Origin of the sequence: Acinetobacter vivianii, assembly GCF_014635885.1 — a bacterium.
In the GTDB taxonomy this organism is placed as follows: domain Bacteria; phylum Pseudomonadota; class Gammaproteobacteria; order Pseudomonadales; family Moraxellaceae; genus Acinetobacter; species Acinetobacter vivianii.
In genome coordinates this window covers 1-57,671 of the sequence record NZ_BMDR01000003.1, presented here as the reverse complement: position 1 = coordinate 57,671, position 57,671 = coordinate 1, and the positions used below count along the sequence as shown (strand labels likewise).

The following is a 57,671-nucleotide window of genomic DNA, read 5'->3' as shown; positions in this document are numbered from 1 at the left end:
ATAAGGTGGAGGCGTAAGGTAATTGATTTGCTCAATATTGACTTCAAGTACGCCATCAAAAGCATAAATAAACTCACCCCAAGCATGTGCGTGTTTAGGATAAAAAGTCTCTGCGGGCGCATCCCGAACGCTTAACCATAACGGCGCGGGAATATCATTATAGGTTGGAATTGCCTGAAAATCCTGAATCCTTTGTGCTGACTTTTTCATAAGATGAGAATTGCCCGAAAACACGCATGTCTTGTCAGATTTTCACTATATCATGAAAATCTGACAGTCTTATATTGGTTCTCAAATTATAGAGTTGGGAGCGTGCTATGGATGAGCGCAAAGCATTAGATGCAACCGCATCAGGTCTGATGATCGTACTGTGTATGATCTGGGGCTTACAACAAGTCATTTTAAAAATGGCCGCTCCCGATATTTCGCCCTTAATGCAGATTGCATTACGTTCAGGTTTGGCTGCTGTTCTGTTGTTGCCTTTGTTATATCTGGATAAAGCCAGTCAGTTATTCAATCGCCAGAATCTCAAAGCAGGGGCATTGGTCGCTTTTCTGTTTTCATTAGAGTTCTTTCTGCTGGCGCAAGCTTTGCAATGGACGTCTGCATCTCATGCGGTGGTGCTGTTGTATACTGCACCGATCTTTGTGGCTTTGGGGCTGCACTGGAAGCTTCCTTCCGAGCGTTTAAGTGTGTTGCAGTGGGGCGGTATTGCTATTGCTTTTTTAGGGATTGTGGTCACTTTCATGCGAGCAAATCAGGGTGCAACGCAGTTAGAACAGCAAATGTTATGGGGAGATTTACTGGCGTTGGCGGCGAGTATTGCTTGGGCTGCAACCACGATTACGGTGCGTTTATCTTCTCTGGCACAAGCCGCCGTCACGCAAACCTTGTTTTATCAACTGGCTGGTAGTTTTGTTTTATTGTTTGGCTTGGCTATATTCCTTGGACAAGCCACGATTCATTTTACCCCGCTGGTGATCGGCAGCTTGGCCTTTCATACCTTGATTGTATCCTTTGCCAGTTTTCTGGCGTGGTTCTGGTTATTACGCAATTATCTGGCTTCCCGATTAGGCGTTTTTTCCTTCCTGACCCCGTTATTTGGCATGGCCTTTGGTGTGTGGTTGCTAGGTGAAAAAATTGAACTGAATTTTGTGATTGGTTCAGCCTTAGTGTTACTTGGAATTGTGGTGGTCAGTTTGCAAGGCTGGCTCAGAAAATAAAAAAGGCCTCGATTGAGGCCTTTTGATTATTTTTGTTCAAAGATGGTGGAAAGTGGAATGGAGAGCTTGGCGGCTAAATAATCATTACTTTCAATCAAGGATGGGCCGAGTCGTTCCATCCATTCATCATCTTGGTGAATATGTTCAACATCATTACGTAGCGGCAATGGATAAGGGAGGGCGGTGAAGAAGCTCCAGAAATCAACCTGCGCTAAATTACGAACCAGTACATATTCATCTTTATCGGTACGCATAATCAGGTTTTGCTGTTCCAGTTGCATAATATAAGCAGGTAAACGACCTAATTCACCACGCCCAATAATATTCAACAGCTCTTTCTCACTGACACTTTGACCAATCTGTTGCTTCTTATAAAACAGTTCCAGAATGTCGAGTAACATTAGGATAGGATGGCGTTTCTGTTCTTTTCCAGAATGGAATGCGGTGAGGGCAAAACTGATTTCCACACCCAGTAAAATAATATTCCAGGAGAGGTAAATCCAGAGCAGGAAAATTGGCACCGCAGCAAATGCACCATAGACAATTTCATAGCTGGTGAAGTTGCTCATGACCCAGCCAAAAAAACGTTTTAGAACTTCAAATACCGTCGCACTAAAACAGGCCGCAATAAAGGCTGAAAATACTGGGACAATACGGTTGGGAATGGTCCAGTATAAAATGAAGAAGCCAACAATAGTCAGTAAAAACGAGATCAGCCAGAGCAGGAATGCACCATCCAACTGATAGCCTGCAAAATTATTGCTGAGAATACTCATTGAAGCGACTGTGGAAGACAGTACAAAAGCACTGCCCAATACAATCGGTCCCAGTGAAATAATGGTCCAGTAACGCATAAAACCGACCAGACCAGTACGGGTCTCTTTCACCCGCCAGATCCGGTTAAATACATTCTCAATAGAGGTCAGCATCAGAACTGTGGTGACAAACAGGAACAGCACACCAATCACCGTGAGGTTACTGGACTTCTCGGTAAATGCATTTAAGGCCTTATCAAAGGCAATGGTACTTTTCGGTAAAAAGTTACTATAAATCAGTTGTTGTAGCTGTTGCCGAGCTGGTTCTAATGCTTTAATGGAGGAGATAATCACCAGAAAAACAGTCAACATTGGTACGACTGCAAACAGGGTGGTATAGGTCAGTCCTCCTGCTTGTTCCCGACAGCGGTCAGCTTCAAAACGCCGTAACACAAACACAATAAATTGAAACCATGTTTTTTCTAAAAAAGGCAGTTTTTTTAGATAACGGTGTAAGATCATGGGTTCTATCCTAATTATTTTTAATAAAAATCCTGTGAAAGCACAGGACTTGTAACAGCCTAAAATGTATAAAATGTCGTATAGTGTTCTTTTTAACAAAATTCTTGAAAGTGATGCAACCTTACGTTCTTGTTCTTTATTACAGTAAATATGGTTCAACTAAGCAAATGGCGCACCTCATCGCCGATGGAATTGAAGCGGCGGGTGTGACTGCACGCATCCGAACCGTGCCCAACTTGGCGACGGTGGTGACTCAGGCTGAGGCCAGTATTCCAGAAGATGGTGATATTTATTGTAGTCTGGATGATCTGACGCATTGCTCAGGTTTAGCGTTGGGTTCACCGACCCGTTTTGGCAATATGGCCAGCGAAATGAAGTACTTTTGGGATCAAACCACTAGCTTATGGTTAAATGGTGCGTTGCATAACAAACCTGCTTGTGTGTTTACCTCTTCGGGTTCGATGCATGGTGGGCAGGAAAGTACATTATTGACGATGCTGCCGCCGTTGTTTCACCACGGCATGATGATCTTGGGCTTACCGAACTCGATTCCAGCATTGTCGAATACTAAAACGGGTGGAACGCCGTATGGCGCCAGTCATGTCAGCGGACCACGCCATGATCAAAGCCTGAGCCAAGATGAAAAGCTTTTGTGTGAAGCACAAGGCAAACGTTTGGGTGAGGTTGTAAAAGCACTGGCTGGAAAACTTTAACGTATAGAACGACGGTAATTTTGTCCGATTCGAACTAACTGCCAGAATTGTAGAGGGTCGGTTGGATAGGCAATCAAGCTCTGATTTTCACTGAGCAGCGATATTTTATCGAGATTACCTTGTTCTGAGATCAACATGGCATAGACATAATCAAGCAGGTCGGTTGCACTGAAAACCTGTTTATAGGCGTCTTGCAGTTCAGCATTTTGATTGGCAAAACAAACCCGATGCGGCTGATCTTCATTAAGGAATGAAAGGCCAAGTCTTTTTTCTATTTCTATCACAATCTCCGGATTCAAGTGTAGGGGTGATCGTGATAAAACGAGATGGTGGATTTTAAAATCTGAACTGTGATCTGACATCACCTTCGCTCGTTGGGAATCGTTATTTTATAAAATCACTATACGCTTTTTATTCGTATTTTATAAAGAGCAAAAAAATGGGAGCCTAAGCTCCCATCCTGTTATTTCTTTAACTGCCAGTCATAGATATTTCGACGATAGGCATACCAGATCATCCACAGACCAATGATGATCATTGGGAAACTGAGGATCTGGCCTTTGGTCATCCAGCCAAACAAAATAAAGCCTTGGTCTGCATCGGGTTGACGGAAGAATTCCATAAAGAAGCGTGCGACACCATATCCAGTCAGGAACAATGCAGAAACCGCCATACGTGGACGTGGCTTGGAACTAAACCACCACAGCACGATAAATAGGATCAGCCCTTCACAGATGGCTTGATAGATTTGTGAGGGATGGCGCACTAGACCTAATGGGTCTGTCGGAAAAATCATCCCGAAAGGATAGTTCGGGTCTTGCACCTGACGACCGTAGAGCTCCCCACCGATAAAGTTACCAAAACGTCCAAACATTAAGCCTGTTGGTACACACGGTGCGATAAAGTCCAAGGTTTGAAACCATGTTTTCTGGTATTTTTTACACCAGAACAACATTGCAATCATGACGCCGAGGAAACCACCGTGGAAGCTCATGCCACCTGTCCAGACCTGAAATAACCAGAGCGGATTTTCCAGAAATTTACCGAACTCATAAAACAGCACATAGCCCACACGACCACCCAGCACAACGCCCAGCGCTCCGTAAAAGACCAGATCTGAAACCATATCGGCAGTCCAGCCATCACGTTGTTTAGCGCGATATGATGCTAAACCCCAAGCACATAGAAAAGCCAAGAGATACATGAGTCCATACCAGTGCACCTTGACTGGTCCTAAGCTCAGCGCAACTGGATCAATATTTGGATAGGTCAGCATTGCTGTTCCTCAATTTAGAATTTGGAATTAAGTTTTGATCAGATTGTAGCGGAATGATGTGAAAAATGTTGTACATTCAATGTGTAAAGATGTGAGAACCAAATCAATGTGTATTGTCGCTTTCGCATGGCATGTGCTGGATGAGATGCCATTATGCTTACTTTCAAATCGTGATGAATTCTATCACCGTCCCAGTGCAAGCCTACATCAGTGGCCAAATCGTGTGATTGTGGCTGGGCAAGACCTACAGTCAGGCGGCACATGGATGGGTGTAACTGCATCAGGGCGATGGGCCATCCTGACCAATTTCCGAAATGGTCGGGATCAACAATCCTATACAACATCACGTGGGCATCTGATTCAATCTTTTCTGGAAAGTGATCTGGCACCGATTCGTTTCGCACAGCAATTGGAACAGCAACAACAGGACTATGCGGGATTCAATCTATTTGTTGGAGATCGGGAACAGGCGGTTTACATGAGTAACCGTGGGGAGGCACCTCAAGTGCTGCCGAATGGGGTATACGTAGTGTCAAATGGTCTAATGTCCGAAGATTGGCAAAAGACCAGACATTTGCGCAAGCGCTTTACTCAAGAATTTTTACCGATGTTGCAACAATCCCAGATTCTGGAATCTGAACTCAGACATGCGGCTTGGGATATTTTGGAGGATGAGCGCAAAGTCATTCCAGATTTATTACCTGATACAGGCATCAGTACCGAAATGGAAGCATTATTGTCTTCAACCTTTATCCAGAGTCCTGTATACGGAACGCGATGCTCTAACTTTTTACGACTCACGCCAACACAATGGCAATGGTTGGAAAAATCTCAGCAAGGAGAAGAGCAGGGTGAGATTGTTGAATTAAGTGTAGATTTACAGAAATAAAAAAATGCCGACATAGAGTCGGCATTTTTGAAATTAAAGCTTGAATTTAAGCTTTTTTCTCAATTGATGGTGCAACTGGATCAGCGGTGATATAGCCAACACTTGCACTATAACCACCATTGTAGTTGGCTAAAACTGTTGCTTTTAATTCAGCAGGAAGACTTGAGCTATCACCCGCATGCTGGAAATTGCTCATGATATAGGTCCAGCCATTCACTGAATCAACTGCATGTAGACCTGTTGATTCTGCACCCGCTGGAGTCGAAAGAATTCGATCTAAAGACTTGGTATCCACATTATAAGCCCATAGGAAGTTGTTGGTATGGTTACCACTATCTTCACCGATGAACAAAGTACGTAGCGTTTCAGAGAATTTTAAGTTGTCTGGGCTTGCGATGTTATCAGGATCAGCGGTATTGCCTAAGCTATCTGCTGGAATATCTTTGCCCATCAGAACCATATGGCTTTGATATGGTGTCCATTCGCTATTGATCACATTATTGAGATGATCGACTTGGCTGCCTTTAAGATCATGTGCAAGTACACCACCAGCTTTTAGCGTGTTCTTGAATTTTACATTATGTGCTGCGACCCAACCCGTTTTACCTTCAATCATTGAGTCCTGAATATTGGCAAGTGCAGAATAAGCAACTTTATCCTTGATATTCACCGTAGTTCCTTCCATCTTGGTGAACGCCATACTACCGCCTTTAAGGGCAGCGTAACGGTGTGTTTCGAGGAAGGCAGCAGCTAATTCGATTTCTGCTTTGCTGAAACCATTATTGGCTTCTTTTAACTTGATCCAAAGCGTTTTCTTATCAAGGACAATCTGTGTATAACCTGTTAAATCTGCCGGTGCTGTGGTTAAGCTCTCCATAATGTTTTCGGCTTTGATGCCGCGAACATTGACCAGATCTTCAATGGTTTTACTGTCGGTATGGCCCAGCTTGATCCATTTGATTGGTGCTGTAGAGGTTTCATTCAGCTCAGATGTGTATTTTGCAACGTATAATGTTCCCGCAGATAAGTCTTTTTCTTTATCTGCAATAAACATAAAGAAACCGCCGTTAGTATAGTCATCACCCATAATTACGGTACGGTTGTCTGGCATGACCTGAATCAGTTCATGTGAAATGCGGCCCAAGCAGTAGTGTTTAACCGCTGTACCGCGACCTTTACCATCGAGGATGATTTCAGGTAAATGACCATAATTATATACATTGGCTGTATTTTCATTGCCATACAGATTTTTACTGTAAGCTTTTAATGTTGCTAGCGTGCTACCGATTTGATCGAAAGCATCTGGCTCATATTCTTCACTTGAAAGGTGAGTATTCCAAGGCGAAAGGCTAGCACCACAAGTAATCCATAGACCATGAACTTTCGACATGTCCACATTGAAGTATTTTTTCAATGCAAGATGGCCTGTTTTTTGGTCTTGGTCTAATGTAAGTACGGCAATCGGAGAGGGTAATTGTCCATACATGCTTTGTTGAGCGAGGTTATGTGTGGTGTACTCGAACTGAACCACATGGAATACTGGATTATTGACACCAGCAACTTGTGCATCTTTGAGATAAATCATTGATGAGCCATCTGGACAATCAGAGAAGAATTGACGTTCTTGACCAGCAACCGATGTATCTCTGATCGGTTGATTGTTGATGTCGTAATAGCTACCCGCAATAATTTTTCCGCCATTGATATTGTCGACTTCCATACCCGTGCGGAAAAACTCTTGATAACCTAATTTATATTCTGTTGCTGTATTGTCTTCCCAAGTCACTGTTAAGCTTGATTTGACCGAGGTAGTCGCCATTTCCGCCGTGGTTGATGGGGCGGCCATCGGCGTAAATTTGGCATTTTTGAATTTCACCAGTTTTGCTGGTGGAGTGACAACATTATTATCGTTGTCATCATTGCAACCTGTTAGAGCTGCTGCTGTACCCATTGCCCCCAATGGTAAAAATGGAACGCCAGCGAACCATTTTAAAATATCACGACGACTTGGCTGATTGGTATTGGCTGTCATAATAAATCCGTATCTATAATATATGGTAAATAAATCCTGATAGATTCTATGAATAGGACATGACATTTTTTTGACAGTTTGAAGGCAGTTTGAAGACAATTTTATTTTTATAAATTATTGAAAAATATAGAGCAAAATAAAAGAATCCCTGAAATATTTTCAGGGATTTTATCTCCGTTTTTTAGTTTTCGACTTTTCTTTTTTCGAGTATTTTTCCAAGCAATAAACCGAGTTCGAATAACATCCACATTGGTACAGCCAGCATGATCATAGAAAGAGCATCTGGAGGGGTTACAAACATAGCAACAAAAAAGCATCCCACAACGATGAAGCGACGTTTTTCAACCAGACTTTGTGTGCTCACCAGACCAATTAAGATGAGAACTAAAGTAATAATTGGAATTTCAAAAGTAAAACCAAAGACCAAAAACAGTTTTAAACAGAAGCTTAAATAGCTGTTGATATCAGTCATTGGCGCAACTGTTTCAGGGGATACGCTAATAAAGAAATGCAAAATTGCAGGCAAAGTAATGAAATAGGCAAATGCCACACCTAGATAAAATAGCACGATACTTCCTAACAGGAGAGGAATGGCTAAATGGCGTTCTTTTTCGTAAAGTGCGGGTTTGATAAATGACCATATCTGATAAATGATGTAAGGCATTGCCAGCATAAAAGCAACAAACAAGTTCAGCTTAAATGGTGCCATGAATGTTGCAGTAACATCGGTCGCAATCATGGTTGAGCTAGCTGGCAGTTGCTGTCTTAATGGTTCTGAGAGCCACTGATAGGTTGTATTTCTAAATGGCAGTAAACAGAAGAAAAGAAGAATCGTCACCCCAACAATCTTGAAAAGATATTGGCGGAGTACAATCAAATGCTGCATCACAGGCATTTGTTGCAGGGTTTCTTCAGTACTGACGGAAGTCGATGGTAATTGGCTCATACGGCAATCTTTAATTCTGTATCAAACTTTTGAGGCGGTCTATTCGGCTCAAGGTTGAAAGGTAATTGCTTTTGGTATTCAAGACTGAATGGAACGACTGCTTGTTGAGACCGAAAGCTGTAAGTCGTCGTTGATTGATTCGTCTCTACTTGTACTGGCTCAGCATCGGATGATGTTTGTGTGCTTTTAAGCGCATCTAACTGTTGTTGCATCCTGCGTTCAAGTTCAGTGATTTTATCAATTTCTTTTTGCATTTCTTCGCGAAACTCGGAAAGGCGAAGTTCGCGATCGATTTCATTCTGAATATTGTTGATAAACTTTTTTATTTTGCCATACCATTTCGCCACGAACCGAGCAGCTTCTGGTAATTTATCAGGACCGAGCACCAGCAATGCAATTACTGCAAAGCAAAAGATCTCGGTCATTCCCAAATTCAGCATAGTCGTGCTCGCTTAGCTTTTTACCGAGCTTTCAGTATTTTTAACTTGAGCATCAATGGTGCGAGGTTCATTTAAAGGCGTCGCGACTTCATCTTCTTTCATCGATTTTTTGAAGTCTTTAACCGCGCCACCGACATCTTTACCTAAGTTCTTAAGCTTTGATGTACCGAAAAGTAAAATCACCACGATTGCAAAAATCAGCACATGCCAAATCGATAAACCAGCCATAATTTTATTCCTATAAAACTTTGGATATATCTCAACAGCTAGGCATGACAAAGATGTGACACTTATATTGCAGTTTTAAGACAAACATCGGCACAACCCAAAACAGTGCTAGCATATACAGCTGCCAAATAAGCGATCAAAATTAGATAACATGACTTTTATTCTTCCACTCAGTGCCTTCATTTTCGGCTTGTTGCTTGCTCAATTTAAGCTTGCAGAGAAGTGTAAGAAAGTCTTGTCATCCTTATTGGCGCGGTTATTTATTCCAGTTGTGATTATTTACAATATGGTGTTTTATCAGGCCGGTAGTTTTGCGCTGATTCTGTTTAGTTTTCTCTCTTCCATTATTCTGTTTTATTTATTTGCCTATTATTCAAAAGATCGTTTACAAGCGCTGTGTTTTAGCTACAGCAATATCGGCTGGCTAGGCTTTCCATTTGCCATTGCCTTATTTGGCGAACAGGTCAGTGCTGCCATGATTGCGCTATATATCGGTGGTTCATTATTTGGCAATATTTGGGCAGTTGCTGCCGTTTCAGAAGGACCGACGAATCATCTCGCGACGTTACATAAAGTTATAAAATCACCGCCTGTGCTTGCCTTATTGATTGCGTTTATCTTGTGGCTTCTGGGAGTTCAGCGCTTAGAAGGAAATATGCTATTAGAAGGGATATATGAGATTGCCAAGTTTGGGATGAGCTTTGCTGGCATGTGTATTTTAGGAATGTGGCTGAGGCATACTCGGGTACATTTTTTAGATTTGCTTTTAAGTATGCGTACGCTGATGTTGAAATTATTGTGTGGCGTGCTGATCTGCGCCATGACTTATTATTTGATCCCGATTCCACAGCTTAAGTTATTGCTTCCTGTTTTGTTCTTCTTATTCTGTTTGCCACCAGCCGCCAATATTGTGGCTTTGGAAACTCATTATCAGGGTACCGGCATTTCAGCCCGATATATTGCTGCAGGAACAATGGTGAGCTGTTTGGTCATTATTGTGTATGGCATCTTATTGCATGTAAAAAGTGCCCTCATTTAGGAGGGCACTTTAGTATTTTAAACTAGACTTGCTTTAAACAGCTGCATTGCTTGCCCACGATGGCTGATCTTATTTTTCTCAACTTTGCTCAGTTCAGCACTCGAAACATTGAGTTCAGGTAGCCAAAATAAAGGGTCATAACCAAAGCCATTTTCGCCACGAGCTGCCTCTAAAATCTCACCTTTCCAGATGCCTTGGAAAATTTGTGGAAGTGGATCTTCTGCATGAGTAACGAGCGCGAGTACGCAAACAAACATGCCTTCAATCACTTCGCCATCTTTACGGAAGGGTGAGAGATCAGCTAAAAGTTTTTGGTTGTTGGCAGCATCATTGCCGTGTTCGCCTGCATAACGTGCCGAGTAGATGCCAGGTGCACCACCTAAAATTGGAACACAAAGTCCTGAGTCATCTGCGAGGGCTGGTTTGCCTGAAAGTTTAGAGGCATGACGCGCTTTGATAATGGCATTTTCAACAAAGCTGAGACCGTCTTCGATCGCATCTTCAATATCCAGTTTGCCTTGAGGAATGATTTCAACAGGAAGGTTGAGTTGTTGGAAGAGATGTTCAAATTCAACAACTTTGCCTTTGTTATTACTTGCAAGAACAAGGCTGCCTTGGTTGAGCCATGATTGGGTAGACATGAGTTAAACCTATCTAAATTTTGCGTATTTTAACGTATTTCTAGAATGAAATAGCTGAATTATGAATATGAATGAATAGAGCATTTTTTCCGATTAAAAATGATTTGGGCGGTATAGTTTTCTGTTTCAATCAAAGATGTCTTTTGAGGGTGCTTGCTTTTGCAATCAAAAGTAATACTTCCAAAAATTGAAGGAAAATTGAGGTTGATATACGCGATGGGATAAAAATGCTTTTGGGAATGAAAAGGGAGCTGAAAATGAAACTGATTACTTGGCTTTGATGATATTTCACTGATTTCTGTATCTGTATTTTTTCTGAATACTGGTAGCATTAAGATCGTTTCACGTTGTAGATGGGTCGTGATAAATGGGAAAAGTAATCAGACTCATATGTCGCATAAGCAGTTGAATTTAACTTTTCTAACTCTTTCATGAAATCGCTTTGGGTATAGCCATTTTTATAAGAAGTAATTTGAATCGAGAAAGTTAATATTTGAGAATGATCAAAAAAGAATGGCTTTAGCATCTGAAATATAATGATGCCACTCACTATAAAGAAAATACTTATATAAATTGAAAGTTTAAATTCATTTCTATTAAGCATTAAATTTCTCTTCTTTATACTTATTGACTTAGCAGCAAATTAGCCTGAGGGCTTTTATTTGATATTGACCAAGATTATCGCAATAAAAAACCGACTTTCACAAGTCGGTTTTTTATCGCTCAATACATCTAAAAAAGATTATTGTGCTTGAATCCATTTATCAGCACGGTCACGTGCGGTACGGATCTGATCTTGAGTCAGGTTAGCCGCCAAAGCAGTTTTCTTACCTTCAGAAAGTTTGATTACTTTGGTATCGAGCATGCCATCACGGGTTGAAAGCTCATACCACTGATAAGCACCCATATAGTTTTTCTTTTGCTCTTCCATCATTGCAAGATTAAAGCTGGCACGGTTATCACCATTACTTGCTGCTTTCTCGAAATAACGACGCGCTAAAGCTTCATCTTTCTTGGTACCAATACCATCGGCATACATACGGCCAACATTCAACTGTGCTGCAGATAAACCTTGATCCGCTGCGGCCTTGAATAAAGTAAATGCCTGTTTCTCATCTTTAGCAACGTCTTTACCATACTGGTAACGGGTTGCTAAATAAAACTGTGCCCCAGCCTGACCAGATTTCGCTGCGCTTTGTAATCCATTGATATCCATCACTGAATATCGCGCTGCCTGTGTTGCTACCGATTGTGGTTGGGCAACATAGTCAGCGTGCGCTTGTATACTGATCAGACCAAATAAAAATGTGCTGATTAATGTCTTTTTCATAGAGCGCTCACTCGATAAATTGCGACTTCACCAAATAGGTTCGGCATATGCTTACTGAGCATACTACCTTGTTGGTCACCATTAACGGCAAGTCGATTAATAATTTTAATCCGGTTCTCAGCACACAAGGCTTCAAAATCGCGGAAAGTACATAAATGAATATTCGGGGTGTTATACCACATATAAGGTAAAGCTTCCGAAACAGGCATTTTCCCTTTCAATGCAAGAAAAGAACGCGTCTTCCAATGCGCAAAGTTTGGAAAAGTAATAATAGCCTGTTTGCCGACACGCACCATATCACGAAGTAATACATCGGGTGCATCTACAGCTTGCAAAGCTTGTGCCATAACCACAGAGTCAAAAGACTGGTCGGCAAAGCGACTTAAACCAAGGTTCAAGTCCTGTTGGATAATATTTAACCCCCGACTGATGGCAATTGCAATCTTTTCTTGATCAATTTCTAGCCCATAGGCACGAATATTGTGCTGTTTGCTCATATGAGCCAGCAATTCACCATCACCACAGCCTAAGTCTAACACGCTAGAGTTCGGGTTGATCCACTTTTCGGCGAGTTGTTGATCTATACGCATCAGTGCTGCTCCTGTCGTGTCGATTTCAACTGTTGTTCTCCACCTAAAAATGCCCGTAGTGTTTTCACATAGAGTGGAATAGGGAACAAGAAAGAGTCATGGCCTTGTTCAGCATCAATATCCAAGTAGCTGACAGGCTTATGATTATCAATCAACGCATCTACCAGTTCCTGTGAACGGCTTGGACTAAAACGCCAGTCCGTGGTAAATGAAATCACCAAAAATTGGCATTTTGGCTTACTCATGGCTTTTGTTAAAGAATGCTCATATTCACGGGAAGGGTCAAAATAATCCAGTGCCTTGGTCATAATCAAGTAAGTATTTGCATCGAAATTGCGACTGAATTGTTCACCTTGGTAACGCAAATAGCTTTCAACCTGAAATTCGACATCGAAACCATACATAAATTTGCCTGACTTGAGGTCACGACCAAATTTTTGCTTCATGGCTTCTTCAGACAAGTAAGTGATATGGCCTACCATACGTGCCAGAATCAGGCCACGTTTTGGATAGCTGTCATTTTCCAGATAACGCCCATGATGGAAGTCTGGATCTGACAGAATTGATTGGCGTGCAACTTCGTTAAAGGCAATATTTTGAGCTGATAATTTTGGTGCGCTGGCAATAACGGCACATTTTTTTAGGCGATCAGGATAATCCAGTGACCATTGCAAGGCTTGCATCCCCCCTAAAGAACCACCAATAATGGAATACCAAACCTCAACACCGAGTCGGTCAGACAGCATAGCTTGGGTTTTGACCCAGTCACGCACGGTAACCAGTGGAAAGTCTGGACCATAAGGACGATTTTCATTTTCAGGGTTGGGTGAGGTTGGTCCTGTAGAGCCACTACAGCCCCCGATATTATTTAATGAAACAACAAAGAAATGGTCGGTATCAATTGCTTTTCCAGGGCCAATACAGCTATCCCACCAGCCTGCTTTTTTATCATCTTCATGATGGTAGCCTGCGGCATGGTGATGTCCTGAGAGTGCATGACAAATCAGAATGGCATTCGATTTATCTGCATTGAGTGTTCCATAGGTTTCAACCATTAAATCAAAACGTGGTAATACTCGACCACATTCAAGTTCTAGAGGTTGTTCAAATTGAAACTTTTGTGGTGTGACTAAACCCACTGAATCCGATGGAAAAGACACTGGAATGATTCGCCCTATAATAAATCATTAATAATAAAAGGATACCAATTCAGGTATCCTTTCAAAAGTCATTTTTTCTGATATTACAACTCAGCTTTACTGACGATTATGTGATATTTCACTCATCTAAACGGCTGCGGCAGCCACCTGATCTGTGGTCAAGACACCTTGCTCAATCAAACGGTTGGTACATGCAATAATAGCTTCAATTGATGAGGTCACGATGTTGTCATGTACGCCAGCACCGAAGGCACTCTTACCTGTACCTTTCACTTGAAGTTCAATCAAGGCAAGAGCTTTGGCATTGGCACCTGAACTGATGCTACGCTCTTCATAATTCACAACATCAATTGGTAACTGTAAAGCATTCAACATGGCTGAGATCGGGCCATTGCCTTCACCGCGTAGGCGTTGAATTCCTCCGTCAATTTCAACGTCTAATTCAATGATTTGTGTACCATTAATATCTGACAATTGATAATGCTTGGTGTGATAATGGCTGTTTTTTACATCCACATAGGTTTTTTCAAATAAAGACCAGATTTCATGGGCGCTGATTTCAGTACCATTTTCATCGGTATGTTGCTGTACGATCTGGCTGAATTCGATTTGAACACGACGTGGTAAGGCAACGTTGTAATTCGATTCTAACAAGTAAGCAATACCACCTTTACCAGATTGGCTATTCACACGGATCACCGCATCATAGTCACGACCTAAATCTTTAGGATCGATTGGTAAATAAGGCATATCCCAGATTTCTTCGTTTTTCTGGAATTCGAAGCCTTTCTTAATCGCATCCTGATGTGAACCAGAGAACGCGGTAAAGACTAAATCACCAGCATATGGATGACGAGGATGTACAGGTAAACCCGTACATTCTTCAACTGTTGCAATGACTTCATTGATGTTGGAGAAATCCAAATTAGGTGCAACACCTTGTGTATACATGTTCAATGCAATTGCAGCAACGTCAACGTTACCCGTACGTTCACCATTTCCAAACACACAGCCTTCAACTCGGTCAGCACCTGCCATAATTGCTAACTCAGACGCTGCGATACCGCAACCACGGTCATTGTGACAATGCACAGAAATAATCACGCCATCACGACGCGCCAAGTTACGGTGCATCCATTCGATTTGATCGGCATAGACATTCGGCGTAGACACTTCCACGGTTGCAGGCAAGTTCAAGATGACTTTATTGGTCGGAGATGCTTCCCAGATTTCAGTCACAGCGTCACAAACATCTTTGGCAACTTCTAATTCTGTTGCAGAGAAACATTCAGGACTGTATTGGAAAATCCATTCTGTAGCAGGGTATTGTGCTGCATATTCTTTGACTTTGCTTGCTGCATTAATTGCAAGCTGCTTTGAGCCATTGGCATCGACATTCAAAACTTTCTTACGGAATGTTGGAGAGTTTGAGTTGTAGATATGCACGATGGCACGTTCTGCACCGACTAATGCCTCAAAAGTACGTTCAATCAAGTGATCACGTGCTTGCACCAATACTTCGATATACACATCATCAGGGATCAAATTTTCTTCGATTAGCATACGGGCGAAATCGAAGTCGATTTGTGAAGCAGAAGGGAAGCCGATTTCAATATGTTTGAAGCCAATCTTGACCAACATTTTGAACATTTTTAATTTTTGATCCATGTTCATCGGTTCAAAAATTGCCTGATTACCGTCACGAAGGTCGGTACTCATCCAGATTGGCGCTTGATTGATTTCATTATTTGGCCATTGGCGATCTGGTAAATCGACGCGTTGGTACATACGGCGGTATTTTTTGCTTGGGTCAGCCAACATCATGAGATAACTCCTTGTCGTAGCATGGTTGCTGAGTCAAATAAAAGGCAACGTGCTACAAATATATATGGTGTCTATAAGAATTAATTTAAAGCGAATTTGGGGATCGAGTGCCTAAAAATGTAGGCCAAAAATTTATACGCGCGCGAGGCGCAGCATCAGGAGAAGAGCAGCAGCGAGATGTATTGTATGAGACGGTTGGGTAAAGCCGCGATTTGTTTTCATCATCTACCATTCGTATGGGTTATTTAATTTTGCAGTTATATTAATCATCTAACTGTGATCAGTCTAGGTGAAAATACAGACGGCTGCAAAGGTCTATAAAACATTTTAAAGACAATGAATGGAAAATATTTCCCTGTTTTTTGCGCTATTTTAATTTTAATGGGGAAAATTTCCCGTAATTTTAATGATTAGAGATAAAAAAATTAATTTTATCTCTATGGGTTGAAAAGTATGCGAATTAGAGTTCAGACCACATCCGAATCAGATTGTGGTAAATGTTGGTGAGTTTCATCACTTCTGGATAAGCATCGCCATGAGTTTTACGCAATTCACGGATACTTTCATCTAGTGTAAACAATAGGTGACGCTTACTATCGTCCCGAATCAGGCTTTGTACCCAGAAGAATGAAGCGAAACGGGTGCCAGAGTTAATACTACTGACTTCATGCAAACTGGTTGATGGATAAAGCACGACATCACCAGCAGGAAGTTTAATCTCATGGTAGCCATAGGTATCTTCAATCACCAGTTCACCACCTTCATATTCTTCCGGTTCGCTTAAGAACAAGGTGCATGATAAGTCAGTGCGGATTTGCTCAGATGTACCACGAATCAGGCGAATCGAGTTATCGACATGGAAGCCAAAGCTTTCAGATTCATCATAACGGTTAAACAGTGGTGGGATGATTTTATGTGGTAATGCCGCGGCTTGAAAAAGTGAATTTTGCCAAATCGCTTTAATCACAATATCACTGAGCGCATGAGTCAGCGGATCTTGTTCTGAGAGCTGCTGATTCTTCTTGACTGAAGCGGAGAGGGTCCCCGCAGTGATTTTTCCACCCACCCAATTTGCATCTGCCATCAATTGGCGAAACTCTGCAACTTGTTCTTTGCTTAATACATTTGGGATATGATGGATCACGGTGAACACCTTTTGAATATTTATTGCAGTTGTAAAAATAGCCTCATGACGAGGCTATTTTATATGAACTAAGCTGAATACCATAAAGTTATTATGGTTTTGACTTAGTATTTAAAGTTAATGGCTAAGACAGCATTACGACCATTACCTTCATTGGCATAATGAGCGGCATGTGCACCTGTAAAGTAACGTTTATCACCAATGTTATTCACATTCAGTTGTACATTTACATTCTTATCTACATCATATTTTGCCATCGCATTGTAGATGGTATAAGTCGGTAAGAATTTAGGTGCAGTAGTATTCGCGAATACTTTATCTTGGTATTGAACGCCAGCACCTAAAGTAAGTTTAGGGATGACTTTGTATGTTGACCATAATGTTGCACTGTTTTTAGCAACAAATGGTAATTGTTTTCCTTCAGCCAATAGGCCCGCAGCGTTTTGATTACCTTTAGTTAACTCACTGTCTAAGTAACTATAACCTGCAGCAATATCCCATTTTTCAGTAATTTTGCCATTTAAGCCAAGCTCAAAACCATCAACTTTACTGTTACCAATATTACGAGTATCCCCATTAGAGTCTGTTACACGTGAATCGGTTTTTTCTGTACGGAAAATTGCAGCGGTCACGTTAGCACGCTGATTAAATAGATCCCACTTTGTCCCTAATTCAATCGTACGGGCTTTTTCTGGTTTCAAGTCTAGATAAGCAGCGCCAAGATCATTTTCACCATCACCTTGGCTAATACCTACAGGACTTGCAGAGGTTGCGTAGCTTGCATAAATGCTACCTTGTTCTGTTGGTTTATAAACGACACCAGCTTGATAAGAGAAATAATCTGTATCGCTTTTAATTTTTACGCCTGTTGCTTTTGTAACTTGTTCTGTATCAAATTTATCCCAACGAACACCAAGGTCGAGTAACCATTGAGGATGCAATTCAATACTATCTAACGCATAGATAGAAGTTGTTTTACTGGTTACGGTATTAATTGAAGTTGGATTAATATCAATCTTGCCTAACCATGGGTCATTTGGATTCGGGTTATTTAAATCCGTACACCAGTAGTTTGAAGAAGCCCCAACACCTAAAGAACACGCTCCATCAATTGCCGAACCATTATTAACGTTTACGCCATTTACTGAGTCCGTTAATAGATACGATGCTTTATCGGTTTCTTGGTGAGCATATTCTGCTCCTACATTAAAGCTGTGCTTGATTATTCCGGTATTGAATTTCCCTTTTAAAGAAAGTTGATCACCAAAGGCATCCGTATCTCTAGTGTGGCCATTTGAGCGACGCCATACTTCACCATTGTAGATGTTGCCTTTAGAGTCATCAGGCATAGAGTTGACATAATCAGCTTTCGATTTAGTGTAGGTCGCGACGTTAGTCAGCGTTAAATTCTCATTAAAGTCATGTTCTAATTTTAATGTACCGATATGATTTTCGCGTTTATCAAAATCACGTGCTTTCCAGCCATAGTAAGTACCTTGCTTCACATGAACAGGTCGACCATCACCTTTTTCAGTGCCAGCTGGCGCATTGGTTGGAACATTTGAATTATTAAATGGAATACCCGCATCTGGCTCATCATTACTTTTTAAGAAATAATAGCTAAGTGTTGCGCGGTTTGGGCTACCCAAGCCTAAGCTAATGCTCGGTGCGATACCAACACGAGCATATTCGGCGCCATTGTGTTGACCTGGTTTTTCATTTTCATGACCCATAACCACAACACGGCCTGCTGTGCCATTACCAAAGTCTTTGTTGGCATCAAGTTGAATATGGCGATAGTTATCTGTACCACCTTGAATACTACCTTGATAGACATCGCCTTCATGTGCAACTTTAGTCACTAGATTGATACTGCCACCGATGCTACCACCACCACCCAGTGCAGATGAAGAGCCTTTAATCACTTCAACTTGTTCAACGGCGAACATATCACGGCTTTGTGAAGTGGCATTACGAACGCCATCAATATAAATAGAGTTTTGACTGTTATAGCCACGGATAATCGGCATATCTGTATAAGGTGTGCCACCTTCACCAGCACCTAAAGTAATCCCTGGCTCATAACGAAGTGCTTCAAGTAAGGTATTTGAGTTGGTGTCTTTAAGCAGTTTTTGCGACAGAATAGAGACTGATTTTGGTGTGTCTTTAAGTGGAGCAACAAATTTTGCATTTGCAGACTGATCTACTTTTAAAGACTCTTCTTTAGCTGCGTGTGCATGAATTGTTGGTAGTTGAACTGCTTGATCCTGAGCAATGGCTGGCATCGCAATGACTGAAAGTGATGATGCTATTGCAGAAGAGACAAGTTTCTTCCGTGATTTGATAAAAGACATGAGTCACGCCTAGACTGTGTAAAAAATTATGCAAAGAATAATCATTCTTATTTCTATATTCATTTGTTTGAAATTGATTTTTTCAATCTCTTAAGCTTCTAATTATGGAAATATGAATAAAGTTTTGTTCTAAAATGTAGTTAATTTGTTGATTTTTTTCTTTAATCTATAAAAACGATTGTGTTTTAAAGATTAACTTTTAATTTAGATTTTGTGATTTTTTTCATTTGAATGAAGCAGGTTTTAATTTTTTATATCCAGTCAATATGAAAACTTTTGAATATCAGCTTGTTATTTTTAGTGGAAAAGAGAAGTGGGAGTAAAAGTTAAAAGCTAATGAATGTGATCGATCGCTCGGATTGAAAAGTGATCGCAGTTTTGACGTTTAGATTATTTTTCCCAGTGTATCAATATTAACTAAGCTATGACTGTTCAAAGCATGGTGTGATCGTGGAATAAGTATAAAAAAACCTGCATGTGCAGGTTTTTTTTATTACAGCTTATAGATTATTTAGAAGTCATAAGATACAGATAACCAGTAGTTACGGCCTGCCAGATAAGTACCAGACATCCCTGAACTAATTTGCATATAGTCATAATAAGAAGCGGGATTACCATTGGCATCAATATATGAGCCATTGCTGCTAAAGTCTTTGTCGAGCAGGTTGTTCACTGAACCATTGAAGCGTAATTGATCATTGACACTATAACTTGCACCCAGATTAAATAAGTTATAACCCTTTAATTTATTGTTGGTTGCATTATAAATAATAGCGGCATCACCAGCGGTTTGCTCTGTATTGTAGCGCTTACGGTCTGACTTATATTCATGTTGTAACCATACATCAAAGGCATCATTGATGTGCCAGGTTGAAGTCATATTAAATGCATTTTTAGGGACATTACTCAGATAAGAACCTTTGTTTTTACCTTTGGTAATTTCTGATTCCATATAGGTATATGCCGCTTTAATGTCCCATTCAGGAATAATACTGTACTTCAAGCTGAGCTCAACACCTTTGGTTTCAGCTTCATCTGCATTAATTTTTTGTGAAAAAGTATCCTGAGTGATATGCGATCCATAGCTCACACAACCTGGTTGATTTGGTTTTTTTGCAGAGAAACAGTTCAGTAATTCAGGCCCCTCAGTAATCAGGTTCTTAATCTTATTAAAGAATGCTGTCGTGGTCAGGTCTAAATTGCCATTATTATAGTTGAAGCCAAGTTCATAGTTGGTTGATTCTTCTGGTTTTAAGTTAGGAGAACCAATGTTAAAAGATGTACCTTGCCCACTAATACTCACAATACCATTGTGAAGATCTTTTGCTGAAGGGGCTTTATAACCTGTGCTGACGCCACCTTTAATTGTAAGTTCGTCATTTGCATTCCAGACGAGGTAGGCGCGTGGGCTAAATTGACCACCAAAGCCAGAATGATCCTCATAACGACCACCCAGTGTAAAGCCAAGATTATCTAGGATGCGCCATTCATCTTCTGCGTAGACAGAAAAAGAGTCTCTTTTGAATTTTGCACCAATGCTAGCAATATCATCAGCAATTTCAGCTTCTTTATATTCAGCACCGACAGTAAGTTTGTGATCTGCAATTGGTAAAATGACATGCGAATCAGCAACAAAATCAGTATTTTTTAAGGTACGGTCCTGACCTGCTGAAGCATTCCCTGGGAATGTATTTCTAGGAATTGTACGACCAATTGTTTCTGTTTTAGTCTGGCTGACATAAGAATTCCATTGACCAAAACTATAGTCACCATTATGACCGGCAGCAATTTGGTCTCGTTTGAATTCCAGCTCATCTTTATAGCCATTGGCACGTTCTGGGGTATCCAATGTACCTAAGCGGTTGTCATCATTTTTATAAGTTTGACTTGAGTGAAAACCATCAATCCAGAAGCTATTTTGATCATTTAACTTAAATGATAGTTTTCCACCAACATCATAAATATCTGCTTCACTTGGACGTGGATCACGGCCTGAAGTGCCTGGCACACGTTCTGACTTTTGGCGATCTAAATAAGAACCACGTAACTGTAGACCCAGCTTATCTTGAATAATTGGACCATTTACGACAACGCTGGTTTTCCATGAATCGGCTTCGCCACCATGTTCCATCACATTGCCGCTGACGGTGACATTACCATTCCATTCATTGCTAATTTTTTTGGTAATAATGTTAATTACACCACCCATCGCTTCTGAACCATAGCGTGTTGCCATTGGTCCACGAATCACTTCAATACGCTCGATTGAAGCCAGTGGAGGTAAAAAGCCATTTGCCGATTCGCCAAAACCATTTGGTGTCACATCAGAAGAGGTGGTTTGGCGGCGACCATCAATCAGAATGAGGCTGTACTCATTGCCTAGGCCACGCATTTTAATATTTAAGCCTGAGGTTTTTCCAATACCATCACGGATATCGATGCCTGGCACATCCGAAAGTAGATCTGCAATGCTGGTCGCATTTTTCTTTTCAATATCTTCTTTAGTTACAACGCTAATAGAAGCTGGTGCATTTTTAATATCTTGTTCGAAGCCAGAAGCTGATACCACAATGGTTGCGAGCTGGTGTGTATTGGTGTTTTCAGATGTTGTTGTATCAGCAAAAGCCGAAGTGGTCATTGCCCCAAGTAATGCAAAAGAAAGCGGGGATAAATTAAATTTACTCATAACTAGAGTTCCAAAGCTGGACGAGAAAAATAGAAAAGTGCTCAAAATCAGTGCGAATTATAGTGATAATATTTATCATTAACAACAAAAAGTAACATTCAATTTAAGATTCATTTAAGAAAACTATGATTTCGAACAAAATGAAAAATATATTTGCTTTTTTAGCTTCCGATTTTGTATATCCAGAAAGTTGTCATATAATGTGGCACTTTAAAAATTGTTATTACTAACTATATATCGAGGAAGCCATGCAAGTAACGACTGAAGCGGTTTCGGGCGTTGCCCGTCGTTTAAATGTTTCTGTACCGACGAGCCGTGTTAACGAGCAATTTGAAGCTCGCTTACAACGCACTGCCAAAACTGTGAAGATCAACGGCTTCCGTCCAGGTAAAGTGCCTTTGAATGTTGTACGCCGTGAATATGGTGCGGGCATTTATCAAGAAGTTGTGAATGACATCATTCGCGACACAGTATTTGAAGCAATTCAACAAGAAAAAATCAATGCGGTCGGTATGCCGAACATTGAGAAAGTTGAAAACAAAGATGATGCTTTAGTTTTTGAAGCGACTGTTGAAGTTTATCCAGAAGTAGAAGTGAAAGCTTTTGCTGATTTGGAAGTTGAACGTAAATCATCAGAAATCAACGACAAAGACGTTGATGTAATGATCGAAAACTTGCAAAAGCAACGTCAAACTTGGGCTGTAACCAAAGGTATGGCGAAGAAAGACATGCAAGTGACTTTCGACTTCGAAGGGACTGTTGACGGTGAGAAGTTTGAAGGCGGCGCTGCAGAAGACTTTAAACTTGTTCTTGGTTCTGGTCGTATGATCCCAGGCTTTGAAGACGGTATCGTTGGTATGAAAGCTGGCGAAGAGAAAGTTATCGACGTGACTTTCCCAGAAGATTACCAAGCTGAAAACTTGGCTGGTAAAGCTGCTCAATTCAAAATCACTGTGAAGCAAGTTGAAAAACCAAAACTTCCAGAAATCGATGCTGAATTCTTAAAAATCTTTGGTTTAACTGAAGAAGAAGGCTTAGACAAGTTAAAAGCTGACGTTCGTAAGAATATGGAACGTGAAGTTCGCAACGGTCTTCGTAACCAAGTTAAACAAGCTGCATTTGATGCGCTTGTTGCTGCTAACGAAATCGAAGTTCCAGCATCTATGGTTGCTCAGGAAATTGACCGTCAACGTCAACAAATGATCCAGCAATTCACTCAACAGTTTGGTGCTCAAGGTGCAGGCGCATTTGACAGCAGCATGCTTCCAGATGAATTGTTCAAAGAGCAAGCTGAAAAATCAGTGAAGCTTGGCGTATTGGTAAGCAAAGTATTGGCTGATGCTAAACTTGAAGTTGACCAATCACGTGTTGATGCTTACATCGATGACATGGCTTCTTCTTATGAAGATCCAACAGAAGTTGTCGAATACTTCAAAAATGACAAACAACAACGCGCTCAAATCGAAGCTGTTGTGTTAGAAGATCAAGTTGTTGATCACATCTTAGCTGCTGCTAAAGTAAAAGATGTTGCGATCAGCTACGAAGACTTATTGAAAGAACAACAAGCTCGTCGTGGCTAATCTTTCAAAAGTTGATTAAAGAAAAGGCGCTTAATGCGCCTTTTTCTTTAGGATTAAGTTATATGCATTGGGGTAGATCATTAAAAAATGAATTGTGCAGTTATGGCTTAAATTCTGTTCTATCGTTTAGCATGTTAAATACGAGAGAGTAGAGCGTGTAGAATTCGAAAATTTCTATGCTTGAAAGTATTGATGCAAGTGCCTAAAACCCTATGTTATGAAAGTGTTAATTTCTCGAAAAATTACCAGATTTTAGTCTAAATAATCGAATATTTCAGATTGAACCTTTTGCAATTTCATCGATTATCCCTCATATTGTTGGCATAGATCGAGTCACAATAATTTAGGAATAAGTAAACGTATGTATGTTCCAACAATTGAAAATGCTTTAGTTCCTGTTGTCGTTGAACAATCATCTCGTGGTGAGCGTTCATTCGATATTTTTTCACGTCTATTACGTGAGCGTGTTATTTTCTTAACGGGTGAAGTTGAAGATAACATGGCGAACTTAATCGTTGCGCAGATGTTATTTCTTGAAGCAGAAAATCCAGAAAAAGATATCCATCTTTACATCAACTCACCAGGTGGCTCGGTAACTGCAGGTATGGCGATTTATGACACCATGCAGTTTATTAAACCTGATGTTGTAACTTATTGCATGGGACAAGCAGCATCAATGGGTGCATTCTTGTTGAATGCGGGTGCGAAAGGGAAACGTTACTGTCTTGAAAATGCACGTGTCATGATTCACCAGCCACTCGGTGGTTTCCGTGGTCAGGCATCTGATATCGAAATTCATGCGCGTGAAATTCTCTTTATTAAAGAGCGTTTAAACCGCTTGATGGCTGAACATAGTGGTCAGGACTATGAAACTGTTGCACGTGACACAGATCGTGACAATTTCATGACTGCACAAGCAGCCAAAGAATATGGTTTAGTAGATGAAGTGCTGAGCAAACGTCCCTGATTTTTAGGACCTAAGTTTAAGATTTAAGTTGTGGAGTAAATATGTCCGAACATCCTCAAGGACAAAAACATTGTTCATTTTGTGGTAAGACGCAATCTGAAGTTGGAAAATTGATTGCTGGTGAGGACGCATATATTTGTAATGAGTGTGTGGATGTCTGCTTGGACCTAGTACAAACTAGTCAACAAGTTGAAGCTGGCGATTGGGCAACTAAAGCTTTGCCGAAACCACACGAAATACGTGCTGCCTTAGATCAGTATGTCATTGGGCAAGATGTTGCGAAGAAAACCTTATCTGTTGCCGTCTACAACCACTATAAGCGTTTAAAAGTGGGGCAGTCGACTCATGGGCATCAAGACATTGAAATTGCGAAAAGTAATATTCTGCTGATCGGCCCTACAGGTTCAGGTAAAACATTATTGGCGCAAACCCTTGCACGTTTGCTCGATGTACCGTTTGCGATGGCAGATGCAACTACTTTAACCGAAGCAGGTTATGTGGGTGAAGATGTTGAAAACATCGTGCAGAAGTTATTGCAAAAAGCGGATTACGATGTAGAAAAAGCGCAAAAGGGCATTATCTATATTGATGAGATTGATAAGATTACGCGTAAATCTGAAAATCCTTCAATTACCCGTGATGTGTCTGGTGAAGGCGTACAACAAGCATTATTAAAAATGATTGAAGGTACGGTTGCTTCTATTCCACCACAAGGTGGTCGTAAGCATCCACAGCAAGAATTCATTCAGATTGATACCGCAAATATCCTGTTTATTTGTGGTGGTGCATTCTCTGGGTTGGAAAAAATCGTACAGCAACGTCAAGAGAAGGGCGGGATCGGTTTTACCGCGGATGTGAAGAATAAAGATGACAGCAAAAAAGTCTCTGAATTGTTCCGTCAGGTGGAAGCTACTGATCTGGTTAAATTTGGTTTGATTCCTGAATTTATTGGTCGTTTGCCAGTGATTGCAACTTTGGAAGAACTGGATGAAGAAGCATTGATGCAGATTCTGACAGAGCCTAAAAATGCATTGACACGTCAATACCAGTACCTGTTCACGATGGAAGATGTCGATCTTGTTTTTGATGAGTCTGCATTACGTGCGGTAGCGAAAAAAGCGCTAGATCGTAATACAGGTGCACGTGGCCTGCGTTCAATTCTGGAAAATGTGTTGCTTGAAACCATGTATGACTTACCAAGTCGTACGGATGTAGGCACGGTTATTGTGGATGAAGCGGTCATTAATGGTACGGCGAAGCCAACCTTTAAGCCAGAACGTCTACCACAGACAGGCGCACCTGAACTGATTGAAAAGAAGGATTTGAAGGTCGTCGATTCTAAATCGGCTTAATTCTCATCCATCTGAAAAAGCATGAAAGGCTTGGCTTTTCATGCTTTTTTTATTTGCAATTGGGCAACGAGGTGTTAATCTTAAAATTGAAAAAAATCCGCATAGTTTTGCGTTGTTAAAAATAAATTCAAGAAAACGCCTTGAGGGATGTCATGCGTTATTTAATATTGTCATTATGTTGTGCAGGGGTGCTCGCTGGCTGTCAAAGCCATAAAGCTGTTGAAGAAAAACCAACCGCACTGACTGCAACATTACCCCCTGTGGATACAGAAAAAGAACCAGGTTTATTTGATCAATATCATGTTGGCGGCTTTAGTGTGGGCGGCTGGGTTAATCAAAAATTAGGTCAGTATTTCGCGCCAGTTAAACCGCAAAATGAACAAGCAGCGGTGGTCTATTTATATCGTCCTGATACGCGCTGGAACCGTCAGGAAATTGCTGCGGCCAATTTATTCATTAACGGACACCGTATCCCAAGTCTATTGCATAATCACTATTACTGGCTTGAGCTACCCGCAGGCACCTATCGTCTGAGTGTGAGCCGACCATTGGCTGGACTACATTTCCAAAAGCCGAAATATCTGGATTTTACGGTAGATGCGGCTCAGACTTATTTCATCAAGTATGACGAAGAAAATAAGATTTCCCGCAGTGAGCATACGGGGCCATTTATGATCATGCCAGATAAAGTGGCGCATCAGGAAATTGCCTTTACCCGTTTAAAATCATCCAGCTATAACTTTGTTGCGCAGGATGCATCAGGTAAAGTGCGTTCTAAACCGCAAGAGTTAAAACCAGCGAAGTATGATGCAAAGACTGAGGTACATCTGGTCAAACCATTTAAGCTTTGGAATCCTCTGACCTGGTAATCATGACAATAAAAAGAGCCGTTTATTCTTCTTGAATCAGCGGTTTTATAATCGTAAGAAACTGCTCTTTAAGTTGTGAACTTTGTTCAGGGTCGCTCAAGGTTTTTTGACTGATATTATTCATGTATTGAAAAACGTGAGTGGTGATTTGCAGTGTCTTTTGATTAATCGACTGGCCTTCAGGTGTTTTTAAAAATTTTAAATAGGCTTGGACTTCTTCTTCACTGAGTGCATCTGCGTAGATTTTTTCAATCGCTTGAATGGTTTCAGGTCGAGCAAACATTTTTGAGCTGGTTTCTTTTAATAATTGACTGAGTTCCAGCACCGCTAGATGTTCTTGTGTTGTGGTGAGTTCATCTTTACCCAATACCCGTAATAGAATATTTTCAGCCTCAAGATCCAGTGTTGGCTGCATTTCATCCAGTGAGGTATTTAAGACATGTTCAAGGTCACTGAGCTTGATCAGTTCTTTGATCGATTTGCTTTGTGCGGGAGATGCAAAGGCATGCTGGATGTTGCAGAGTAAGCTCAGACCAAGCAGCATGCTGAGTAAATATTTATTCATTTGCATTTCCTTATTCTTCTCATCTTTATAATCTAGCAGAAGCTTTAGGCAAAAAAATAGCCGAATACGATGATTCGGCTATGATTATTGTATGAGTATTATTTATGACGCAGCGGCATCAACCACAGGAATCTTGCCAATTTTAGCTTGCCAGATTTTTGGTGCAGTGGCATGAATTGACGTACCATTCACGTCAACCGCAACAGATACAGGCATATCTTCAACTACGAACTTGTAGATTGCTTCCATACCTAAATCAGCAAAGGCAACTACTTCAGCTTCACGTACCGCTTTAGATACAAGGTAAGCCGCGCCGCCTACAGCCATTAAGTAAGTTGCTTTGTTATCTTTGATTGCTTCAATTGCAGTTGGACCACGATCCGCTTTACCGATCATACCGAACAAGCCAGTTGCTTCTAGCACTTGACGAGTAAATTTGTCCATACGAGTAGCCGTTGTAGGGCCAGCAGGACCAACCACTTCATCACCAACTGGATCAACTGGACCTACGTAGTAAATGAATTTACCTTTGAGATCGACTGGAAGTTCTTCGCCATTATTTAACATGTCGACCATGCGCTTATGTGCAGCATCACGACCTGTATAAATCGTACCGTTCAACAATAATGTATCACCTGGTTTCCATGCATTCATTTCTTCTTGCGTAATGGTATCAAGGTTGACACGCTTCGATTGAGAAGAATCCCAAGTCACAGCAGGGTAGTCTTCAAGTTTTGGTGCTTGAATATGTGCAACACCTGAACCGTCTAACTGGAAGTGTGCGTGACGAGTTGCAGCACAGTTTGGAATCATACCGACTGGTTTACCTGCTGCATGGCATGGGTAATCCTTGATTTTAATATCAAGCACTGTGGTTAAACCACCAAGGCCTTGCGCACCAATACCCAATGCATTCACTTTCTCGAAGATCTCGATACGGAGTTCTTCCATTTTGCTTTGTGGGCCACGACGAAGTAATTCGTCCATGTTGATTTCTTCCATGAGTGCTTCTTTAGCAAGCATCATGGCTTTTTCAGCAGTACCACCGATACCAATACCGAGCATACCTGGTGGACACCAGCCTGCACCCATGGTTGGAACAGTTTTAAGTACCCAATCCACAATCGAATCTGATGGATTCAACATCGCGAGTTTAGATTTATTTTCTGAACCGCCACCTTTTGCAGCCACAGTAATATCTACTTTATTACCAGGTACGAGTTTGTAGTGGATTACGGCAGGCGTATTGTCTTTGGTATTCTTACGACCAAAAGCTGGATCTGCTAAAACTGAAGCACGCAGTACGTTTGAGTTCTCTAGGTAACCTTGGCGTACACCTTCGTTGACTGCATCATCCAGACTCATGGTTAAATCAAATTTAACGTCTAAGCCAACTTCAAGGAAAACGTTAACAATCCCTGTATCCTGACAGATTGGTCGGTGACCTTCAGCACACATACGTGAGTTGATGAGGATCTGTGCAATAGCATCTTTTGCAGCTTTGTTTTCTTCACGATCATAGGCACGGCTCATCGCTTGGATGAAGTCTTGTGGGTGATAGTAAGAAATAAACTGCAGGGCATCCTTGATTGATGTAATCAAGTCATCTTGTTTGATGATCGTTGTCATATCAAATTTCTCTTGAGCGGGCGATTAGCTGGCGGGCTAAATTATATGACAAAAAGGAATGATTGTGGGAGTTTTAGCTCAGATTTGGCGAAAGGTCTAAACAATGAGACTGATCATCAAACATGCATCAGGATAAATCTTGTGTTTTAGTTTTTTCTGATTTGAGATGGCGAATAGCCAAACTGTTTCTTAAAGCGATGACTAAAATGGCTACTGGAACTAAAACCATATTGAGCCGCAATGTCTGTCAAATTGGCTGTGGTGAGTTCGAGTGCCTGATGTGCCAGTTCAAGACGGCGCTGCATGACATACTGATGCGGTGGCATGTGCATGGATTGTTTGAACATATGGGCAAAATGATACTCGCTGAGTTGCGCTTGCTGAGCCAGATCAGACAAGGTCAAACTCAAATGTAAATGTTGATCAATCCATTCCAATAACTGCTTAAGCACATAAGGGGAGAGTCCACCTTTAACCTCGGGTGCTTGCCATTGAGCATGGCTATAATTCTTGATCAGGTGATTGAGTAGCAGCGTAGTGGCGGTGCTCATCTGCAAGTGATTTTCGCGGTTTTGCCATGCGCCATTGAGTAAAAAATGCCGATAGATCATGGAAATTTGTGCATCGCCTACAAAAATCTGCGGATTTAAAATGATCTGGCTAGGTTCACGATCCCAGACTTGTTCAGCCACCCGTTGCAAGTGCTGTTCAGTGTAGTACAGATGTACAAAGGTGAGTGGATCACGTAGATCCCAAGTCGATTCAAAATCCTGTGGCATTAGGCACATACGATCTGGCCCGCCACCATTGTGCCAGCCCTGTGGTGTCTTTTGGTAGCTTTCATAACCCCCTTGAATATACATACTCAAAGTGTGGTGATTACTACAGACACTGACACGATCCTGATTATTTTGCCACATGGCCAACTGCATACCCGAACCCAGTTCTACCGAGTCGAGCAATTGCGCTTTATATTGCTGTAATTGATCTAGAATCTGATATTTCATCTTCTATACGCAGGGCCAAATATGATCCAGTTTAGTGTAGAACTTTCAGCCAGTTTTGTCATCTGGTCAAAAAGCCTATAGAAAAACGCAACTCTATGATAATCACCGCAAGATTGTGCAAGAACTCAAGTCATCAAATCTCGCAAAATAGTATTCGTTGTGATTAAGTTTGGTTTAAAAGAGATGAATGCGCTGTTATATGCTTTGGTGGTAGTGATCTGGGGAACCACATGGATTGCGATTACGCTGCAACAACAAAGTGGAATTTCCGCCAATGTTGCGGTGTTCTGGCGTTTCTTTATCGCGGCACTGGTCTTATTTGTTTTCGTTGTAATTAGCCGAAAATTGCAAAAGCTGGCGCCGAAAGATCACTTATTCTGTATGTTACAGGCGTGCTGTATTTTTGGATTTAACTTCGTCTGTTTTTACTATGCGGTGCAATATATTAGTAGTGGTTTAGAAGCGGTCATTTTTTCTATGGCCGTGATTTTCAATACCATCAATGCCAGATTGTTTTTCTCTCAGCAGGTGTCTACGCGGTTTTATCCTGCTGCTTTACTCGGTGTGTTGGGAATTGTTGCTTTATTCTGGCATGACGTGGTGGGCACTACTTTAAATCGCAATACCTTGATGGGTATCGGGCTGTGTATTTTAGGCACTTATGGCTTCTCTCTGGGGAATATGATCAGTGCTCGCCATCAGAAACATGGGTTGGATATTTTTACTACTAACGCCTATGGCATGTTGTATGGTTCATTATTGATGGCTGTGATCTCGTGGTTTAAGCAGGACAACTTTTTCCCGAGTATGCCATTCAGCGCCGTGAGTGCCTTGCTCTATTTGGCAATCTTCGGTTCGGTGATTGGATTTACTGCATATTTCTTTCTGGTGGGGCGTATTGGGGCAGGGAAGGCAGCGTATAGTACTTTACTGTTTCCTTTGGTTGCTTTAGTGATTTCAACGATATGGGAAGGTTATCACTGGCAAATGAATGCGGTGATTGGGGTAATTTTAATTCTATGTGGCAATGCAATTTTCTTTGTAAAAGGGCCGCAGTTAAAAAGAATTGGGGTTTCAAAACGTGCTTAAGTCAAAGCATTTACCTAAAAAAGCCATCTAACTTTAGATGGCTTTTTAAATTTCGATTGAATCGTAGATTTAATCTTGTTGCTTAGCCTGAATTGCCGTTAATGCAATGGTAAACACAATATCATCCACCAATGCGCCACGAGACAAGTCATTCACAGGCTTGTTTAAGCCTTGTAGCATTGGGCCAACGCTGACGACATTTGCCGCACGTTGCACTGCTTTATAAGTGGTATTCCCTGTATTTAAATCTGGGAAGATAAAGACATTGGCACGACCAGCAACTTGAGAATCAGGCGCTTTTTGGCGACCCACGCTTTCAACTGAAGCGGCATCGTATTGCAATGGCCCATCGATCAATAAATCTGGGCGGCGCTGTTGTGCAATTTTAGTTGCTTCAGCCACTTTCTCGACATCTGCACCTGTGCCTGACGTTCCTGTTGAATAGCTGATCATGGCAATACGCGGATCGAGACCAAAGGCTTTGGCTGAATCAGCGGACTGAATCGCAATTTCAGCAAGCTGTTCGGCATTTGGATCAGGATTAATCGCGCAGTCGCCATACACATAGACTTCATCAGGCAACAACATGAAGAAGATCGATGACACCAGCGAATAGTTCGGTGCAGTTTTAATCAACTGAAATGCAGGGCGTACCGTATTGGCAGTGGTATGAATCGCGCCTGAAACCAGACCATCAACTTGATCCAGAGCCAGCATCATGGTGCCAAGTACCACAGTATCTTGCAGTTGTGCTTTGGCTTGTAAGGCATCGAGCTTGCCTTTACGCAGCTCAACCATCGGCTCAATGTATTGATCACGAATCGTATCCGGATCAATAATTTCTAAGTCATTTGGCAGTTGGATGCCACGTGCCTTCGCTACTTCCGCCACTGATTCTGGTTTTGCCAATAAGACACATTGCGCAATACCACGCGTCTGACAAATCACTGCGGCCTGTACGGTACGTGGTTCATCACCTTCTGGTAATACAATTCGTTTTTTGGCTGAAATCGATTTTTGTACCAGTTCATAGCGGAAAGCTGAAGGTGACAGGCGAGGGTGCAGGTTATTCTGCGTATGTTGATCAAGCCAGTTATTATCAATATGGCTGGAAACAAAACGTGTCACTTGCTCGGCACGCTCAGTATCATCAATTGGAATTTCATTACCAAAACGATGTAATAGTTGCGCCGTTTCCAACGTATCTAACGGCGTATGTAAGATGGGTAAACCTTGTTTAATCGCGCTTTGGCAAAATTCTAAAACGTTGTCTGCGGGCGCAGCCTGTTCGGTCAAGACCAGACCTGCTAACGGCGTGCCATTACTACTGGCAAGACTAGCAGCCAGAAGTGCATCAGTCCGTTGTGAGGCACTAATAATCAGTTCGCCTGCAACAAACTTATGTAGCTCGGATTCGATGTTCGAAGCAATTAAACTGGTATGTAAAATTCGGCGTTGTTTGGCTTCACCTTGATGCAACCAGGTTCCTTTAATGACTGGGGCAATATCCAGACTACGCGGCACACTCAGAATATTACTGAATGGCACCAGTCCAATAATCGGTAGGTCATTTGTGCCCATATAACGATTATAACGTTGCAGTTCCAGAGCAAAGGCTTCGATATGCTGGTCTAGGCGTAAACTTGGATCAAGCGTAACTGGAATTTCTGCGGTGCCTTCTGGAAGACCCTTGGTGCGCATGAACAGCACGCCTGTAGTACGCGCCGATGCTGCGCCGCCAAACTGACGTAAATGTGCATCGACTTTTTCCGCCGTTTTACGAGGATCTGCCAGATCAGCGGTACTGACCAGAACCACTTGAGCATCCAGTGCTTGCGCGAGTGCTGCATTGATTTCACTGGCAAAATGATCTTGTCCATTCGGCACTAAGCCTTCAACAATGATCACATCATGATTGGCGGCAATCTGGCGATGGAGTGCTACTGCTTCTTCCAGTAATTCATCGGTTTCACCCAAGGCAATCAGCTGGGTCAGCTTTTCATAGCTAATCGGTTCAACGGAAGGGTGTTGAAATAGATGGTGGTAAAGGGTGGTGGTGCGATCGACAGGTGCATCTGCAATCTGAGAAAATGGTTTTAGGAAACCCGCATTGATCCCTTTACAGTCCAGCGCATAGATCATGCCTAGACAAGCAGATGTTAAACCAACACCTTCCCCCGTTGGGATGAGTAAAATTGTATTCATAATGACCTTATCACTATTTTATATTTTGAATAAATTAAGCAGTTGGCTCAATCACCTGACGGGTTTCTTTGGCAATACGGCCTTCTTCATCAGTTGGAATGACCCAGATTTGTGGACCCGTGCTATTATCAATACGGCCTTCGCTACCGCGTGCTAAAGCATCATTTTTCTCTTTGCTAAATTGCAAACCAAAGTGAGATAAATAGCCCAATGTTTTTTCACGGACATAGGCTGAGTTTTCGCCAATACCACCCGTGAAGACTAAACCATCCAGACGTGGTAAACCACAACTTAAAGCTGATAAAGATTTGGCTAGACGATAGCAGAATACTTCAATCGCAAGCGTTGCATCTTCATGTCCATTTTCAGAGGCTTCCACCAAGGTACGCATGTCATTGGATAAGCCAGACAGGCCCAGTAAGCCGCTTTCTTTGTTTAGCATACTGTCAATTTTCTGGATATCCCAGCCGAGATTGCTGGCAAGGAACAGGTGAAGACTCGGATCGACATCACCGCTACGGGTACCCATCACCACACCTTCAAGCGGGGTCATGCCCATCGAGGTATCGACACTATGACCATTCCAGACGGCACAGGTTGAACTACCATTACCTAAATGGGCACTCAGCCAGCCACCTTGATTCTTGCTACCCGCCAGTTCGCTGGCACGTTCTGTCACGTAGGCATGGCTAGTGCCATGGAAGCCATAACGACGCACTTGATGTTCGGTGTACAAATACTGTGGCAGTGCATAGCGATAAGCGTGTTCAGGCATGGTCTGATGGAATGCGGTATCAAAAACAGCAACCTGTGGCAGTTGCGGGAATAAGCGCATGGTGGCTTCAATCCCAATTAAATGTGCTGGATTGTGTAAAGGAGCAAGAGGAGTCGCAGCTTCGATACGTTGTACCAGTTCAGGTGTTAACAATTCTGCTTTGGTGATATTGCCGCCGTGCACTACGCGGTGACCAATGGCTTGCGGGTTATAGTTGGCTAAACGTGCCAATAAGGTTTCCAGTGCTTTGGCGTGATCTGCATAAGGAATTGAAAGTTCTAATGGTTCACCGCCCAGTGTGACCCCTTTAATACGGGCATCTGCTGCGCCCAGATTTTCTGCCAAACCATAAATACGATCTTCACGGCGTTCCGAGATGAGCGCGTATTTGATTGATGATGAACCACAGTTAATTACTAATACAGATATAGCCACGTTTGAACACCTAACAGATTTTAAATTTTATGATCAACACTTTAATCTTGCTGCAACGCATGAGGCAGTGGAATCAAGCGCCATGTTTTAACATGGGACGTCGTATTGGCGAAGATAGACTTTAGCCCATTAGACTTAAGCACTATCTGACAACCCTTTCTTTATAACACCTAAACTTTTTAGTCTAAAGTTTAAACATGATATGCGGCTTTTTTGTAGATGATGCAATCAGATTCTTCTATATCTTTATAAAGAACAGATGACTATTCAGTGTAAAATTCAAGTATTAAGTGGAAGTGTTTCTTAAATAATAAATGATGTCTCTTATATTAGTTTGAAAAATATATTACAAATAATATACGTAAATGAAGTTCAACCTTTGCCACTGTTATATAGGTTTAAACAATAAATGATAAATATTTTTAATATAAAATTGCACTGAAAGTAGAGATGATTCTACATTTATAAATATATTTTATTGCTTTGAAAATAATAGAATTTTCTCATATTTATTTATTCTGATGGATCAATTTATATTAACAAAAGTAAAACCATTTCTGTGAAGGGAATGAAGCGATAAAAAATATTCACGCTGTTATTTTGTACAAGTTTGTTGCATTGCTGAGGGCTTGCATGTCGCTTTTTGCATTAATACTATTGTACATCCTTTAACAGGTGATCAGGATGTCGATCATCTGTTGCATTTATTTTCCAGCTTATCCAGTTGTACAGGAGCGTCCAGCATGGACTTGCCCAACCCAATATTGGCAAAAGTTACCGAACGAGTAATTGCGCGTAGCCAAAAAACGCGTTCTGCATATTTACAACGTATTGAACATGCCCAAGGTAAATTTCCTGCTCGTGGCGCGCTTTCGTGTGCCAACCTAGCGCATGGCTTTGCCAGCATGGAAGATAATGAAAAATTAATTATTAAAGTTGGACGTGAACCCAATATTGGTATTGTGTCTTCATATAATGAAATGCTTTCGGCACATGCCCCTTACAAAACGTTTCCAGACATTATAAAAACAGCCGCTGGTGAAAATGGTGGTGTGGCACAGTTTGCTGGGGGTGTACCAGCAATGTGTGATGGTATTACTCAAGGTAATGCCGGTATGGAATTGTCATTGTTTTCACGTGAAACAATTGCGATGAGTACCGCGATTGCACTTTCGCATAACATGTTCGATGCGGCATTGTGTCTCGGGGTGTGCGATAAGATCGTGCCAGGCTTACTGATTGGTGCCTTACAATTTGGTTATCTACCGACTATTTTTGTTCCTGCTGGTCCGATGAGTAGTGGGTTATCGAATGATGATAAAGCCAAAATCCGTCAGCAATTTGCTACAGGCCAAGTGGGTCGCGATGCTTTGCTTGAAGCCGAATCAGCGGCCTATCATGGTCAGGGGACATGTACATTCTACGGTACTGCAAACAGTAACCAGATGCTAATGGAAGTGATGGGTTTGCATTTGCCGAGCGCCGCATTTGTTCACCCTCATACACCATTACGTGATGCACTGACCGCTGAAGCTGCTAAGCGTGTTCTTGACTTAACTGCAGAGCGAGGTAACTACACACCAATTGGTCATGTTGTTGATGAAAAAGCCATTATTAATGGCATCGTCGCATTGCTTGCTACAGGCGGTTCAACCAATCACACGTTACACCTTATTGCAATTGCACGTGCGGCTGGCATTTTGATTGATTGGGATGACTTTGATGAGTTGTCTGCTGTTGTTCCGCTACTCGCAAAAATCTATCCAAATGGTAAAGCCGATGTAAACCATTTCCAAGCTGCGGGTGGAGTAGCATTCCTTATTCGTAACTTACTCGAGGCTGGTTTATTACATAACGATGTAACGACAGTTGCTGGTAAAGGCTTACAACATTATACAAAAGAACCTAAATTAATTGACGCTAAACTCATTTGGGTTGACGGTGTGGTTCAAAGTCTTGATGATAAAGTCCTTCGTAGCATTGACGCCCCGTTTCAACCAGATGGTGGCTTGCGTTTAATGCAAGGTCGCCTTGGTCGTGGTGTCATCAAGATTTCTGCTGTTGCACCTGAACATCGTAAAGTTAAAGCTCCCGCAATTGTGTTTGATTCTCAAGAAGCTGTGCAAGCTGCGTTTGATCGTGGTGAGTTGCATCGGGACTTTATTGCAGTTGTTCGTTTTCAAGGTGCCCGTGCCAACGGTATGCCTGAATTGCATCGTCTGACGCCAGTGCTGGGTGTTTTACAAGATCAAGGTTTCCATGTTGCTTTAGTGACGGATGGGCGTATGTCTGGTGCCTCAGGCAAAGTTCCTGCGGTAATTCATTTATCTCCAGAAGCTTTGTTAAATGGACCGATTGCTAAAGTTCAAACTGGGGACATGTTGATTATTGATGCTGAGGCAGGCGTACTCGATGTTGAAATAGATAACGATGTATGGCAAGCACGACCTGTTGCGCAGCCAGAGCATCAGGCTGAAAACGAAGTTGGCTTTGGCCGTGAATTATTTGGTGTTTTCCGTGCTGCTGCTGCGCCAGCTGAACATGGTGCATCTGTGTTTGGTGCATTAGTTGGTGAAAATTCGCCAGAGCAGATTTGAATCAAAGGAACTGAAAAATAATGATTAAAATTGAAGATATCGTCAAATTAGGTCCAGTCATTCCTGTATTGGCATTTGATTCTGCCGAGCAAGGTGAAGATGTATCACGCGCGTTACATGCGGGTGGTGTAAAAGTTCTTGAGATTACCTTACGTACCACTGCGGGACTGGCTGCGATTGAGCGTGCGAGTCAATTGGCTGATGACATTGTAGTGGGTGTCGGTACCATTACCAAACCAGAACATTGTGCTCAAGCTAAAAAAGCTGGTGCTCAATTTGGTGTATCTCCGGGTTTAACTAAAGATCTGCATTTGGCTGCACAAGATGCTGGCTTACCTCTATTGCCGGGTGTGATGACACCAAGTGATCTGATTCAGGCAATTGAATTGGGCTATGACATCGTGAAGTTCTTTCCAGCTCAACAGGCTGGCGGTGTTGAAATGCTAAAAGCCTTTTATGGTCCATTTCCAAACTTACGTTTTTGTCCAACGGGTGGAATCACGGCTGAGTCAGCACCAGATTTCTTAAAACAACCTAATGTCGTGTGCGTCGGTGGTTCATGGTTAACACCTAAAGCGGTGGTCGCGTCTCAGGACTGGGCTGAAATTACTCGCTTGGCACAAATTGCGAGCCAGTTAAAAGCTTTGTAAATGTAGTCAAAATTTATAAAAAATGAAGTGCATTTTATGCGCTTTAGATGTCGTGTCGTTATGGCCAGTGAACGCTGGTCATATCTAAATATAAAAAATTAGTGTCTCAACAGTAGGATTACTTTGATTGAAGACCTTTGTTTAGGTTGGTGCCTAAATAGTATTACTCCAAGGAGAAGTTTTACATGGAGACGGTTCAAGGTGGCATGTTGCTTATCTACACTGTAATCGCGATTATTGCTTTAGTGGTTATGATTGCGAAGTTTCGAATTTATCCCTTTTTAGTTCTGATTATTGTTTCTCTCGGTTTAGGTCTTGCCGTTGGTATGCCAATGGACGGGATTGTCAAATCCTATGAAAAGGGGACTGGGAACACTTTGGGCCACCTTGCAATTGTGATTGCGTTAGGCACCATGCTCGGCAAGATGATGGCCGAGTCGGGCGGTGCAGAACGAATTGCAATTACTTTAATTGAATGGTTTGGTGAAAAGTATATTCATTGGGCCATGATGTTTATTGCACTTATCGTTGGTCTTCCTGTTTTTTTTGAAGTCGGTTTTGTACTACTGATCCCAATCGTATTCAACATTGCTAAGCGGACAGGTAAATCATTACTGGTCGTTGGCTTACCCATGGTCGCAGGTCTATCGGTGGTGCATGGTTTAATTCCCCCACATCCCGCTGCCTTACTCGCGGTTCAGGCCTATCATGCTGATATTGGCAAAACAATTATGTACAGTTTATTGGTCGGTGTTCCGACTGCCATTGTTGCGGGTCCGTTATATGCTTTATGGATCAACAAGTATGTCAAATTGCCTGAAAACAACCCATTGGCGACACAATTTGTTGAAGTAAATCATGACAGAACTCGCGAATTACCAAGCTTTGGTCTTACGCTGTTTACGATCATGTTACCCGTTGTACTCATGCTGGTCGGAAGTTGGGCAGATATTTTCTTTGCTCCAAAAACCTTTCCAAATGAGCTATTACGTTTCATTGGTTCTTCTGATATTGCATTGCTGATTGCAGTATTGGTCAGCTTTATTACCTTTGGTTCCATGCAAGGATTCAATCGTGAGCAAATCGAAAAATTCTGTGGTGGATGTCTAGCGTCAATTGCTGGTATTTTGTTGATTGTCGGTGCAGGCGGCGGTTTTGGTGGTATTTTAAGAGATAGTGGGATTTCCCATGAAATTGTATCAACTGCCTTAAAAGCAAATCTTTCACCCTTACTGTTAGGGTGGTTTGTCGCCGCTTTGATACGTCTGGCAACAGGCTCGGCTACAGTGGCTATGGCGACGGCGTGTAGTATTGTTGCACCGATTGCTGCGGCAGCTGGTGTGGTGGTTAGACCTGAACTTCTGGTATTAGCGACAGGTTCTGGCTCTTTAATTTTCTCGCATGTGAATGATGCAGGTTTCTGGCTAATCAAAGAGTATTTTGGTATGACGGTTGGGCAGACACTTAAAACTTGGTCGGTGCTGGAAACGATTATTTCAGTACTTGGTTTGTCTTTTACATTGTTGCTTAGCGCTATTTTGTAAGGATTAGAGGGAGATAATTCATGATTGTGATTGCAATGGGTGTCTGTGGGACAGGAAAAACCCTCATTGGTGAGTTATTGTCGGAGCGTCTGGCTTGTGATTTTGTTGATGGTGATACACTGCATTCGGTTGCCAACAAAAGTAAGATGAGCCAAGGCATACCTTTGACAGATGAAGATCGTCTACCTTGGTTACAAGCCATTCGTCAGGTGATCGAAACAAAGCAAAGCATGGGTGAAACCACGGTATTTACATGCTCATCTTTAAAACGAATGTATCGTGATATTTTAAGAGGACAAGACCAGAATATTAAGTTTCTGTACTTAAAAGGCTCGTATGAGTTATTACAACAAAGGCTGGCAGCCAGATCGGGACATTTCTTTGATCCATCCTTATTACAAACCCAACTGGATACTTTAGAAGAACCTGATGCTTATGAAGCAATTACGATTGATATTGCTTTATCACCTGAACAAATTGTTACGCAGGTCATGCAACAACTTGATCTAAGCAAAGGCATATGTCAAGAAATCTGAACTTAACTGCATAAGTAATAAAAATAAAAAAACGCCTGATCAATATCAGGCGTTTTTTTATATAGCAAATTTAATTATTGGCGGATTTGACCGTCGCCAAATACAATCCATTTTTGCGAGGTCAAACCTTCTAGGCCAACTGGGCCACGGGCATGGATTTTATCGGTTGAAATCCCGATTTCCGCGCCTAGACCATATTCAAAACCATCAGCAAAGCGGGTAGAAGCATTGATCATTACTGAGCTCGAATCAACGCGTGCCAAAAACTCGCGTGCTAGACTAAAGTTTTCGGTAATGATGGCATCGGTATGGTGTGAACCATACTTATTGATATGCTCAATTGCCTCATCCATTCCCGTCACAACTTTTACAGCAAGAATTGGCCCTAAATATTCGGTGTACCAGTCTTCTTCCGTTGCAGCCTTAACCGAGACACCTAAAATACGTTGAGTTTCAGGGCAGCCACGCAGTTCAACCTGCTTTTCGGCATACAGTTCAGCAATACGTGGTAAGAATTCTTCAGCAATTGCTTCGTCAACCAATAAGCTTTCCATGGCATTACATACGCCATAGCGATGCGTTTTTGCATTTAGGGCAATCGGTAACGCTTTTTGCAGGTCGGCCTGAGCTTCAACAAACACATGGCAGTTGCCATCTAAATGTTTAATGACAGGAATACGTGCTTCATTGCTGATACGTTCGATCAGGCTTTTACCACCGCGCGGAACAATCACATCGACAAACTCAGTCATGGTAATGAGATGCCCAACGGCTGCACGATCTGGTGTATCAATCACCTGAACTGCATGCTCAGGTAAGCCAGAAACTTGTAAACCATGCTGGATCGCGGTCGCAATCGCTTTGTTTGACTCAAGTGCTTCTGAACCACCACGTAAAATAATCGCATTACCAGATTTCAACGCCAGTGATGCCGCTTCAAGGGTCACATTCGGTCTTGATTCGTAAATCATCCCGATCACGCCCAAAGGAACGCGCATTTTACCCAACTGGATACCTGAAGGGCGATAAGCTAAATCTGTAATTTCACCAATTGGGTCAACAAGACCAATTACATCTTTTAAGCCTTGGAGCATGCCTTTAAAGCGTGCGGGGGTAAGCTCTAAACGATCCAGCAGGGCGCTATCCAATTGACGTTGGCGACCATTGTCCATATCAATTTGATTGGCTGCTAAAATCTGAGCCTGATTATTTTCCAAGGCTGTATAGATGGCAGACAAGGCATGATTTTTCAAATGCGTTGATGCACTCGTTAACATACGAGATGCCTGACGCGCTTGAGCACCGACTTGTTGCATATAATTTTGAATAGAGTCTTGCATAGCAGTTTGATATTTGCATGTATTTATAAAGATAGTAACAGCCAAATGCTGAACAATGAATAGGCGAAACTAACAATTCAAAAAATTATAAAACGTTAATTGGCGCAAAATTTTTTATTTTAGTGCGATGAAGATATTGAATCTAAAGCCAAGACTACATATTTTGCAAAAGATTATTCATTTAAACAAGATAAGTGGTTAAGGAAATGATTGCGTATAAAACGTGCATATGTATAGAATGAAAAAGTATAGGATAAATGTAATACAAATTTTATAAATTTGTTAACTTGCAGCTAGCAATCGGTAAAAGTGTGATGCTTGCAACAGAAAAATAAACAAGGATGGAGGAAGGACATGAATTCCATTATCCAAATGGACTCGGATATAAATCATACCTACACAGGCTTTGGTTTTTTCGACATATACAATAAAAACAGTTTTAAACAACCAGCGCGTACAACATGGATCGATGGTTGGAAAATTGAATATATGGCGATTGCAGATCCTAAAACGATCTATAACACGCCGATTGTCATTGTCGGGGGCGCATTTCAAAATTTTAACTCTTATAAGTATTGCGTTGAGCAACTCTTTGAGAGCGGGCCTGTGATTTTAATCGATTTACCGTCAATGGGCGCGAATCAACAGATTCGTAATGTTGATACAGGTGAATCTGCTGGAATTCTGGAACTCCCTGATTTATCAAAAATGCTTGGTCAATGGCTTGATATTGTTGGTATCGATAAGGTTTCAATGATGGGGATGTCATTGGGGTCGGTGGTCGCTTCTTCATTTGCAGACCAACGTCCAGAACTGATTGACCGTATGGTATTGATGGGGGTCATGCAGAAGACACGTAAAAGCTGGCGTATGCTGCTTGAAGAGTCTTTGCATTTAATGCGTGAAGATCGCATGGAAGAGTTTGGACAGGCTGTTATTCTCTATCTTGTGAATCATGCGAAACTGGACAAAACACGCATGTCGCCAACTGCTAAGCGCCTGTTCTTCAGACAGATGGCTGAGTTTAGTGCCACAGAGCGCGAGCGTTATGAAATTAACTGCAACCGCTTATTGCGTTTAAGTAATGTGCCTGTACCACAATGTAAAACGTTAGTTGCGGCAGGGCAGTACGATAGCTTTACCTTGCCCCATGAAAATGCCGATTTTGCCTTGCAATGCCAAGACATGCAGTTTGCCTTGATTGCCAATGCAGATCATGTCCCGCAATTGCAACGTCGTAAAGAAACCATGAATCTGTTTACCACCTTCTTAAAAGGTGAATCTATCAACAATCTGGATGGCATCATTCCGATGAGCCGTGAACAGATGCAACAGATTGAGCGTCGTGGTGAAGAACGTATTGCAGTCTTACAACCAGAAACCAAACTGACCCATCGTCATTTAGATACTGAGGCAGCGGTGAGCATTGTTGATATCACCTTCTTTGGCGTTTACTTGAAACTTCATCAACTGGAACAGCTTGATTTTGTCAATCAGTATCCACGTGATTTGGCTTTGAATTTAGCAGATGAAGAAGGCGAGTTTAAGATTGAATGCTTAATTTTTGATGCAACAGAACAAGGCTTACGTATCTTATTTAAGCATGGTAGTTTTGATGTGGCTGAGCGCTTAACCCGCTTTATTGAGCGTCAAAAACAGATTTAATCAATCTTTCAAAAATTGAAAAGGGAAGTGGATGAACCATTTCCCTTTTTTATTGAGGATTATTTATTACTTGCCTGAATGACCCAGACTAAATCGCCTAAATGTTGTTGCTTGTTTTCTAAAGCGGTCTGTTCAAAAAATTGTTTGGGTTGCAAGACTTCGACTTGGTTAAAACCTGCTTCATGAAAAAAGGCTTCGACTTCAACTGGGGTTTTGAAATGAAAGCTAAAAGCACTGCGTGACATCCACTTTAATAGACGGCTGCTGTTCCAGATAATGGTCGCCAATTTGTTTTGGGTGGGTTCTGGATAAATGTCTGTTAAATAGTGCAGTTCTTTAAAGTTTTGTCCGTAGTTGGCAATCGCTTGAATGAGTTGCTGTAACAACGGTTTTTCAAAGTAGTTGATCAGTCCTTCACTCATAATCACCAATGGACGTTGCGGGTCAAAGACTTCAAATGCCGAAGCAAATGCTTCAGTAAATAAATCGACAGACAACACTTCATCGGTATTTTGTTCAATCTGTTGTAATGCTGCCTGCTTAGTGGCTGCCATGTCAGGCAAGTCTAGCTCACGATAGGTGATCTCAGGATAATGTTGTCTAAACCACCAGCCGCGAGGGGATAGGCCACAGGCAATTTCCAGTACCTGCAAGTCGGGATGTTGCTGGATCAATGCTTCTAAATGTGAATCAAGCATGGTGTGGCGTTGTTTTAATGTGGTACGCATGCTGCCGCCAACATATTTTTCGGCCCAGCTTTCAATTGGGTGGACTAAGGCGGCGAGGGTTTTACCTTTTTTTGTTGCTAGTGCTGGATGTGAGATCCCCATTTGATACCAGATATAGCCTGTGTAGTGTGCAGTAAATGAAATATGGCGATGTTTTGAAAGTTGTTGTGTCATCTGTCCTAGACTCTATTTTTTCCTAATTTAGATATAAAACTCATCTCTTTAAAATATAGAGTGTTTTGACTACATCTTGATTTAGGCTTGTTATTTACTATCGTGGGGCGGCATGGATGCCGCCGTTGGGCTGGGGTTACAAGGATGTACCCTCAGCCTAACAAAGGATTTTTGCTTACTTTTCATCCCTGAAAAGTAAGTCGAGCCGAAGGCCAAATCCTTTAATCAGATGAGCACTCGGCAAGATTCCATTATGTGAATAGAACAATTAAAAATCTGATTAAAGTTAGAACGAATTCTTAAATTCTTCAATGACTTTTCTGACGTTATGCCAGTTTTCATCGTCTAAAGTTAATGTGGTACCAATTTGGATATTTGGAATTTTACCGCGCATACGCTCTAAACGTTGTTGGTTTGGTAAAGCCAATGTTTGGATGCCATCCAATGCGGTACATGCTGCGGCGCGGTCATTACATACCAGACCCATATCGCAACCTGCATTTAATGCTGCTTGGATACGTGCATCTGCATCGCCTGCAACACAGGCAGCTTGCATACTCAAGTCATCTGAGAAAAGTACGCCGTCAAATTTAAGTTGTTTACGTAAGATTTCTTGTAACCAGAAAGGTGAGAACCCTGCTGGATTTGGATCAACTTGATCATAGATCACATGAGCAGGCATCAAGGCATCGAGTTGAGGCATCAGCTTGATAAAGCTTTGCATATCTTTGTCATAGATTTCCTGATATGAACGGCTGTCGATTGCAGCTGCAACATGTGAGTCAGCTTTGACTGAACCATGCCCTGGGAAATGTTTACCCGTCGTCGCCATCCCTGCTTTTTTCATACCTTGCATAAAGGCATCTGCAAGTGGAACGATGTCCTGCATATTTTTTGCAAAGCCGCGGTCGCCAATCACATCACTAACGTCATTGAGGTCGAGAACAGGTGCAAAGCTAAAATCAATGCCGACAGCCAATACTTCAATCGCCATGAGCCAGCCGCATTGTTCAGCCAGTTCGATTGCCTGCTCAGGATGAGTGAGATAACGCTCGCCTAAGCGTCCCATTGCTGGTAATAAGGTAAAGCCTTGTCTTAAGCGCTGTACACGTCCACCTTCCTGATCGACAGCAATCAGAATATCTGGACGGACTTGACGCATATGATCGGTTAAAGCACGGACTTGTTGAGGTGATTCAATGTTGCGCGTAAATAAAATCATGCCACCGACTTGCGGAGCCTGTAATAGTTCAATATCTTCTTGAGTAAGTTCTGTGCCAGCAATATCTAGCATCAATGCGCCGATCATAAGGATTCCGTTTGAATTTTGATGAAAAAAACGATAGCTAAATTGTGCAATGATTTGCTACATTTTGTCAGTACAGAATATGATAAAACTACATGATATTGATGATAAGTGCTTATTGGTCATTTATTTATGACGACCAATGAGTTCTGCAAGTTGGTAAAGTATCGAATGAAATGTGTTCATATTGACAGTATCAGCGTGTAATAATTGCCATATCCAAGGAAGTACCAAAATTTTATGAAACTTCAAATGATAGCGTGTGCAGTTGCGATTGCGACTGGTGGTTTATTTTTCTCTCATACCATGAATGAGGCGTTTGCGGCGACCGAGACTCCAGTTGTTTCAACCGTCATCAAGCCATCACAAGAACAAGCGCTCGTGTCACGTCAGCTCGCAACTTTGGTTGATCGCCAGCATTATTTGAATATGCGTTTAGATGCAACCACTTCAAACCGTATTTTGGATATGTATCTTGATAGTCTTGATCCAGATCATTCATTATTTTTAAGCGGTGAAGTTGCAGACTATAAGAATAAGTATGGTTCAACTTTTGGTAGCTCATTAAAAGCAGGGAACTTAACTGGGCCTTTTGCCATTCACGCCCAATATCGTGACCGTTTGAAACAGTTCTATGAGTTTATGTTGGCCGAGTTGAAGAAGCCACAGAACTTAAATCAAAAAGATGTCTATCTTGAGACGGATCGTGAAAAAGCACCGTATTTCCAGACCGCTGCTGAGCAACGGGCACACTGGCAAAAAATGCTGGTTTCGCAGTTGATTAATTTGACGATTAGCAAAGAAGAAGAACAGGCCAAGCAAAAAGCGTTAAAAGCAGATCCATCGCTTGCCAATGGTCAGGATTTGACTGGTCCAGAAGATTTAACCCCAGTTCAGACGCTAACCAAGCGTTATACCCGCCAGTTAGAGCGTATTGGTCGGGTCAAGAGTGACGATGTACTCGATAAAACCCTGAATGCGATGATGGCGACCTATGATCCGCATAGTAACTATTATCCTCCAATTGATGCGATGGAGCTGAATCGTCAAACCACCTTGCAACTTGAGGGGATTGGTGTTTCGATCCGTCCAGAACGTGGTAATGAAGATTACACCAAGATCGAAACGATTGTTGAAGGTGGCCCAGCAAGTAAGTCGGGTCAGGTGAAATCAGGAGACCGCATCATTGGTGTCGCTCAAGATGGCGATAAAATGGTGGATGTGATTGGCTGGCCGAGCTCGGAAATTGTTGGCTTGATTCGTGGTAAACGTGGCACCAAAGTAGTGGTTCGTTTATTGGGTGCAGGGGCACCAATGAGTCAGGCACGTAATGTCACCTTAACGCGCGACATTATTCAGGAAGAAGATGCGGGCGTTCGTTCGCGTACGGTTGAAATTACCCGTGATGGTAAAAAACATCTATTTGGTGTTCTTGAAATTCCATCATTCTATTTCGATTATCGCTCACGCCGTGCGGGAACCGAGTACCGTTCAGTTTCTGAAGATACGGCTAAAGCTTTGGAATCGCTGAAAGCTCAAAAAGTTGAAGGTATTTTGGTTGACTTGCGTAATGACCCAGGTGGTTCATTAGAAGAAGTGGCACGTATGCTTGGTCAGGTGATCAAGTCTGGGCCAGTGGTACAGATCCGTGATGGCAATGGCAATGTTAATGTCTTTGAAGATACGGATGGCGGTGAACAGCTTTATGCAGGCCCAATGGCGGTATTAGTCAACTTGGCATCGGCTTCTGCAAGTGAGATTTACTCGGCTGCGATTCAGGATTATGAGCGCGGTATTATCATTGGTAGTACCACTACAGGTAAGGGTACGGCGCAGGTTCAACTGGATTCACTGGCTTATGGTCAGGCAACGCTGACCCAACGTAAGTTCTACCGTATTACGGGTGGAAGTACGCAAAATAAAGGGGTTGTGCCAGACATCAAACTCGTCGATATCTACAATGAAGAGTTTGGTGAACGTAAAGCGAAAAATGCTTTGAAATGGGATACGATTCCAACTGCACCATTTAAACGTGAAGGTTCAGTACAACCTTATATTGCCAAGTTAACGGAATCATCTCAGCAACGTGTAGCAGCTGATTCACAGTTTAAGTATCTAGAAGCGCGTAAAGCGATTGCCAAGAAAACCTCTGATCAGAAGAAAGTGGTGCTGGATATCACCCAGCGTCGTGCTGAGTTACTTGATCTAGAAAAGCAGACGTTGAATGCTGAAAATCAGCGCCGTGCAGCAACAGGTCTGGCACCTTATGCAAACTGGGAAAGCTATCAAGCTTCGATTGATGCTCTGGTTGAATCACGTGCCAAAATGAAAGCGCATTTACGTCCGCCACTTCCTGAAGAAGAAACTTTCATCACCGAAGCGGCAAATGTACTTTTAGATTATGCCAAGCTACAAAATCGTTAAGTTGATAGTGTTTTAAATAAAACGCCCTGTTTGATACAGGGCTTTTTATTGCTCTTTTAATCTCGATTCTCATGTCGCTACGTACATATAAGAGGATCTGACGTTGGCATCATTTTATGCCTGTCAGTTTTAAAGAAAATAGAAAACGCTTCTTCACCTTTTACCAAGAGGAAGAAGCGTTTGTCTTAAATTACGATGGATTGACGTTGGATCATCCGGGTCGTATTTCTGATTCGATTAACCAGAATGTCTTATTCGGCACGTATCCAGATCTGATTACGACCCAGTGCAGAAACACCTAGATATCCACGTAAATGCAGACGTTTACCATTTGCACTCAATTTGGCTTTCATACTATAAATTTTGCCTGTATTCGGATCGAGAATACGGCCATTGCTATAGTTTAGGCCTTCACTATGTTTTAAACCTGTCACCACATCTAAACCTACAATCGGTTTGTTGGTATAAGGTGCAGGGCAGTCTACACAGGTTTCTTTAGGTGTGTAGCCTGTCCGTGGTGTGAGTTTTACAACTTTGCCAGTATATGTTCCATTAGTTTCTTTTCGAATTTCAACCAACCCTTTTGGCGCCCCTGTTTTGTCATCAATACTTTGCCAGAGCCCCGTAATATCCTCTGCAAAAGTAAAACTGCTGATCATTGTTAGAAATAAAACGCTTATTAGTTTTTTGCTCATCATTAAAATCCGTTTAACACCCGTTTTTATTATGTAGTATCTCTAATCAAAGATTCAATCATTATTTTACAGTTGTATATTTATATTTGAAAATTCGATAGTTTTTTATTTTTTCATTAAAAAAAGCCCCTCCATCTTTAGATGATGAAGAGGCTTTTTAAACATATTTAAATATAAGCGGGGTAGTTTATTAGCCCTGCAAATTTTTACTCGGCACGTATCCAGATCTGATTACGGCCTAGCGCAGAAACGCCCAGATATCCACGTAAATGCAGACGTTTGCCATTTGCACTTAATTTGGCTTTCATACTATAAACCTTGCCTGTATTCGGATCGAGAATACGGCCATTGGTATAATTCAACCCATCTGTGTATTTTAAACCTGTCACGACATCCAGACCGACAATGGGTTTGTTGGTATATGGCGCAGGACAATCTACACAAGTTTCTTTTGGTGTATAGCCTGTACGTGGTGTGAGTTTTACGACTTTTCCAGCATAGGTGCCATTCGTCTCTTTGCGAATTTCAACTAATGCTTTAGGTGCCCCCGTTTTGTCATCAATACTTTGCCAGAGCCCCGTAATATCCTCTGCAAAAGTAAAACTGCTCACCGCAGTTAAGAATAACGCACCTAATAATTGTTTGCCCATCATTAAAAATCCTTTTAACGTTAAGCCCGCCATTATGGATGATTTATGACAACCAGTTCAATAATTAACTGATATTTGTGGCAAATTTTAAGATAAAGATAAAATAAAAGTAGGCAGCCAAATTGCTGTAAACACGCCATTGACTGCCATGCCGAAGGCGGCATATCGGCCAGCGACAGGGCCACGTTGCCATGCCTGAGCAGTACCGATGGCATGTGCTGCCAGGCCTAAGGCCAGACCTGAGGCACGTTCATCATGAATGTGTTTTAAGATCCACGGCGAAAATGCCGCACCAATCACCCCAGATAAAATGACAATCAGCGTCACCAACATCAGAGGTGCATGAAGCAGCGTCGCAATATTCAGTGCAATTGGCGTGGTTACAGCACGCGTCGCAAAAGCCAGAATGGTCGGTTCAGACATATGCAGTAAATAAGCTAAGCCCATCGGCAGTGCCACCGCGCTAATACTGGCAAAACATAAAATTCCGAGCATTGATTTGATCGGCAAATCGTCATAGCGCATTGCCGCCAGTGGAATTGCCAAAGCCACAGTGACATAACCCAGTAAATGGTTAAACACGTTATTTACATTATCCAGATAGCTTTCATACGGAACGCCTAAAATGAACAGTAAACCAATCACAATAAAGACAGCAAAAACAATCAATGGAATTTGCGGGAATTTTTTATTTAAGGGCTTTGCAATCAGGTAACTGATCAGGGTGATGATAAATCCATAAATAACCATAAACATAGATCAGCCCCTTATAACCAGCGTTTTGCCATTTTGGCGTAAACCCACAGCGGCAATAACGTACTAAAGGTTAAGATAAATAAAAATAAAGGAATTTCTTTACCTAAATGCACCAGCATAATTAATGAACCCGCACAAATAGGCAGAAAGGCAAAAGCACTTTCTTTCATGATCTTGTTATTGGTATCGATCAAGCGGTTGGAGATTTTTTTGAAACGTCTCCAGATCAATAAGGTCACCAGCAAGCTCAGCAGCCCAACGAGATTGCCTAATTCTGGATGACCAAAGGCTTTGGTGATCGCAACAGCCCCCTCACGATATACGATGATTAATAAAATCGTAAAAAACCAGGCTGTCCAATCAATCTCTTTCATTTTCTTCTCTTAAGCTCGCTGATCTAAACGATGGCTGATTGCAATTAGGGTGATGGTTGGTCGATCTCAAATTCTTCCAAAGGTCGCTGGAATAAGGAAGCTTTTTTTCCAAGTATTTCGTCTAATGGCAAATGTGCCTGTTTAATGAGTTGTTCCAGTTTATGCGGCGCAATACAGACCGATAAATGTAAATTACCGAGGTCATCATAATGTTCGGACTGAATGACATTCAGCGTATATAACTGGGTACGGAGTTTCCCATAAGCAGGTTTTAACACTAAATCAAAATCTTGTAACTGGCCCAATAGACATTGTTGGACTGCCTGAGCAAGTAGGTCTAGCCCCTGTCCTGAATGTGCGGAAACATAAACACGGTCAGGTAGATCAGCGGCTTTATAAATAATTTTAGCAGCATCGCCACTCTGGTCGATTTTATTATAAACATGCAAAATTGGCGCATCGGCACCAATTTCTTTGAGAACAGATTCAACGGCTTCAATCTGTTCTGGCATATTTGGACTACTGCTATCAATCACATGAAGCAGCAAAGTGGCTTCTAAGGTTTCCTCTAATGTGGCTTTAAATGATTCAACCAAATCATGTTGCAGATTTCTGACAAAACCTACAGTATCAGCCAATACCACAGTGCCGATACCATCCCAGTCTAAACGACGTAAGGTTGGATCGAGTGTTGCGAACAGTTGATCTGCTGCATAGACATCACTTTTTGCCAGTATATTAAATAAAGTTGATTTACCGGCATTGGTATAACCGACCAGTGAAATGGTTGGGATAGCCGCTTTTTGTCTTGCTGCGCGACCTTGTAAACGGGTTTGTTGTACTTTTACCAGTTTATCTTTGAGCTGGGTAATCCGAACACGGATTAAACGACGGTCAGTTTCAAGTTGTGATTCACCTGGTCCACGTAGACCGATACCACCTTTTTGTTGTTCTAAATTACCAGTAAAGCCACGAATCAGGCGAGTGGATAAATGTTTAAGCTGAGCCAATTCAACCTGTAATTTCCCTTCATGGGTACGGGCGCGTAAGGCGAAAATGTCCAGAATTAAACCTGTGCGGTCAATCACACGACATTTCAAAATTCGCTCAAGATTACGTTCTTGGGCAGGCGAAAGTGAGTGATCGAGAATGACCAGCTCTGCTTCTGTTTCTCTGACCAGTTCAGCAATTTCATCAACTTTGCCAGATCCGATAAAAAATTTGGGATCAGGTTTATTGCGTTGAACAGAAAGATGTTCAAGGATTTCAGCACCAGCGGATTGAGCGACCAATCGAAACTCTTCAGCATCAAGATCATCGAGTAGCTGAACAGACACACTGACTAAAATTGCCCGTTCACCGCTTTGACGCTGCTCAAAATTTTCCACGCGAGTAGGTAATCCTTATTATTAAAGTCTTATTCTAGAATAAACTTCAACGAAAGGGCAAAGGCTTACTCGATTTATATGACATTACGACGTAAAAGCTCAATGAATCCGACCAGTGTGCCCATATATAAAATTGACCAGCCGAGAATCATTCTTAAAGCATAGCCATAGGGAATGGTGGTTTGGGGTTCTGATGTTGTGCTTTGCTGATTCATCACATCACCTTTTAATCAGTAAATTCGATTTATTTATAATAATTGATCTAATAATCCTTTTGAAATTGAAAAAAATTATGCTCGCATTCGTTTTTTATGATGCAGGTAACTTTTATAAGTAGTTAGCGGCATGATATAACTGGATGAATTCAATGCACATGTGCATCTATGCGTACGGTTTTAATGATTTATGACTCAAGAAGCAACTGCGGTAACTAACCCACCATTAAATCTAATCTCTAAATTGAGTTTGTATAGTAAAAAGTTAGCCTCAGGCCTGGAAACAATAGGTGAAGGTTTTTATCTGATTTACCGTCATGGTTTGTATAAGGATCCAAATAATCCTGTAAATACGCGTTATGTGCAGTACTTTTGCCGCCGTTTATGCGAAGTTTTCAATATCGAAGTCGAAGTCCATGGCACCATTCCACGTGAACCTGCACTTTGGGTGAGTAATCACATCTCATGGCTGGATGTCGCTGTACTCGGTTCTGGCGCACGAATTTTCTTTCTGGCGAAAGCCGAAGTTGAAAGATGGCCGATCTTGGGAAAACTGGCAAAAGGTGGCGGGACTTTATTTATCAAACGCGGTTCGGGAGATTCAATCCGTATCCGTGAACAGATTACTGAATTTTTAAAACAGGATATTCCTGTTCTGTTCTTCCCTGAAGCGACCACAACCGACGGAAGTAAAGTCAAAAAGGTACATGGACGTTTATTAGGTGCAGCCATTGAGGCACAACGTCCTGTACAGGTATGTGTGATTTGCTATGTCAATCAGAACGGAGAGCTCGATCTGGTTGCGCCGTTTATTGGCGAAATGACCTTTGCAGAACATGTGCAGCGTGTTTTAGAAATGCCGAAAGTCACCGCACATTTGATGACTTTGCCTGCGATTTCAGTCGAAGGGCATACCGTCGATAGTTTAACCAAAGAAGTTGATCGCCAGATGCGCGCAGGCTTAGCTAAATTGCAGCAGAAGGTATTGACTGTGTTGCCAGAAACGGCTGAGTCTACATAAAGCCTTCGATTGGCAGCCATGAAATGATTTTCACGCCTGCTTTTTGCCACCATTTCATTTTAGGTTCTTTGGTATAAATCAAAGGACCTCTTGGCGTTTCTCTCTGCCAGGTAATTTTCTTATTGGCATCCAGCACTAAACGATAAGCATAGGTTTTTAGGTTTTGATCCATGGTGGCATGTACAGCTTGCGCTAATGGCGGGCTATTCAGTAACACCCCAATTTCAGTATTTAAATAAGCTGAACGTGGATCAAAATTAAATGAGCCAATAAATACCTGTTTCTCATCTAAAGCCATTAATTTGGCATGTAGGCTCGAACGACTGAGTCCCTTAAGGTTAACCTTGGCTTTTTTCGCTAAATCTTCGGTATGTTTATCTAAATCATTTTTATCCAATGCGGGAAGGAACTCATAAAGCTGCACGCCATTTTCCAGTAGTTCCTGACGATACTTCCCATAAAAAGCATGGACTACAGCCACGTCATTGGCTTTAAAGGAGTTGGTGAGTACTCGGACTTTGATGCCTTCTTGGGCTAAGTCACCTAGAATTTTTGCACCTTTCTTTTCTGGAACAAAATACGCAGAAATCAGATCAATATTTTTTTCAGGCTGTTCCAGATGATTGATTAGCTGGAAATTCAGATGTTCTTCTTTTTTGGCTTTTGATTTGATTTTATCTGGCGAGTCTTTCACGACCTCAGCTTTGACCCATTCTAGAGAAATATCCCGATTCATGAGTGAATCAATGGCTTGGGAACGGCTGGTCAAATCGACATAATTCTGTACCGTAATCCGTTTATAGTGCTCATCGAGTTGCTGCTTTAAACTTTCATAGCTAAGTCGATGTGATTTTGGATTTACAATTTCTCGGACATCGTAGGCATATTCATGATTCCAGTAATCATCAAATGATTTGGAAATATCATTGACGGCAGTACCGAACAGCATCACATCGACATCAGAAAATTGATAAGTATCACTGACATTGTAATATTGGTTGGTCATATTACGACCACCGATCAAGGCCACCTGATGATCAGCAATAAAACTCTTATTGTGCATTCGGCGGTTGATACGTTTTAGGTCGAGCACCATATCCAGTGCACGATATTTACGGAATCGGTAAGGATTAAATAATTTAACTTCTATATTGGGATGTTGTGCCAGCGCTAAAAAAATACCTTCAGTATGTTTGGCATTATTATCATCAATCAGTAATCTGACTTTTACCCCACGATCAGCGGCACGAATTAAAGCGTGCAGCGCCAAAGCACCAACCTTGTCGTTATCCCAGATATAGTATTGTAAATCGAGCGTTTTCTCTGCCTTGTCAATCAAACGGAGACGGGCTGCCAGTGCTTCTAGCGGTTCATACAACACATGATAGCCAGTCAGATCGGGGTGCTGTTCTTGTAAAGGACGAATGACTTGAGCTAAAGAGGTTTGGGTGGTATCGATCTGACCCACCGTTTGAATCACAGGCTCGATCTTATGCTTGGGTAGAGTACTACAACCCGTCATCGTTAACGTCATGGCGCAATAAATCGCAAGCATATTTTTATTGTAAGCGGTTGTACTTATCTTTGTATGTTTGCCATTTAAATGAGAAAATTGCGTCATAATCGTTACTGATTAAAAGTTGGGCTCGAGTATACCATTTCATCGAAAAAGATAAATATAAGATGAGACGTATGTCCCTAAAGTGAAGTTAATGAGGGCTGTAATGTCGGATTCAGATACTATTATTTTTGGTTTTTACCTTATTTTTGCTGTTTTGGCATTATGGGCATTTATTCAAGCCTGGATCCATCAGGCACGTACAGAAACCATTCATCCCTTTAAAGCCTTTGTGCATTTGCTGGCATTTTATCTTTCGTATTTGTTGGTTCCACTTTGGTTCTTTAGTCTTTACGCAGGCTGGGTCGGTTATTACAGCTTGCATCAGGCGGGGTTCATCTTCTTATTAAGTAGCGTACTGATTTATGCGCGCTTTATTGAGCCGCATCAGGTTCATATCAAACGCCATCAATATCGTCTCGATCCAAAACGTGAATTTACCCGTCCTGTCAAAGTCGCATTGGTTGCTGATATGCACGTCGGATTATTTTCAGGTCATGAACGTCAGTTAAAAACGATTGTGAAAAAACTGAATGAAGAAAAACCTGATCTGGTTGTGGTGGCTGGGGACTGGACTTATGAACCTGAAAACCGTTTGGTACATGAGCTGGAAGTACTCAAGCAAATTGAGGCACCTGTATATTCTGTGCCTGGCAATCACGACGAACAATATCCTGGTCCACCGATTCAGGCATTGTTGAGCAAAGCGTTAGAGCAGAATAATGTGATTGATATTGAAGGCAAGATTGTTGATTTTGATGAGTTTCGTCTCATTGGTATCGGCGATTTGTGGGCAGGGAAGGCGAATATGCGCTTTATGCCAGACTTACCTCAAGACAAACCTTGGCTGATTCTGTCGCATAATCCTGACACCGTTGATATGGTACCTGAATTACCTACTCGACCATTAATGTTATCGGGCCATACGCATGGCGGGCAGATCGAATTGCCGTGGATTACCAACTATATTATGAAGCGGGTGTCTATTCTTGGGCATAAAAAGGGTTTTTACACCCATGAGCATGCGGATGTGTTTGTGACAGTGGGCACAGGAATGGTGGGTGTACCATTTCGGTTTAGAGTACCACCGACGATCGATATTATTGAACTGATTTAAATAAAAAAAGCCGACTAGATTGAGTCGGCTTTTTTATGACTGGAATGTATTAAGGAATAATAATCACATTCACGCGGCGGTTGCTGGCACGATTCTCATCCGAGGTATTTGGCACAAATGGTTGATTTGAACCACGACCCAGAACAGTTAAATTATTTGGTTTAAAACCCTGATCGATGAAAATAGCGGAAACGCTTTGAGCACGTTCTTCCGAGAGTTTCTGGTTATATTCAGGATTACCGATATTATCTGTATGTCCCACAATTTTTAATTTTTGCAGGTCATATTTATTGAGCTGAGTTGCAAGACGTACAATCTCTTGCTGATGCTCTGGCTTTATATCGACTTTATTAAAATCAAATAATAAACGTTCTGGTAAGCCGAGACTCCAGCCTTCATCAGTTAAAACGAACCCCTCTTTTTTTAACATTTTAACCTGACGATATTTCAACGGGCCAAAACTTAAACATCCAGCCAATGTTAGGCAGAGTAACGCAATAAATGAAATTTTAATGGTGTGAGCGCGCATAACATGTCCTAAATTTCTGGTTTATAAAGAAACCAATGTGGATTTAAACTTTTAGCTTTATACATGGCTTGATCCGCTTGCATAATCAAATCCTCTGGATTCTCTGCAAGCTGTGAAAAGGCAATCCCTAAGCTAAAACCAAAATGAATCATTTCACCGTTGAAATCTAAAGGCTCCTTGCAACTCGCCAGTAAACCTTCAGCAATGGTCTGTAAGTGATCCGCATGATGGATAGAATGCAGGATAATAGCAAACTCGTCCCCACCCAAACGGGCAATAAAATCTTCATGGCGGACAGAAAGTTTTAAACGTTCGCCCATTTCTTTTAGAACAGCATCACCTGCCAAATGACCAAACTGATCATTGATCATCTTGAAATTATTATTGTCGATAAATAATAGGGCAGAATTGTGACGATACTGCGGGTTCTCAAAAATATCGAAAAGCTCTTGGTAGAAATAATGACGATTTGGCAAACCGGTGAGCTGATCGTGATGTGCCTGAAATGAAAGTTGACGATTCTCTTTTTGAAGGTGAGTGTGCCAAATTTGAATTTCTTCTAACAGTTCATTAAACACCGTATTTAAGTTCTGAAACTCTTTAATATGGTTGTTTGGAAAACGAAGATTATAAGCTTTCTGGTCGCTGACCAGTTGAGCGATGTGGGTCAGTGGTTTAATTGCTTGCATGATTTGGCGGTAGGTAATATTCACTGACCATAATAAAGCAATCACAATAAAGAACATCGAAATTGCCAAACCGATAATAATCGTTTTCAGAAAGTGCAAAATGTTTTCTGAACTACCGTATAACACCAATTCGCCAACTTTTTTCTTATGATGAACAATCATTAATTTAACTGGATCATGTAAAAACCAGCGATCCATTAAATCTTGCATGGTTGAGGTGTGGGCTATTTTTTTAGTACTTTCGGCAAGAAGTTGATGCTGAGGGTCATAAACATGGATCGTACGAATGGCGTGTTCACGGGTATAGTCATCTAGAATCTGATCAATTGCCCCACGATCTCTAAACACCACAGCAGGTTGAATTCGTTCAAGAACCGTTTGGCTCAACAGTTGTAAATTCTGTTTAGCGTAGGTTTCCATGGTAAACATGGAAATTGTGGCGAAAGTAAAAGAACAAATTACAAAAGTGATGGCAAAAATTGCAAACTGGGACTTACGGAATAAGGCATGTAAGGAGGTTGATTGATATAAGTTGGAAATCATCTGTGCTTACTCCGCATTCTTCGCCAAGAGTAAAACTCGTGGATCGATATGAACTTTGGAATAACTCAGTGCTTCTAGGTTAACCTTAAAAGTTGAATAGGTTCTCTTATTATATAAGCAGAAAATACTCCCCACCTCACATGCGGGATTATTGGTACTTAAAGAAAGTAATGAGCGAGAGGGATAGGACTGGATCAGATTCTGCTGCTGTTGTGGTGATGTCGTAGTGAAATAGGCCACATGACATTCTGTCTTAGGGAAATCTTTCGCGCTTACGGCCTGAACCTGATAATCATAGGCAAGCTGTCGGATATTCATCTGGAACTGACTTGCCGCTTCTGAATTATCAATCACACAGATAGAAGGACGGGATGTATTCGTCCATTTGCTATAACTTAATATAGATAGTGCTAATTCATAGAAGTTGTGCGTTGAAATGGCGTAGCAAAGCGGGCTCGCAGTAAATAATACTGCAAGCAATAGATATCGAGCTTTTATATTCAAAAACCGTATTTTCAATCAGAAGTGCCAAAAAGTGTGAAGCAAGAGACATATTCTACTGGACTTAATTGTTTAAAAAAAGTTCTTAATCACTCTGGAAAGCCAATAAAAGTAACTATTCAGTTCAAAAAGTATGCGTTCGATAAGATAATTCCAATAAATTTAAAAAAGGGTGTTGCATTGGATTGGGAATGCTGTAGAATGCACATCCATCGGCGGTGATGCAGATAAAAACTTGTTAAGAAACAAGGATTTGGCTAAATAGGTTGGATTCTTGGGTTGGTTGATAAGTTTTAAAAATATCGAAATTACCTGTTGACTTTGAAGAAATTTAGAGTAATATAGC

General features: G+C 41.6%; 51 protein-coding genes (1 of these 51 running past the window's edge). 17 read left to right on the top strand and 34 right to left on the bottom strand.

The window, feature by feature from the left end:
• A protein-coding gene (locus tag IEV36_RS06780) for an AraC family transcriptional regulator (protein WP_005259769.1) crosses the window boundary here: on the bottom strand, positions 1–210 show its 5' end (the start). 591 nt of this gene lie to the left of the window's left edge; the window shows 210 of its 801 coding nt (coding positions 1–210); its start codon is at positions 208–210; its stop codon lies off the left edge, out of view.
• 107 nt (positions 211–317) lie between these two features.
• Between IEV36_RS06780 and IEV36_RS06775 the strand changes: the two genes are divergently transcribed.
• The gene (locus tag IEV36_RS06775) at positions 318–1,223 is read left to right on the top strand and encodes a DMT family transporter (RefSeq protein ID WP_005259766.1); all 906 of its coding nucleotides are present in this window, start codon (positions 318–320) and stop codon (positions 1,221–1,223) included.
• 26 nt (positions 1,224–1,249) lie between these two features.
• Here IEV36_RS06775 and IEV36_RS06770 read toward each other — a convergent pair whose 3' ends face one another.
• The gene (locus tag IEV36_RS06770) at positions 1,250–2,500 is read right to left on the bottom strand and encodes a YihY family inner membrane protein (protein WP_005259765.1); all 1,251 of its coding nucleotides are present in this window, start codon (positions 2,498–2,500) and stop codon (positions 1,250–1,252) included.
• A 113-nt stretch (positions 2,501–2,613) separates the two neighbouring features.
• On the opposite strand from IEV36_RS06770, the gene wrbA reads away from it, so the two are divergent.
• On the top strand, positions 2,614–3,213 hold the full coding sequence (gene wrbA / locus IEV36_RS06765) for an NAD(P)H:quinone oxidoreductase (protein WP_005259763.1): 600 nt from the start codon (positions 2,614–2,616) through the stop codon (positions 3,211–3,213).
• Here wrbA and IEV36_RS06760 read toward each other — a convergent pair.
• Together IEV36_RS06760 and lgt are read right to left on the bottom strand one after the other, a co-directional pair.
• Positions 3,210–3,575, bottom strand: a complete 366-nt coding sequence (locus tag IEV36_RS06760; RefSeq protein ID WP_005259760.1) for a hypothetical protein — start codon at positions 3,573–3,575, stop codon at positions 3,210–3,212. The genes wrbA and IEV36_RS06760 overlap by 4 nt on opposite strands.
• Before the next feature lie 101 nt (positions 3,576–3,676).
• Positions 3,677–4,489, bottom strand: a complete 813-nt coding sequence (gene lgt / locus IEV36_RS06755; protein ID WP_004775818.1) for a prolipoprotein diacylglyceryl transferase — start codon at positions 4,487–4,489, stop codon at positions 3,677–3,679.
• Positions 4,490–4,595: 106 nt separating this feature from the next.
• Between lgt and IEV36_RS06750 the strand changes: the two genes are divergently transcribed.
• A complete protein-coding gene (locus IEV36_RS06750) occupies positions 4,596–5,378 on the top strand; it encodes an NRDE family protein (RefSeq protein ID WP_005259758.1) in 783 nt (260 codons plus the stop codon).
• Between the two features lie 46 nt (positions 5,379–5,424).
• Here IEV36_RS06750 and IEV36_RS06745 read toward each other — a convergent pair whose 3' ends face one another.
• From IEV36_RS06745 to tatA, 4 genes are all read right to left on the bottom strand, one after another.
• Entirely contained in the window at positions 5,425–7,410 is a 1,986-nt protein-coding gene (locus IEV36_RS06745; RefSeq protein ID WP_005259757.1) for a PhoX family protein, read from the bottom strand.
• Between the two features lie 181 nt (positions 7,411–7,591).
• Entirely contained in the window at positions 7,592–8,356 is a 765-nt protein-coding gene (tatC, locus tag IEV36_RS06740; protein ID WP_005259755.1) for a twin-arginine translocase subunit TatC, read from the bottom strand.
• Complete coding sequence (gene tatB / locus IEV36_RS06735; RefSeq protein WP_005259753.1) at positions 8,353–8,796, bottom strand: Sec-independent protein translocase protein TatB; 444 nt, start codon at positions 8,794–8,796, stop codon at positions 8,353–8,355. Before tatB ends, tatC begins: the two co-directional genes overlap by 4 nt.
• A 12-nt stretch (positions 8,797–8,808) precedes the next feature.
• A complete protein-coding gene (gene tatA / locus IEV36_RS06730; RefSeq protein WP_005259752.1) occupies positions 8,809–9,024 on the bottom strand; it encodes a Sec-independent protein translocase subunit TatA in 216 nt (71 codons plus the stop codon).
• Between the two features lie 151 nt (positions 9,025–9,175).
• On the opposite strand from tatA, the gene IEV36_RS06725 reads away from it, so the two are divergent.
• Positions 9,176–10,063, top strand: coding sequence for an AEC family transporter (locus IEV36_RS06725; protein ID WP_005259750.1), 888 nt, complete (start codon positions 9,176–9,178; stop codon positions 10,061–10,063).
• Between the two features lie 17 nt (positions 10,064–10,080).
• Here IEV36_RS06725 and rdgB read toward each other — a convergent pair whose 3' ends face one another.
• From rdgB to IEV36_RS06685, 8 genes are all read right to left on the bottom strand, one after another.
• The gene (rdgB, locus tag IEV36_RS06720; protein WP_005259748.1) at positions 10,081–10,704 is read right to left on the bottom strand and encodes an RdgB/HAM1 family non-canonical purine NTP pyrophosphatase; all 624 of its coding nucleotides are present in this window, start codon (positions 10,702–10,704) and stop codon (positions 10,081–10,083) included.
• Between the two features lie 742 nt (positions 10,705–11,446).
• On the bottom strand, positions 11,447–12,034 hold the full coding sequence (locus tag IEV36_RS06715; RefSeq protein WP_005259745.1) for a tetratricopeptide repeat protein: 588 nt from the start codon (positions 12,032–12,034) through the stop codon (positions 11,447–11,449).
• A complete protein-coding gene (gene metW, locus IEV36_RS06710; protein WP_004775800.1) occupies positions 12,031–12,624 on the bottom strand; it encodes a methionine biosynthesis protein MetW in 594 nt (197 codons plus the stop codon). The genes IEV36_RS06715 and metW overlap by 4 nt, the downstream gene beginning before the upstream one ends.
• Positions 12,624–13,784 (bottom strand): homoserine O-succinyltransferase MetX, encoded by a 1,161-nt coding sequence (gene metX, locus IEV36_RS06705; RefSeq protein ID WP_004775798.1) that lies wholly within the window; start codon positions 13,782–13,784, stop codon positions 12,624–12,626. The genes metW and metX overlap by 1 nt, the downstream gene beginning before the upstream one ends.
• 126 nt (positions 13,785–13,910) lie before the next feature.
• A complete protein-coding gene (gene leuA, locus IEV36_RS06700) occupies positions 13,911–15,608 on the bottom strand; it encodes a 2-isopropylmalate synthase (protein WP_005259744.1) in 1,698 nt (565 codons plus the stop codon).
• A gap of 460 nt (positions 15,609–16,068) precedes the next feature.
• Positions 16,069–16,752: a Fe2+-dependent dioxygenase gene (locus IEV36_RS06695; RefSeq protein ID WP_005259743.1), complete on the bottom strand. Its 684-nt coding sequence runs from the start codon at positions 16,750–16,752 to the stop codon at positions 16,069–16,071.
• A gap of 104 nt (positions 16,753–16,856) precedes the next feature.
• Positions 16,857–19,106, bottom strand: a complete 2,250-nt coding sequence (locus tag IEV36_RS06690; protein ID WP_005259733.1) for a TonB-dependent receptor — start codon at positions 19,104–19,106, stop codon at positions 16,857–16,859.
• Positions 19,107–19,617: 511 nt separating this feature from the next.
• Positions 19,618–21,792, bottom strand: coding sequence for a TonB-dependent receptor domain-containing protein (locus tag IEV36_RS06685; RefSeq protein WP_005259731.1), 2,175 nt, complete (start codon positions 21,790–21,792; stop codon positions 19,618–19,620).
• Between the two features lie 248 nt (positions 21,793–22,040).
• On the opposite strand from IEV36_RS06685, the gene tig reads away from it, so the two are divergent.
• From tig to IEV36_RS06665, 4 genes are all read left to right on the top strand, one after another.
• Positions 22,041–23,372, top strand: a complete 1,332-nt coding sequence (gene tig / locus IEV36_RS06680) for a trigger factor (RefSeq protein ID WP_004775791.1) — start codon at positions 22,041–22,043, stop codon at positions 23,370–23,372.
• 361 nt (positions 23,373–23,733) lie between these two features.
• On the top strand, positions 23,734–24,339 hold the full coding sequence (gene clpP, locus IEV36_RS06675; RefSeq protein WP_004775790.1) for an ATP-dependent Clp endopeptidase proteolytic subunit ClpP: 606 nt from the start codon (positions 23,734–23,736) through the stop codon (positions 24,337–24,339).
• Between the two features lie 41 nt (positions 24,340–24,380).
• Complete coding sequence (gene clpX / locus IEV36_RS06670) at positions 24,381–25,691, top strand: ATP-dependent Clp protease ATP-binding subunit ClpX (RefSeq protein WP_005259723.1); 1,311 nt, start codon at positions 24,381–24,383, stop codon at positions 25,689–25,691.
• A 152-nt stretch (positions 25,692–25,843) separates the two neighbouring features.
• Positions 25,844–26,560 carry a DUF2846 domain-containing protein gene (locus IEV36_RS06665; protein WP_005259721.1) on the top strand — a complete coding sequence of 239 codons (717 nt, stop codon included), beginning with the start codon at positions 25,844–25,846 and terminating at the stop codon, positions 26,558–26,560.
• Between the two features lie 22 nt (positions 26,561–26,582).
• Here IEV36_RS06665 and IEV36_RS06660 read toward each other — a convergent pair whose 3' ends face one another.
• The 3 genes from IEV36_RS06660 to IEV36_RS06650 all read right to left on the bottom strand — a co-directional run bounded on the left by IEV36_RS06660 (position 26,583) and on the right by IEV36_RS06650 (position 29,761).
• The gene (locus IEV36_RS06660; protein WP_005259718.1) at positions 26,583–27,125 is read right to left on the bottom strand and encodes a DUF2059 domain-containing protein; all 543 of its coding nucleotides are present in this window, start codon (positions 27,123–27,125) and stop codon (positions 26,583–26,585) included.
• A 102-nt stretch (positions 27,126–27,227) separates the two neighbouring features.
• A complete protein-coding gene (locus tag IEV36_RS06655) occupies positions 27,228–28,754 on the bottom strand; it encodes a fumarate hydratase (protein WP_004775785.1) in 1,527 nt (508 codons plus the stop codon).
• 146 nt (positions 28,755–28,900) lie between these two features.
• Complete coding sequence (locus IEV36_RS06650) at positions 28,901–29,761, bottom strand: helix-turn-helix transcriptional regulator (protein WP_004775782.1); 861 nt, start codon at positions 29,759–29,761, stop codon at positions 28,901–28,903.
• 183 nt (positions 29,762–29,944) lie between these two features.
• Between IEV36_RS06650 and IEV36_RS06645 the strand changes: the two genes are divergently transcribed.
• Positions 29,945–30,850, top strand: a complete 906-nt coding sequence (locus tag IEV36_RS06645) for a DMT family transporter (protein WP_032863977.1) — start codon at positions 29,945–29,947, stop codon at positions 30,848–30,850.
• A 69-nt stretch (positions 30,851–30,919) separates the two neighbouring features.
• On the opposite strand, the gene pta is transcribed toward IEV36_RS06645, so the two are convergent.
• Together pta and IEV36_RS06635 are read right to left on the bottom strand one after the other, a co-directional pair.
• Entirely contained in the window at positions 30,920–33,055 is a 2,136-nt protein-coding gene (gene pta / locus IEV36_RS06640) for a phosphate acetyltransferase (RefSeq protein WP_005259713.1), read from the bottom strand.
• 34 nt (positions 33,056–33,089) lie between these two features.
• Positions 33,090–34,265 (bottom strand): acetate/propionate family kinase, encoded by a 1,176-nt coding sequence (locus IEV36_RS06635; protein ID WP_005259711.1) that lies wholly within the window; start codon positions 34,263–34,265, stop codon positions 33,090–33,092.
• Positions 34,266–35,008: 743 nt separating this feature from the next.
• Here IEV36_RS06635 and edd point away from each other — a divergent pair.
• The 4 genes from edd (at position 35,009) to IEV36_RS06615 (ending at position 39,592) form a co-directional block, all read left to right on the top strand.
• Entirely contained in the window at positions 35,009–36,862 is a 1,854-nt protein-coding gene (gene edd, locus IEV36_RS06630; protein ID WP_004775777.1) for a phosphogluconate dehydratase, read from the top strand.
• Between the two features lie 20 nt (positions 36,863–36,882).
• Positions 36,883–37,512: a bifunctional 4-hydroxy-2-oxoglutarate aldolase/2-dehydro-3-deoxy-phosphogluconate aldolase gene (gene eda / locus IEV36_RS06625; protein ID WP_005259709.1), complete on the top strand. Its 630-nt coding sequence runs from the start codon at positions 36,883–36,885 to the stop codon at positions 37,510–37,512.
• A 185-nt stretch (positions 37,513–37,697) separates the two neighbouring features.
• Entirely contained in the window at positions 37,698–39,056 is a 1,359-nt protein-coding gene (locus IEV36_RS06620) for a GntP family permease (RefSeq protein WP_004775775.1), read from the top strand.
• 20 nt (positions 39,057–39,076) lie between these two features.
• Positions 39,077–39,592: a gluconokinase gene (locus IEV36_RS06615; RefSeq protein ID WP_004775774.1), complete on the top strand. Its 516-nt coding sequence runs from the start codon at positions 39,077–39,079 to the stop codon at positions 39,590–39,592.
• Between the two features lie 74 nt (positions 39,593–39,666).
• On the opposite strand, the gene IEV36_RS06610 is transcribed toward IEV36_RS06615, so the two are convergent.
• The gene (locus tag IEV36_RS06610; RefSeq protein WP_005259706.1) at positions 39,667–40,932 is read right to left on the bottom strand and encodes a glutamate-5-semialdehyde dehydrogenase; all 1,266 of its coding nucleotides are present in this window, start codon (positions 40,930–40,932) and stop codon (positions 39,667–39,669) included.
• Between the two features lie 354 nt (positions 40,933–41,286).
• Here IEV36_RS06610 and IEV36_RS06605 point away from each other — a divergent pair, with 354 nt between their 5' ends.
• Positions 41,287–42,597 (top strand): alpha/beta fold hydrolase, encoded by a 1,311-nt coding sequence (locus IEV36_RS06605; protein ID WP_005259704.1) that lies wholly within the window; start codon positions 41,287–41,289, stop codon positions 42,595–42,597.
• Between the two features lie 59 nt (positions 42,598–42,656).
• Here IEV36_RS06605 and IEV36_RS06600 read toward each other — a convergent pair whose 3' ends face one another.
• Positions 42,657–43,499 (bottom strand): class I SAM-dependent methyltransferase, encoded by an 843-nt coding sequence (locus tag IEV36_RS06600; protein WP_005259702.1) that lies wholly within the window; start codon positions 43,497–43,499, stop codon positions 42,657–42,659.
• Between the two features lie 286 nt (positions 43,500–43,785).
• Positions 43,786–44,808 carry a beta-N-acetylhexosaminidase gene (nagZ, locus tag IEV36_RS06595; protein ID WP_005259701.1) on the bottom strand — a complete coding sequence of 341 codons (1,023 nt, stop codon included), beginning with the start codon at positions 44,806–44,808 and terminating at the stop codon, positions 43,786–43,788.
• A 237-nt stretch (positions 44,809–45,045) separates the two neighbouring features.
• Between nagZ and IEV36_RS06590 the strand changes: the two genes are divergently transcribed.
• Positions 45,046–47,229, top strand: a complete 2,184-nt coding sequence (locus tag IEV36_RS06590) for a carboxy terminal-processing peptidase (RefSeq protein ID WP_005259699.1) — start codon at positions 45,046–45,048, stop codon at positions 47,227–47,229.
• A gap of 251 nt (positions 47,230–47,480) precedes the next feature.
• Here IEV36_RS06590 and IEV36_RS06585 read toward each other — a convergent pair whose 3' ends face one another.
• From IEV36_RS06585 to IEV36_RS06560, 6 genes are all read right to left on the bottom strand, one after another.
• Positions 47,481–47,924: a DUF2147 domain-containing protein gene (locus IEV36_RS06585; RefSeq protein ID WP_373869378.1), complete on the bottom strand. Its 444-nt coding sequence runs from the start codon at positions 47,922–47,924 to the stop codon at positions 47,481–47,483.
• Between the two features lie 206 nt (positions 47,925–48,130).
• Complete coding sequence (locus IEV36_RS06580; protein WP_062847840.1) at positions 48,131–48,574, bottom strand: DUF2147 domain-containing protein; 444 nt, start codon at positions 48,572–48,574, stop codon at positions 48,131–48,133.
• An 87-nt stretch (positions 48,575–48,661) separates the two neighbouring features.
• Positions 48,662–49,330: an LrgB family protein gene (locus tag IEV36_RS06575; RefSeq protein WP_004775764.1), complete on the bottom strand. Its 669-nt coding sequence runs from the start codon at positions 49,328–49,330 to the stop codon at positions 48,662–48,664.
• A gap of 11 nt (positions 49,331–49,341) precedes the next feature.
• Positions 49,342–49,704, bottom strand: coding sequence for a hypothetical protein (locus tag IEV36_RS06570; RefSeq protein ID WP_005259695.1), 363 nt, complete (start codon positions 49,702–49,704; stop codon positions 49,342–49,344).
• A gap of 44 nt (positions 49,705–49,748) precedes the next feature.
• Positions 49,749–51,092 carry a ribosome rescue GTPase HflX gene (gene hflX, locus IEV36_RS06565; protein ID WP_005259693.1) on the bottom strand — a complete coding sequence of 448 codons (1,344 nt, stop codon included), beginning with the start codon at positions 51,090–51,092 and terminating at the stop codon, positions 49,749–49,751.
• Between the two features lie 74 nt (positions 51,093–51,166).
• Positions 51,167–51,307 (bottom strand): hypothetical protein, encoded by a 141-nt coding sequence (locus tag IEV36_RS06560; protein WP_004775761.1) that lies wholly within the window; start codon positions 51,305–51,307, stop codon positions 51,167–51,169.
• A 190-nt stretch (positions 51,308–51,497) separates the two neighbouring features.
• Here IEV36_RS06560 and IEV36_RS06555 point away from each other — a divergent pair, with 190 nt between their 5' ends.
• Positions 51,498–52,328, top strand: coding sequence for a lysophospholipid acyltransferase family protein (locus IEV36_RS06555; protein ID WP_005259692.1), 831 nt, complete (start codon positions 51,498–51,500; stop codon positions 52,326–52,328).
• Here IEV36_RS06555 and IEV36_RS06550 read toward each other — a convergent pair.
• The gene (locus IEV36_RS06550) at positions 52,321–53,883 is read right to left on the bottom strand and encodes a phospholipase D family protein (protein ID WP_227504695.1); all 1,563 of its coding nucleotides are present in this window, start codon (positions 53,881–53,883) and stop codon (positions 52,321–52,323) included. The two genes, IEV36_RS06555 and IEV36_RS06550, sit on opposite strands and share 8 nt — an antisense overlap.
• A gap of 169 nt (positions 53,884–54,052) precedes the next feature.
• Between IEV36_RS06550 and IEV36_RS06545 the strand changes: the two genes are divergently transcribed.
• Positions 54,053–55,063, top strand: a complete 1,011-nt coding sequence (locus tag IEV36_RS06545) for a metallophosphoesterase (RefSeq protein ID WP_005259690.1) — start codon at positions 54,053–54,055, stop codon at positions 55,061–55,063.
• A 49-nt stretch (positions 55,064–55,112) separates the two neighbouring features.
• On the opposite strand, the gene yfiB is transcribed toward IEV36_RS06545, so the two are convergent.
• The 3 genes from yfiB to yfiR are packed head-to-tail and all read right to left on the bottom strand — an operon-like array spanning position 55,113 to position 57,328.
• Positions 55,113–55,592 carry an outer membrane lipoprotein YfiB gene (gene yfiB / locus IEV36_RS06540; protein WP_004775757.1) on the bottom strand — a complete coding sequence of 160 codons (480 nt, stop codon included), beginning with the start codon at positions 55,590–55,592 and terminating at the stop codon, positions 55,113–55,115.
• An 8-nt stretch (positions 55,593–55,600) separates the two neighbouring features.
• Entirely contained in the window at positions 55,601–56,824 is a 1,224-nt protein-coding gene (gene dgcN, locus IEV36_RS06535) for a diguanylate cyclase DgcN/YfiN (RefSeq protein ID WP_004775756.1), read from the bottom strand.
• A gap of 6 nt (positions 56,825–56,830) precedes the next feature.
• On the bottom strand, positions 56,831–57,328 hold the full coding sequence (gene yfiR, locus IEV36_RS06530) for a regulatory sequestration protein YfiR (RefSeq protein WP_476723725.1): 498 nt from the start codon (positions 57,326–57,328) through the stop codon (positions 56,831–56,833).
• Positions 57,329–57,671 lie beyond the last annotated feature (343 nt).

Excerpts from the sequence above, each read along its gene's own strand:
- IEV36_RS06775 (WP_005259766.1), top strand. The coding sequence starts at position 318 with ATGGATGAGCGCAAAGCATTAGATGCAACCGCATCAGGTCTGATGATC.
- IEV36_RS06770 (WP_005259765.1), bottom strand. The coding sequence starts at position 2,500 with ATGATCTTACACCGTTATCTAAAAAAACTGCCTTTTTTAGAAAAAACA.
- wrbA (WP_005259763.1), top strand. The coding sequence starts at position 2,614 with ATGCAACCTTACGTTCTTGTTCTTTATTACAGTAAATATGGTTCAACT.
- IEV36_RS06760 (WP_005259760.1), bottom strand. The coding sequence starts at position 3,575 with ATGTCAGATCACAGTTCAGATTTTAAAATCCACCATCTCGTTTTATCA.
- lgt (WP_004775818.1), bottom strand. The coding sequence starts at position 4,489 with ATGCTGACCTATCCAAATATTGATCCAGTTGCGCTGAGCTTAGGACCA.
- IEV36_RS06750 (WP_005259758.1), top strand. The coding sequence starts at position 4,596 with ATGTGTATTGTCGCTTTCGCATGGCATGTGCTGGATGAGATGCCATTA.
- IEV36_RS06745 (WP_005259757.1), bottom strand. The coding sequence starts at position 7,410 with ATGACAGCCAATACCAATCAGCCAAGTCGTCGTGATATTTTAAAATGG.
- tatC (WP_005259755.1), bottom strand. The coding sequence starts at position 8,356 with ATGAGCCAATTACCATCGACTTCCGTCAGTACTGAAGAAACCCTGCAA.
- tatB (WP_005259753.1), bottom strand. The coding sequence starts at position 8,796 with ATGCTGAATTTGGGAATGACCGAGATCTTTTGCTTTGCAGTAATTGCA.
- tatA (WP_005259752.1), bottom strand. The coding sequence starts at position 9,024 with ATGGCTGGTTTATCGATTTGGCATGTGCTGATTTTTGCAATCGTGGTG.
- IEV36_RS06725 (WP_005259750.1), top strand. The coding sequence starts at position 9,176 with ATGACTTTTATTCTTCCACTCAGTGCCTTCATTTTCGGCTTGTTGCTT.
- rdgB (WP_005259748.1), bottom strand. The coding sequence starts at position 10,704 with ATGTCTACCCAATCATGGCTCAACCAAGGCAGCCTTGTTCTTGCAAGT.
- IEV36_RS06715 (WP_005259745.1), bottom strand. The coding sequence starts at position 12,034 with ATGAAAAAGACATTAATCAGCACATTTTTATTTGGTCTGATCAGTATA.
- metW (WP_004775800.1), bottom strand. The coding sequence starts at position 12,624 with ATGCGTATAGATCAACAACTCGCCGAAAAGTGGATCAACCCGAACTCT.
- leuA (WP_005259744.1), bottom strand. The coding sequence starts at position 15,608 with ATGATGTTGGCTGACCCAAGCAAAAAATACCGCCGTATGTACCAACGC.
- IEV36_RS06690 (WP_005259733.1), bottom strand. The coding sequence starts at position 19,106 with ATGTCTTTTATCAAATCACGGAAGAAACTTGTCTCTTCTGCAATAGCA.
- IEV36_RS06685 (WP_005259731.1), bottom strand. The coding sequence starts at position 21,792 with ATGAGTAAATTTAATTTATCCCCGCTTTCTTTTGCATTACTTGGGGCA.
- tig (WP_004775791.1), top strand. The coding sequence starts at position 22,041 with ATGCAAGTAACGACTGAAGCGGTTTCGGGCGTTGCCCGTCGTTTAAAT.
- clpP (WP_004775790.1), top strand. The coding sequence starts at position 23,734 with ATGTATGTTCCAACAATTGAAAATGCTTTAGTTCCTGTTGTCGTTGAA.
- clpX (WP_005259723.1), top strand. The coding sequence starts at position 24,381 with ATGTCCGAACATCCTCAAGGACAAAAACATTGTTCATTTTGTGGTAAG.
- IEV36_RS06665 (WP_005259721.1), top strand. The coding sequence starts at position 25,844 with ATGCGTTATTTAATATTGTCATTATGTTGTGCAGGGGTGCTCGCTGGC.
- IEV36_RS06660 (WP_005259718.1), bottom strand. The coding sequence starts at position 27,125 with ATGAATAAATATTTACTCAGCATGCTGCTTGGTCTGAGCTTACTCTGC.
- IEV36_RS06655 (WP_004775785.1), bottom strand. The coding sequence starts at position 28,754 with ATGACAACGATCATCAAACAAGATGACTTGATTACATCAATCAAGGAT.
- IEV36_RS06650 (WP_004775782.1), bottom strand. The coding sequence starts at position 29,761 with ATGAAATATCAGATTCTAGATCAATTACAGCAATATAAAGCGCAATTG.
- IEV36_RS06645 (WP_032863977.1), top strand. The coding sequence starts at position 29,945 with ATGAATGCGCTGTTATATGCTTTGGTGGTAGTGATCTGGGGAACCACA.
- pta (WP_005259713.1), bottom strand. The coding sequence starts at position 33,055 with ATGAATACAATTTTACTCATCCCAACGGGGGAAGGTGTTGGTTTAACA.
- edd (WP_004775777.1), top strand. The coding sequence starts at position 35,009 with ATGGACTTGCCCAACCCAATATTGGCAAAAGTTACCGAACGAGTAATT.
- eda (WP_005259709.1), top strand. The coding sequence starts at position 36,883 with ATGATTAAAATTGAAGATATCGTCAAATTAGGTCCAGTCATTCCTGTA.
- IEV36_RS06620 (WP_004775775.1), top strand. The coding sequence starts at position 37,698 with ATGGAGACGGTTCAAGGTGGCATGTTGCTTATCTACACTGTAATCGCG.
- IEV36_RS06615 (WP_004775774.1), top strand. The coding sequence starts at position 39,077 with ATGATTGTGATTGCAATGGGTGTCTGTGGGACAGGAAAAACCCTCATT.
- IEV36_RS06610 (WP_005259706.1), bottom strand. The coding sequence starts at position 40,932 with ATGCAAGACTCTATTCAAAATTATATGCAACAAGTCGGTGCTCAAGCG.
- IEV36_RS06605 (WP_005259704.1), top strand. The coding sequence starts at position 41,287 with ATGAATTCCATTATCCAAATGGACTCGGATATAAATCATACCTACACA.
- IEV36_RS06600 (WP_005259702.1), bottom strand. The coding sequence starts at position 43,499 with ATGACACAACAACTTTCAAAACATCGCCATATTTCATTTACTGCACAC.
- nagZ (WP_005259701.1), bottom strand. The coding sequence starts at position 44,808 with ATGATCGGCGCATTGATGCTAGATATTGCTGGCACAGAACTTACTCAA.
- IEV36_RS06590 (WP_005259699.1), top strand. The coding sequence starts at position 45,046 with ATGAAACTTCAAATGATAGCGTGTGCAGTTGCGATTGCGACTGGTGGT.
- IEV36_RS06585 (WP_373869378.1), bottom strand. The coding sequence starts at position 47,924 with ATGAGCAAAAAACTAATAAGCGTTTTATTTCTAACAATGATCAGCAGT.
- IEV36_RS06580 (WP_062847840.1), bottom strand. The coding sequence starts at position 48,574 with ATGGGCAAACAATTATTAGGTGCGTTATTCTTAACTGCGGTGAGCAGT.
- IEV36_RS06575 (WP_004775764.1), bottom strand. The coding sequence starts at position 49,330 with ATGTTTATGGTTATTTATGGATTTATCATCACCCTGATCAGTTACCTG.
- IEV36_RS06570 (WP_005259695.1), bottom strand. The coding sequence starts at position 49,704 with ATGAAAGAGATTGATTGGACAGCCTGGTTTTTTACGATTTTATTAATC.
- IEV36_RS06560 (WP_004775761.1), bottom strand. The coding sequence starts at position 51,307 with ATGAATCAGCAAAGCACAACATCAGAACCCCAAACCACCATTCCCTAT.
- IEV36_RS06555 (WP_005259692.1), top strand. The coding sequence starts at position 51,498 with ATGACTCAAGAAGCAACTGCGGTAACTAACCCACCATTAAATCTAATC.
- IEV36_RS06550 (WP_227504695.1), bottom strand. The coding sequence starts at position 53,883 with ATGCTTGCGATTTATTGCGCCATGACGTTAACGATGACGGGTTGTAGT.
- IEV36_RS06545 (WP_005259690.1), top strand. The coding sequence starts at position 54,053 with ATGTCGGATTCAGATACTATTATTTTTGGTTTTTACCTTATTTTTGCT.
- yfiB (WP_004775757.1), bottom strand. The coding sequence starts at position 55,592 with ATGCGCGCTCACACCATTAAAATTTCATTTATTGCGTTACTCTGCCTA.
- dgcN (WP_004775756.1), bottom strand. The coding sequence starts at position 56,824 with ATGATTTCCAACTTATATCAATCAACCTCCTTACATGCCTTATTCCGT.